Here is a 57,671-nt window from a genome sequence, read left to right on the forward strand (position 1 = left end):
ATAAATGGAATCGTGATGAAACCGAAGTAATTCACATAGATTGCATTACATGGTACGGCACCACTACATGATCCTCCCATTTCATGGAAGGCCGGAACTTTTTGAAGTAAGTAATGATACGTGGAGACAAACATCCCAATCCCGCTTAATACCAATCCCGACAATGTCATTTTTACATCTTTTTTCCATAGTGCCAATCCATAGATGATAACTAACGGGTACATTAAAATCCGTTGATACCAGCATAGCTCGCAAGGGATATAACCCATTACTTCGGAATAAAACAAACTTCCGGTAGTTGCTACAAAGGCCTGTACCCAAATAATCAGCAAAAGATTCTCTGCCTTTTTCGTCAATGAATGCATAAGTTTGGGTCCTTTCTGACTCTTTTCCTTTATCGCGTATTAACGGTCTCTAATACCCCCACTTCTAAAATAAGGGAAGCCCAACATATGAAAGTGAAGGATATACAGTTCGTAAATCCCTGATTCTGTTCAACCAACATTCAGTGGGGGAGGTAAGGATACCTCCACTGAATGAAGTTTCACTTTAACATTATACGAATAGAAAAATGATAATACAATTTCTACGCCTCGGAATTTATGACTATTTCGTGGCGTTAGAGCAATTGATTGCGGTGGACATAGACCGCAGCCTGTGTCCGGTCCTTTACTTCAAGTTTAGAAAGGATATTACTTACATGGGTTTTCACCGTTTTAATTCCGATGAATAGGTGTTCACTTATCTCCTGGTTCGTCATCCCGTTTCCAATGCAAAGAAGTACTTCCAGTTCCCGCTCCGTCAATTCATCATGCAGTTTCTTCTCCGACTGGCGAAAGTTTGAGAGCATTTTCCCGGCTATTTTCGGTTCAATCACATTTTCCCCTTTTACCGCTTTTAATATTGCTTGCACAATCTCTGTTGCGGAAGCCGTTTTAAGTAAATAACTGAATGCTCCTGCCTCCAGTGCCGGAAAGATTTGTTCATCATCATAAAAACTTGTTAAAATAATTACCCTGCAGCTTGGCAGCACTTCTGAAATCTTTTGTGTCGCTTCAACACCATCCCCGTCCTCCATCATTAGATCCATTAAAACGACATCCGGCTTTTCCTTTTCAATAATCGCAATGCTTGCATTCCCGCTACTTGCTTCACCGACGACTTCTATCTCGGGCTCTGTTGTCAAATAAGCGATAATACCCTTCCGTACGACGTCATGGTCATCGACAACGACTACTCGGACCATATTACTCCCCCTTTAAAATGGTATTCTTATATCGATATATGTTCCTTCATCCGGGTTCGAACGAAGCTGAAAAGTTCCACCGAGCTCTTCACTACGCTCCCGCATCGTCTTCAACCCGTAAGATGTCTTCTTATCTCTATTCGTTGATACATCGAAACCCTTCCCATTATCGCGAATATGGATAAATAATTCATGACGCAAATTTCTGATATTTACCTGAACAATTGTAGCGTTTGCGTGACGTAAAATATTGGAGAAAGCCTCTTGAATAATTCGAAAAACATGTTCTTCCTTTGTGTCTGATAAGACAAGATCATCTTCTACTTCCACCCGGAAATCGATTGGGCTTCTCATTTGCAATTCTTCTACTAATTTTTTAATCCCTTCATGTATAGTCTCACCTGATAAATACACTGGCCTCAGATGCAAAAGTAGTGCCCGCATCTCCGTTTGCGCTTGCAGTGCCATTGCAGCAACTTCCTTCATTTGCGTCTTTGCTACCTCTGGTCTTGCTTCCATTTGCTTTACAGCTGCTTCCGACATCATCGTGAGAGCGAATAATTGCTGACTCACCGCATCGTGCAGATCCCGCGCAAGTCGCTGCCTCTCCTCTATTACTGCTGATTTATGGGCAGACTTCGCAAGTTCTGACTTCTCATCCGCCATCCGCTGTAATGATTTCACCTGATCTTGCAACTTTTTCCCTAATTCATTCAATTCATTACCTATTCTAGTGACCTCGTCATTTTCCTCAAAGTGAACACTCGATTGGTAATTGCCATTCGCAAATTGTGTAATTAGCACGGAGAGAGTATCCAGCCTCGTTTTAAAATTCCCGCTTGACCTGAAGCCTGTATAGACAGCAATAATTAATCCGATAAAAACATACAACCCGGTAAAGAGGAAGATCGCTGATGGATTGAGCCAGCCGGGTTCAAATAGAACATAGAGCAATAGCAGGATTGCAAGGAGTGTCACAGTAGACAGGAGAAGCCCTGACAAATGGGAATGGATAAAAATATAACGGATGCTTGAAAATCTCTTCTTCAATGCCTTCTCCCCCTACACTTGGTCAACTCGAATACTCCCTGCTTTTAATTGGATGTAAAAGTCAATCTTTCTTACAGCTTCTTCATAATTATCTGTTTCATATGAGTAGGAACGACTGATTCCTTCTGAAACGTTACCAATGACGTTAATATCCCCGACCTTCACATTTGCTTCAATTCGGAAATCAACATTCTCCGGAATTAGTATATGAACATCACCAGCAAGTGAATGGATGAAAATTGGAATCTCCTTCTCTGGGATAAATGCTTTCGAAAAATCGAGATAAAAGTCTCCCGCAAGCATATTAATATTCATCGGTTCTACCTTCCAGTTCGGTTCACTGTACTCCTGGCTCCCGATGGTGAAGTTCTGTGTCTTCACTGTCATATCTTGACGTTTCCTCAAGCTCGGGCTACCTTCCCTTAAAATATGAATATACCTTCTACCTCGTCCAAAGCCAATCAAAACAAAACCGAAGTATATAATGAATAACGGCCAGAGCTTCACTACATCTGTAAAGTAAAACGTAAGGACCTCGAAACGATCGAGGAATAATAATCCCCCGAATACGGTAAAGAAGATGCCGAGAAACCAGTGGGTTCCCCGCTTCCGGAAATAATCGAACATCCATTTGAGCCCGAGAACAAGGATGAACACTGGATAAACATAGTGCCAGAGGCTGCGGAATCCGAAATCCATGATTCCAATATTAGCAAGCACAAGCATGATGCCGGCACCGATTAAAAATATCGCAATAAAGTATTGAAAAAAACGTCTCATTCGCATCACTCTTTCTTTTTAACATAAGGAAAGAGAATGATTAGAACCCAATTGGCAATCCGCGCTCTCTTTCTGTTCCTCTTCAGTCTACCGGTCCAGCCTCCATCCGTGAACCTTCCCTGGATTGCTTCCATCTCAGTCTTTAGACGGAGATACTTTCTTAATCAACCTTTCATATAGGAAAATAAAAACGGTTAGGAGAAGAAATCCGATAAAGAAGCCGGCGAATACATCAGTTAAGTAATGAACGTTGATAATGTACCTACTAATTCCAATTAACAATATCAGAATCCCGCAGGCAATTTGCACTGTTAAAATCTGTCTTTTAGACTTTAATTGACGCGTAATGAAATAAGCAAGCAGTCCGTAGCAAACAACGGAAAGCATCGCATGTCCAGACGGGAAACTGTAGCCCTCCGCATTGAGACTCACAGAAATACTCGGGCGTTCCCTTGTTACGAAGAGCTTGATTACTTCATTAACCTTATGCGTGAGGTAAATACCGCCACCGAAAAAGAAAGCTGGCAGCCAATGCTTAAACCAAATAAATAAAAGTATCGTAACAATTGCGACAAAAGGATATAAAAAGAAACTGGAGCCAAGATGGGTGATCAATTGGAAAGGCTCCAGGAGAAACGATTGCCCGAGCGAATCGACAAACCTTCTTGTAATTTGATCAAGATAAGGCATTTTCCCTTGCGATAGCTGCAGTACCCATACGCCTGTAATCAGTATTAAAGCGACAAAAAAAACGAGCAAAATATTCTTTCTAGCCTTCATTAGCAATCTCCAATCTAGATTAACTTCCGTTTGACATAGCCGTTCACGAATAAATAGGTGAAACTTACGCCAACAATCATTGCAAAGAGAAATCCGGCATATTCTTGCATGATGATAAAAATACAAGCAAATAAAACCGTTTGTAAGATTGTAAGTTGAAAAATCAATTTTACAAGAGATTGCTGCCTATCCGTTTTTTCAATCGGATAAATGTCAAGCCACATAATCGTTCGGTGATGCTGGTAGAGGGTCATCATCTGGAAGCTGCTCATATAAAGGAACAGTATAACAAATAACAGCTTCACCCAAATATTAGGGATAAGATAGATGAATAATCCACCAATAATGATTAAACGCACGTACATCCCGACATAATCTCCACTCCGAACAAATGTAATCCTATACAGATAATCAAAGGTGTGTCGTTTTTCAAATGGGATATTTCTTGTAACTAGTGAAACGAGCCATTGTCGCTTTCTTACTCTTGTCTTAATATGTGGCACATCGCTGAACATGTTCGCAATCCGGTAAAACGTCTGCATACTATTCTGATCCTTTTCAAGCAACAGATCCCAAACTACTCCGGCTTGCTTTGCCGCTAAAACATAATCGTAAAGAAAAAGCGCTGCAAAAAGAATAGTCACGATACAGGCACCAAGCATTTCACCTGCAATCATGAAATAAAAGACAAGAACATTCATTACCATCCGCACAAATATTTCCAGCCGGCGGTGATTGCGATCTCTAATCCGGTACATCCACCAGTTTGCAAGGAGATTGGCCACTTTAAAAATAAGCAGGATAATAATAGTAAGTAAGTAAGGATTCCCTTCCCTTTCTGGAAAACTTGCCGTATATAACGGTCCTAATGCCGCCGCAACAAGCAGAATCAAATAAAGTTGAATGACAAAACTATAAATGATTGAGTTCCGGAAATAAGGTTTCATCTTCTCTTCGGCAGGGATTAGGAAAACAAGGTCAGGTTCCTGAAGTAATGTTCGGACCGGACTGTAACTCACAACGAGCCCGAAAGCAATTCCGATGATAGCAGCAGTCGGGAAATTTTCCGGAAGCTGCTGAAGCCATGCTTGGTAATAATAAGCAACCGCAGCAATGAAGAAGAATAATGCAAAAGCAATATGCCCATTAAAAATATAACGCGTGTAGCGGCCTAATTCTTTCATATGGGAAGCTAGCCGTTTTTTATAAAAGGCATGGGAATCAAACATTGCTATCCTCTTCCTTCGTTAAGCGTAAATATAAATCATCTAATGTTGCTCCTGGCATTCCGAAACTTTCCCGCAAATCTTCTAACGTGCCATAAGCTCTAATTTCGCCTTCATGGATAATGATAAAACGATCACAATACCTTTCTGCAGTAGCAAGGATATGTGTCGACATCAATACGCCGGAACCTTTTTGTTTCATATCTTCCATTAGCTGTAAATAAGAGGAAATCCCAAGCGGATCAAGACCAACAAATGGTTCATCCACAATATAAAGCGGTGGTTCAATTAAAAAAGCGCACATGATCATTACTTTTTGACGCATTCCTTTTGAAAAATGAACAGGAAACCAGTTCAGTTTCTTCTCCATGCGAAATTCCTTCAGTAATGGATCAAGTCTGTTTTCAAATACATCCTCTGGTATATCATAGGTCATCGCCGTAAGCTTGAGATGTTCATACAGCGTTAATTCATCATAAAGAATCGGCATTTCCGGGATATATGCCATTTGGCCACGGTAAGTTGTCGGGTTTTCTCGGAATGTCTTTCCATTTACAACAATCTTGCCTTTTTTCGGCTGCATAAGACCGATTATATGTTTAATCGCCGTACTCTTTCCCGCTCCGTTGAGTCCGATCAGGCCAACAATTTCATTTGGATACACGTCAAAAGATATTCCATGTAATACGTTTTTATGGGTGTAACCACCATGTAAGTTGTCAATATGTAACAAAGAATCCACGTGAGCTTACCTCCTTCATACTTTCATTAATTTTATCATCTTTACTTTCGCTTGCCAAAATATACCGCGGTCTCCCTTCATTAGAACCCTTGCCTTCACTCAGCGTAAGTGTTTTTGCTCGTTCACTAATTTAGAGTTCTAATCGCCGCCGTTCAGTTGCCCGACGGACGGATGCCCATCCTAAGGCACAGCCGAAGCCTCGACGCACAGGACGTGGAGAACTTAGTCTCCCCCGGAAGAAGTTCGCTTACTGCTTAGGTCTGGACTCGTGCTATTCCCGTAGGAGTCACCTTCCTCCGGGCAACTGAACTAGTAAAGATGATTATTTTGAATGGAAATTATTTAGAGGGTTCTAATCACTCGTTTGAAGGTGATTCCAGATCATTCGAGTGAATAGGAGGGCTCTAATCACTCGAATGAAGTAGATTCCAGTCCGTTCGAATGAATAGAATGGCTCTAATCGATCGAATGAAGCAGACTCCAGTTCGCTCGAGTGAATAGGAAGGTTCTAATCACTCGAATGAAGCAGACTCCAGTCCATTCGGGTAAATAGAAAGGTTCTAATCACTCGAATGAAGCAGACTCCAGTCCGTTCGGGTAAATAGAGGAGTCCCGTTTATTATATTGAGCTAGTCAACTGTACTATTTAAAGTCTTCTCGGTACAGTGACCTAGAGCAATTTTATGAAGCTTATCAGTGCGAAAGTTGTATTATATAATATTTCAGAAATATAATCTTCATCGTGACGGAACAACGGATACGAGAGGGTAGTTTACTGTTTCAGCTGTGAAAGAAAATTGAGTCTTATTATTTGGATGAATAAGAAATAGGAAACGAAACAAAATAAGAACCGAAGACAGCGAATACACAAAGTGATTTGATTGTATCACAAGAGAGGTGTTAAAAATGCCTGGATTCTGTGTTACACGCAAATACCAATAATTGCAGGAACGCTTTAAAATCCTTAAATCTTTCCTTAAAAATTAATTTCTTTAACTTTTAAGAAAAGATTTGTGTGAACGAAATTTTTTCACTCCAATTTTCGTTTACCTTCCCCACTAGTAAGCTGCTGCATGTTGTATCCCGCTGTCTTCTTAAAGCAGGCTGGTCCTCCCCCTTGGACCAGTCCTGTTTCTTTTTGGCGTATTTATAACTAAACCAAGAACACTCGTGATTTCAGTCATGAGAGGTTCAAAGCTTTTGAATTTTGAATTTTCACGCCACAACAGGTACAATGGATGTACAAATACATAGAAGGAGTGAAGGTTTTATGAGTCATGAAGATTGTATTTTTTGTAAAATCATAGAGGGAGAAGTCCCATCTGCAAAGGTATATGAGGACGAGCATGTCTATGCCTTCTTAGATATTAGTCAAGTAACGAAGGGACATACATTGATTATTCCTAAGACACATACGAAAAATATTTATGAAACACCGCCAGAAGTAGCAAGAGAGTTATTCGAGCGTGTTCCTAAGATAGCTAATGCGATTAAAGAAGCATATGAGCCAAAAGGAATGAACGTGTTGAATAATAACGAAGCTGCTGCAGAACAATCAGTATTCCATTTACATCTCCACCTCATTCCGCGTTACGGTAAAGGCGATGGTTATGATCTTGGCTGGACAGTTCATGGTGATCAGTATACGAGCGAAGACTTACAACAAATCGCAGGAGAAATCCGCGGTAACGTGAAATAGTAACAGAATTGTATAAAAAATTCCCTATTCATTTCCGGGTACTTCTGGTATAATAAATCTAACGTTTCGCAACTGACAATGAGTGTACAGTTGGAAACCTTAGATGAGAAGAGAATAGGAGAGGTTTAGAATGAAAGTTAAAGTTCTAGTTATATTGTCGTTACTTGTAGGGATTGGTGCGGTGTTACATGCAATTATCCCACCGTTATTCTTCGGAGTGAAGCCGGATATGTTGTTGTCCATGATGTTCCTCGGGATTTTCTTATTCCCGAAACCGAAATACGTTCTCGTGCTTTCCTTAGCAACGGGAATCATGTCAGCACTAACAACCGGAGCACCCGGTGGTCAAATTGCAAACGTTATAGATAAACCAATCACCGCTTTTCTTGTTCTGGCGATTTTCCTCGCATTAAAGGGTCGTTTAAACGAAAACATTACAGCTCCTGCCCTAGCCGGTATTGGGACTTTGATCAGTGGTTCGATCTTCATTACGGTCATCTCCCTGATTGCAGGTATTCCAGAGGGTGGATTAATTTCCCTCTTCCTACTCGTTGTTCTTCCTGCAATGGCAGTGAATGCAGTAATTATGGTAGTTGTTTATCCGATTGTGCAAGGTATCTTCAGACGGTCCAATCCAATATCAGTATCGTAAACTTAAATCCTCTAATTTCGATTAGAGGATTTTTTTACGAAAGAATTAGCACCTGGTAATAAATCTGTTATAATGGAAATAGAGAATCATTTCCCATGTTTCGTTTGTCCGGGAATGGTGAAAGATAGCAGTATAAGCAGAAGGGAGCAGATCTGTTATGTCTAGTAAATCAATAGTTCTTGGAATTCTTGTTGGTGGCGCAATTGGCGCTTCAGCAGCATTGTTGAGTACACCTGTATCAGGTCGCGATGTCAGGAACTGCCTGAAAGATCAGTTCATTGATATGTTGAATCTGATCAATAATTTGAAAGATCAATTGCGTGAAACTTCTAAGGAAGGCGTTGTAATTGTAAAGGAATTAACGGACGAGATGAAGAAATCGGTGGAAGAATGGAAAGAAACTGTAGAACCTCACCAAGAGGGAATTTACCATTATCTCGAACAAATCGAAGCAAGCCTAAGAGACCTTGAGAATAAAGTAAAAAGCATTTAATAAAAATCGGGACGTGGGTTAAGAGCTGCGTCCTGATTTTTTATCACGCATTAACGATCTGTAATACCCCTCACCTCTAAACAGGAGGAAGCCCAACATATGAAGGTGGAGAATATACAGTCCGTAAATCCCTGATTCGGTTCAACTAACATTCAATGGGGAGTAAGGAAACCCCCACTGAATAAAATTTCACTTTATGATTCTTGTAAAATTTTTATATATTCATCCATTAGTTCGGGGAAATAATTTTCCTTACGAAGGGCATGAATCGTTGTTGTAGGATCCAGTTTTTCATTTAATAACCCGGCAAATTCGATGAGGAGCGAACTGAAATCCAATAAACCTTCATTTTTCTGTTCCTCATACATAGCTTGCTGACTATTGAGATGGGCGAATAATTCATTATACTCTTCTTCACTAATATTCTGTTCAATCACCAATTTTAAAAAAGGATATTCATCCATATCAATAATTCTTGAAAGCAACTGAATTTGAAAAGAAGTTATTGTACTGCTGTGTTCCTTCATTTTCGTCCCACCTCCTGCCACAAGACCTTTACCGCTAATTAATTGAGTATGTAAATCATATCATACAATTTCATTTGATAGAAGATTTAATACACCCTAACCCTATTTACGACTTCGGTTGGGACTGTTCAGCTAGCCGATTTTTTGGTAAAGTAGAGGATATAGATTTGGAAAGATACAGGGGGGCTTTGATTGTTTATTTTCTATCTCTTTTTTGCTTTTATCATTTTATTAATTTTCAATACAATGACGTATAACTTCTGCCGGAAAATGGAACTTAATGAACTTAAATCAAAGCGGGTATATAAAGTGATCAACATGATTATGGTCACCATGCTCGTTTGTTCATATCTCCGTATTCTAAATGTGGCAGTTTAAAGGTATTTGTTAGGTATTCGCTGTTTTACTATTTATTTCATCATAAAGTATGATATATTTAAAAATATGATTAATGTAAAGACATAATGATTAGGAGTGTTCTACATGAAGAAATTTGCCATGGCTGCTCTATTTACTGTTGGTGTTATCACCCTATCAGCCTGTAGCGGGGATGACTCGGAAACAGTAGTAGAAACGAGCGCAGGAAATGTAACAAAAGACGAATTTTATGAGGAATTAAAAGATCGATACGGGGAAGAAGTACTAAGAGAATTAGTTACCGTTAAGGTCTTAGAAGATAAATATGAAGTTACAGATGAGATGATTGACGAAGAAATTGAATTAGCAAAGGAACAGTTCGGAGAGAACTTTGATATGGTTCTGCAACAGAGCGGCTTTGAGAGCGAAGAAGATTATGCCGATGTCCTCTATCTCAGTCTCTTGCAAGAACAAGCTTTAGCCGAAGATATTGAGATTACGGATGAAGAAATCGAACAACGCTACGATCGATCCAAGACTGAAATCGATGCCCAGCATATTCTTGTTGCCGACGAGGAAACAGCTAATGAAGTGAAGAAAAAACTTGATGACGGCGAAGATTTCGGTGAATTGGCCGCGGAATACTCCACAGATGGTTCTGCACAAGATGAAGGAAAACTTGGCTATTTCACAGCTGGTAGTATGGTTCCTGAGTTTGAAGATGCTGCTTACAATATGGAAGTTGGCGAAATCAGTGATCCAGTTGAATCACAATATGGATTCCATATTATTAAAGTAAATGACATTCGAGATGTAGAAGATGTGGAAGAGCTGGAAGATGTGAAAGAAGATATCCGTAGAGAGTTACAAATTGCGAAGATGGACATGTCCCAAGCAGCTACGAAAATTGACAACATCCTGCAAGATGCAGATGTAAAAGTGAAAATTGATAAATTTGAAGATATGTTTGAGCCTGTTGAGCCAGAAGAAGATGGAGCAGAAGGCTAACATAGAAAAAAGCTACTTTCTAAAATGAAAGTAGCTTTTTTCTATTATTTATTCTTGTTCACGAAGCGCTTTCCTTTCTTTTTCTTCTCTCATCCGCTCCATGTATATTTCGCCTTCTCTTTCTATAAATTCCTGGTCTACTTTCCTATCCGTCTGCATTGCGCGAAAAGCCATATAGCCGCTGAAGAATACTAATAAGATGACAATAAATACCCATAAAGGAACACCTCCAATTATCATCTTTTCCCCCTCCTTGTCCAAGTGTTTCTATCTAACTATATGAAAAGAAACGGACAAAAATTCCTCTCCAGTGGAAAAGAAAATTCCTATTTCACAGTTTCTGTGTTCTCATATCTACTGTCCAAGTAGTCGACGATATGAATCAGATAGCCTTCAATAGTTTGCGGTTTCACACTTGCACCCCATTCCGGCAGACCGTGATGACAGAGGATGCAATGCGACATGAGATGGATATCTTCTATCGTAAATGCTATCCCCTCTCGCTCTACCATTTTTGTAAGGATTAATGTCCCATATGGAATATGGCCTATCATCACACCAAGTTCATCCATCGCTATTCCTGCCTGCTTTCTTTTTTGTAAGCTGCTCTTACCAGCCGTCGGATAAAGAAAGTCAAACGATTCATAGTGCTTACCGGCAAAATCATATTCAAGCATTTTCCCGATATCATGTAAAAGAATACTAGTAAGCAGTGCATCGTAATTCGCAACTTCTTCTTTATGATCCATCATCCCAGCGAGCATTTGATAGAGGTGATCAATTGTCTCTTGCCAGACCGGTCTCACCCATCTTTCCTCTGACTGGTAATTCGACCACAATTCCTGTTTGTAAGCTTTCTCGACGATTTGAATTAATTTCATCACAGCTTGAAACGGATTTTCTTCCTGCTTCACGATATAACGGGCAAAGCGCATGAGACCGACCGTGTGCTTCAACAAACCACCTAAATAATTGTGATGGAATCCTTTTGCGGCAGGACTAATGGAAAATTCTTGCCAGAACTGATCCAAAACAGCTATAGAAAATTCACGATACGGGCTGGATAATTCATCGATATAAGAGAAGATTTCCACCGTATAATCTTCAATACTCTGTTTTGTATAAGGCAAATAGGAAAATGGATCAATTTCTCCCTCACAAGGTTCAAGGCGCTGGATTGTAAGCGACTTAAAACCGCGAAACTCATCAACTACTGCATCCACATCAAAAACAGAGTATGCTTCTAGCAATGGCAAATTTTTCTCAACAGCTCCTTGATTATCCCACATTTTCGCTTGTATTGTTCCTGTATTATTACTGAACGTCATTTTTAAAAATTGCTTATTTGTCTTTGTCGTCTGGACATTCACTTCATTTAAAAGGAGCCTTAATGTGACGCTATTTCCCTTTGCTTCCTGATCTATTTCAAAAGTTGCTCCCTCGTCAGGCAGGACCGGAACCGGGTATTGCTGTAATATCTCTTCCTTTCTTTCCGGCGTCATCCGAACTTCAACGGGAATCACCCCATAGAAATAGTGTTGCTGCTCGTTCATCCTCTTCCCCCCATAAACATAAATTTATCACGTATTAACGCTCTGTAATACCCCGCTTCTAAACATGGGGAAAGCCCAATATGGGAAAGTGGGGGCTATACAGTCCGTAAATACCTGATTCTGTTCAACTAACATTTAGTGGGGGTAAGGATTCCCCACTGAATGAAGTTTCACTTTATACGTAGACACTTGGAATATTCTCTCTCTCACAAGCCGTCCTCACGTCTGATTTACAAGTAAACATAATGACCTGCTGCTTCGTTGCAATCTCTTGAAGGACACTGATCATTCGCTCGACGCGCAGCTCGTCAAAGTGAACGAATGCATCATCCAAAATGAAAGGAAGCTGATGTTTCTCAGTCATGACTTTACTAATCGCAAGACGCAAAGAAACATAAAGCTGATTCACTGTCCCTTGAGAAAGTTCATTCACGTTAAAGCGCAATCCTTCCGCCGACATTACTTGAAACGTCCCCTTCTCTTTTGGTGCAAAAACGTTCGTATAGCGTCCATCCGTAATGGTATGTAAAATAGTAGTTGTTTCCTCCACTACTTTCGTCAAATATTTCTTCTGGTATCGTTGCTTTGTCTCCGCTAACATTTCTCTCTGCATGCTAGCAATCGCCCAATCTTTTGCAAGTTGGTTTAATTTTTCCTTTTCCATTTCAAATTGATGGAGCTTCGATGAATAAGCATCCGAGCCTTCGAGTTTTTTTAATTCCATCTTCACTTCGGTAAGTTTCTTTTGAATTTCGTCTATTTCAGTCTCTGTTGTTGTTGCGAGAGATTCGAGTGCTTGCGCGCGTTCTTCCAAACTAAATGGATCGAGCTCTTCTTTCACAATGCTCGCCCAAGAATGCTGCGGAAAAATCGAGTCGAGCTGCTGTTTATTCGCTTCCAGTGCTGCTTCCAGCTCTCTTTTTTCTTTAAGATAATTTGCCAGCTTGTAAAATTCCTCTTCAGTTTCCACTTGAGCTTTCTGTAATAGCTCGGCTAACTCTTGCTGGTGCACAGCTATGCGTTTTAACATATTTTCCTTCTGTTCCTGAGTGTGATTGATTAATTCATGAATCTGGTTGATTCTTTGCTCTAGCTCCACTTCTCTGTCTAATGTTTGCTCAATGAATAGAAAAGCTTCCGCCAGTGATCCAATCGAAGTTTCCCCGAATTGATGAAGATAAGTGATCAGTTCTTCTTCTATTTGCTTTTCATCCATTCGAATCTCTTCTATTTCTTTTACCAAGCGATCCCGTTCGTTTTGTAGGCGAAGCAGTTCCTTGATTCGGTTAAAATAGTCTGGCCAATAACTGCTATTAATCGGTTCAAGGAACGGATATAACATAAGCTGTTCCTCTGTTTGATCCGTGAGTCGTCTTACCTTTTCCAAATACATACGTTCTTTTTCTTCCCATTTGAGGATATTTATTTGCTGTTTTTGAATATCCGATTGTACAGCTTTTAATTCACGCAACTTTTCATCCTCTGCTTCAAGCTGACTTTGCATGCGGTATATTTCTTCATCCGACAATTTTTGCGCATTACTTAATCCTGGTTGAGACCGGATGAGCTTCTCCATAGCTTTGATATGCAGTTTATGAAATAAATATTGTCCCGTCGCAAGCAGGAATAGGAACAGTGCAGCACCATAAAGTAAAGACACGTCCATACTAAATGCAAGAACCGTCGAGAGGATAGAAAGGATGATTCCAATTAGAAATAGTTGATTCGCACGCTTGATTCTTTGTTTCTTGTCTTCTGCAAAAGATTGCTGCTGATTCATACTTGCTTCATACAGACGTTCCAGTTGTTCCTGTTCCTTCCCTTTTTCCAGTTTCCGTTTCAACGAGGCGACTTCTTCTTCCGGTAAAAGCATGGTTTTTATCTCACCGAGTTTTGCTTGCAAGTAATTTTCTTCTTCCATTAATCCGTTCTTTTCCGTTTCAAGACTGATACTTTCCTGTTCAAGCTTCTCTTTATCTTCTTTGATTTGCTTCCATGTTTCTTCAATATAAAAGGGTAAGGATAAGTCCTGAAGTTCAGCTACATCTATCTTTAATTGTAAATCCGTTAGCTCATTCGTAATTTTCTTCGTAAGTTCCACTTTCCGCTGATACAAGTTTTCTTCTGTATTTTTTAAAACTGTGTATCGTTCTTTGTGACGTCTTTGAATTTTTAACGTTTCAACTGTCGATTCGGCCAAGCGCTGATTTTCTAATTGGGAAGCGTTATCGCGGTAATTTTCTTCATTACTCTTCAAAACTGCGAGTTCACTTTCAAGTGGTCGCAGTGTGTCGTGTAATTTTTCAAGGCGTGCGATGCCGCTTGCAGGAAAGTCATAGGTTGTTTCATATTGCTCTTGTTTCTTGGTGAGATGCTGGAATTCTTTCAAGACTGGTAGCGCTGTGAGTTTCTTTGTTATTGTGCGAATTTCTCCTGTCAGATTTGCTTGCTGTCGCTTAAGCTTGTTTAACGCATCCTCGAGTTCAAGGGATTCGAGAACTTTTTTGCGGTAAGTGGACTCTTCTTTTTGGATAGCGGCAAGTTCTTCTCCTAGATGCTCGACAACTTGCAATTGCTTGTTGATTGCCGGATTTTTCCCATAAGGTTTAAACATCTCCCCAAGCCGGTTGTCCAGCTGTTTCTCTAATTCATAAATATTGCTTGAGCCAGTCAATCCGATACTAAGCAATACATCACCAAGATTTTCTTCCCGCATTTGTTTAATTGCGTTCAAATCTAGAGCTGAAAAAGAGAATATAGCTTCATAGATAGCTAGATTCATTCCTTGAAGTCGTTCTTTTAACCAAGTTTCTTCATACGTATCGCCAGAAGAAGTGAAGCATACTGCTTTCCCGTTATATTTATCATCGAAGCGTTCAATCGTGTAAGTACCGACTTTTGGATCTTCAATAACTAATTGTCCACCTAATTTGCTGCCCATCTTCGGCTGGTAAAACTTCCGCTCTTTCGGCTGCATCCCAAATAGCATAAACAATATAAATTGATGGAGCGTCGATTTGCCCGACTCATTTTCCCCGTAAATAAAAAGCGGATTGGCATTAAAATCAAATTCCTTATCGACCCATTTTCCAAAACCAAATAACTTGGCACGAACAAATCTCATCGCCTTCCCCCTCTCAACAGTTGATCGAACAGACTGGACTGTGCTGTTTCTTTCCATTCTGATATTTCCTCTTGGGTTGGAGGCTCTAAAAATTTCCGGGCTTGACGGTGCTGATAAAGTTGTTCTAAATATTCCATTCCAGAGTTCCTATCAAAAGTCCGCTGGAGTTCACCGATAAAATGCTCCCCATCCTGTGTCTCCCTTAACTCAAACATTTCTTGTATATCTAACTGCACATGAAAAATATAGCGCCAATTCGGATTCGTAGTGAAAGATTCATTTATTATTTCTAAAATATCTTCCAGTTGCCCGTCCGTTTGCCAATTTCGTAATATTGAATCGTTCGCTTGAAGTGTAAGGTCGATGAGCTGCGGCTTGCTTGTTTTCATTGTTTTAAGTTTCTCCGTCAAGATCGTTTCAAGCTGATAGGCTGCCTCACATTCTGACACATCAACCGTGAGCGGGACAAACAAAATTTGATTTAGCGGGATAAATTCGAGGGTCGTTTGACTTTCTGTTAACTGAACGAGATAACATCCCTTCTCCCCAGTTTCCTTGCGGTGTCTGCCTTGAATATTACCTGGGTAGACGATATACGGATCTTCTTTTAAAACAGCACGCTTATGTATATGGCCAAGAGCCCAGTAACTGAAGTCTTTTTCCATTAGTTCGGATAGCCGGAAAGGTGCATATGTATCATGCTCTTCATTGCCTTGGATGCTCCCATGCAACATCGCGATATGGAATGGCACAGTCGCCTGATCCTCTATTACATATTCACTTGTTTTATTTTCCATAACTGCGCGGTTCTCATAGCTAAAGCCATATATTTTCGCCAGTACTTCTCCATTTTTATAAAAGTCGAGGGCACGCACCTGTTCATCCGGGAAAAGATGAACATTGTCTGGATAAGTGACTTGGTGAATATTCCCATTCAGGAAATCATGGTTCCCACAACTTAAAAACACTTCAATTTCTTGTTCCTTCAATTGCTCAAAGGCTTTTTTTAACCGGATTTGCGCTTTCAGACTTTGCTTTTCATTATCAAAAAGGTCACCAGTAATTAAAACGAAATCCACCCTATTTTCAATAGCGGCACGAACAAGCTCATGCAGTGCTTGAAAGGTGCTCTCCTTAATTTCCCCAAATAATTCAGCAGGCATATCCATTAAACCTTTAAACGGACTATCAAGATGCAAATCAGCCGCATGAATAAACGTAACTTCACGATCCATTTCCCTACCTCCGTCCAACATCATACCTCTATTTTAACAGAGCACCAATAAGAATGCACGTTCTATTCACGGGACATGGGGTCAGAGCATTTGTCCCAGTAAAAACTGGGACAGCTGCTCTGACCCCATGTCCCAGTCTAGATATTATTTTTCTTTTTTTGAGAGGCGGATTGCTTTTGTGAAGTCTTTGAGGGAGCCAGTTCTTCCGTACATGAGTACGCCGCCTTTATATACTCGTGCTCCTATTAGACCAAGGATAATGATCGAGATGATTAATATCACAATGGATAAGCCGATTTCCCAAATTGGCAGACTTAGCATCCCAATTCGCAAAATCATGACCATTGGAGTAAAGAACGGAATGAAAGAAGAGATCGTTACGATTGTCGATTCCGGAGCTCTCAGTCCAAATATGGCAACAAGAAATGCAATAACAATAAGAATAATCATCGGCATGATCAACTGACCAACATCTTCCGACCGACTTACGAGTGAACCGAGCATCGCTGCCAAGGTTGCGTATAACATATAGCCAAGTAAAAAGAAAATAATTGCATAAATAATCAGATCAACCGGAATATCAACTAACCCGACCTCATCAAGGAAACTTCCGACAAGTTCCTCTTTCCTGCTGATGATGAGCGTGTAACCAACACCGACTAGCAAAAAGATCTGTGTTAAACCAACTAGCGCAACTCCAAATATTTTGGCAAACATATGGGTCACCGGTGAGGCACTTGAGATTAAAATCTCCATTACCCGAGATGATTTCTCATTCGCAACGTCTTGGGCAATCATTTGACCGTACAAGATAACAACCATATACATAAAGAAAAGCATGACATAGACAATGCCTTGTGCTTGGAACATTTCCTCCAATGTTTTAGCATCCTGGTCGAGCGCCACTGTTTCAAAATTCACCGGAGCGTAAATCTCTTGAATCGCTTGTTCATCAAAGCCAGCTTGCTCAATCGATAATGCAACTTTTATCTGTTGCAATTGCTCCTCAAGGACGGATTGCGTGAACGAATCGGTAATATTATTCGCATAATAGGTCGCTTCTGGCCTGCCCTCTTCATTCATTTGCATAACGACGAGAGCGGCAAATTCCTCTTCTTCGACAGCTGCTTTCCCCGCATCCTCCGAGCTGTCATAAGAAATCAACTCCAATGAATCGTTTGCTGCCTCGACACTTTGCTTATACGGTTCAAATAGTGTATCCGAATGGTCGATGACAGCAATTTGGTCCTTTTCATCTTCGCCACCTACAAAAAAGTCTGCAATCGTTTGAAAATTAGCCGCAGCAACAACGAGTAGCAGCATAAGGGCTGTCGTAATGATAAACGTTTTTGATTTCATCTTTTCCAAATATGTATGGCCTAAAATAATCCAAAATTTATTCATATGACGAACCCACCTTTTCTATAAAGATGTCATTTAACGATGGTTCTTCCAACTCAAACTTGCGGATGAATCCTTTACCTTGTAATTCCCTAAAAATATCTTGTGACACAGCCTCATTTAAAATCTGCAAGTCACATCCTTCATTCATCCTTCGGTACTTTACAACTCCTGGAAATTCCCTTAAAAAGTCAAGTGGAAAATCGCCATGAATTCGTAAATTTTTCTTGCCAAATGATCGTTTAATTTCACGTAACGATCCTTGAACGACTGGTCTTCCTTTTTGTAAAATGCAAAGGAATTGGCACAGTTCTTCTACATGTGACATCTGATGGGACGAGAATACAATCGTCGTTCCTTGTTCTTTCAAATCTAAGACAGCTTCTTTCAACATTTCTACATTAATTGGATCCAGCCCAGAGAATGGCTCATCTAAAATAAGCAATTCCGGGCGATGGATAACCGCTGAAATGAATTGAATCTTCTGCTGGTTCCCTTTCGAAAGCTCCTCTATTTTCTTATTCATATATTCCGGTACTTTAAAACGCTCCAGCCATTTTTCAAGCTCCGGCAGAATCGTTTTCTTCTTCATCCCGCGAAGCCTTGCTAAATACACGAGTTGATTTTTCACGGTTAATTTCGGGTAAAGTCCACGTTCTTCCGGTAAATAGCCAATCAGATTACTCGTCTCGTAATCAATCGCTTTCCCGTTCCACGTTATTTTTCCCTCCGTCTTATCCAATAATCCGAGCAACATTCGGAACGTCGTTGTTTTCCCCGCACCATTTCCCCCAAGAAATCCGAATATCTCTTCTTTCGGTATTCTTAAATTCAATTGATCGACGGCGGTAAATTCACCAAATCGTTTCGTAACATGATCAATAATTAGCGACATTCTTCCATCCCCTCCCTTTCTAATACTACGGCTTTCCTTAGTAAATGGTTTCGCTTATTTTTCTACCGCAATTATTTTCGCATAATTTCGAGTTATGAATTATAATGGAAGCAAGAAACAGAGAGGAGCATTACATATGAGAGAATACTTTCTGACCGTATTCAATCCAGACGGGGAAAAATTGCTCGATGAAGCATTCACAGCAGAAAACGATGAACAGGCAAAGAAAATTGGTGAAGAAAAACTTGCGGAACATAATTATTCCGAACACACTCACCGTTGCGTCACCCCCGAAGCGAAACTAATCTTATTCCACCGCTAGTATCAAAGGGACAGATGGCTTGGCTACCACTAGAAATTCATTTTTGTTTTATAGTTTCCTACCCATAAAAAAACTCACAGATATTATTTTCTGTGAGTTTTTTTATGCGCTTACTGTTCACCTTGGTTAAATCCATAAACTTCCTCTAATGGCTTGGTAATAATCGAGCTAATATCGCCGATAATAACATTTAAACGCTGCTCTTCTTCCATAAGTTTAGCGATTGTTGGATTATCCTGAACGAGCTCAACTACATTCCGGGCTTTTTCTACTTCTTCATCTGTAATATCCAAGCCTTGCATTTGTTTCTCCTGTAAATTCAACTGGGTATCCCGGAAACTTTCAAACATTTGCTTAGACTCCGGATCATTCATTACTGCATCATAAGCTGATTTTAAGTTTTGGAAATCAGTACTTTCTCGAATTGCTTTTTCCAAATTATAAGCATGATCATAAATATTTGACATCATACAGCCTCCCAAAAGTAAGATAGCCTTACTATATCAAATGAATTGGAGAATGTATACCATGAACTTATGTAAGATTTCTAAAATGGAAGTGGGCAAGCATCACTGCCTGCCCACTATTTATTTGCTTTTGTTATTGTCCGCCACCACTAAGCTGTTGCTGCGCAGTACGAACTAGACGTTTTGTAATTTCTCCACCAACGGAACCGTTAGCACGAGAAGTTGTGTCTGCTCCTAGATTAACACCAAACTCTTGAGCAATTTCAACTTTCATTTGATCAAGTGCTTGTTGTACACCAGGAACTAGTAATTGGTTTGAGTTATTGTTAGCCATTGGACTTTCACCTCCTTCTGTAATCCTATTGTCAGCTAAAACAACTAATCTTATGACAAAAATTCACTGGTAAAATGTAGCTATGATTCCAGTTCGCTGTAAACTTAAAGTGAAACTTCATTCAATGGGGTTTCCTTACTTCCCCCACTGAATGTTAGTTGAACAGAATCAGGGATTTACGGACTGTATATCCCCCACCTTCACAAGTTGGGCTTCCCTCATGTTTAGAGGTCGGTGTAGCACAGACCGTTAATGCGTGATAAAAAACGACCCTGCTTCATCCTGTGAAGCAGAGTCGTTTCATAAGCATAAAACTTATTTCGGATGTGTCATTTCTTCCGGTATAACATATTTATCAAATTCTTCTTCCGTTAATAATCCTAATTTAACTGCTGTTTCTTTCAATGTTGAATTCTCTTCAAAAGCAGTCTTAGCTATTTTCGCTGCATTTTCATAGCCAATATGCGGGTTTAATGCCGTAACGAGCATCAACGACTCATTTAAATGCTTATCAATTACTTCATGATTTGGTTCAATGCCAATAGCACAACGGTCATTGAATGATATTATACTGTCAGCCAACAGCCCGGCAGATTGCAAAAAGTTATAAGCTATCACTGGTTTATAGACATTAAGTTCAAAGTTTCCTTGGCTTGCAGCAAAGCCTACCGCTGCGTCATTCCCCATTACTTGAGCAGCGACCATTGTTATTGCTTCACTTTGGGTCGGGTTCACTTTACCTGGCATAATCGAGCTTCCTGGTTCATTTGATGGAATCATTATCTCCCCCAGACCCGAACGCGGACCGCTTGCGAGCCAGCGCACATCATTTGCAATCTTCATCATATCTGCTGCAAGCGCTTTTAAAGCACCATGTGCAAATACGGTTTCATCATAGCTTGTTAAAGAATGAAATTTATTTTTTGCAGTTACGAAATCTTTCCCTGTATAGTCACTAATTTGTTTTGCAACCCGTTCAGCAAATTCCGGATGAGCATTCAGTCCGGTACCTACTGCTGTTCCGCCAAGCGCCAATTCTTTTAATTCCGGAATACTGCTCTTTATCATATTTTCTGCTTTTTCAAGCATTCGATGCCAGCCACTAATTTCCTGCCCTAGTGTCAGTGGTGTTGCATCCTGTAAGTGCGTACGCCCAATTTTTACAATATCGGCAAATGCATCTGCTTTCTCTTTCAATGTCTTTTTCAGTACGTCTACAGCCGGTAATACATGATCCTCAAGCTTTAGAACAAAGGCGATATGCATCGCTGTTGGGTATGTATCATTTGAGCTTTGGGATTTATTAACGTCATCATTTGGGTGAAGACGTAAATCACTTCCCTCTTGCTCCAGCCACTCGTTACCGATAAAACTAAGTACCTCATTTACGTTCATATTCGATTGAGTACCGCTTCCAGTTTGCCAGACGACTAATGGAAAGTGTTCATCAACACGACCCGCCAATACTTCATCTGCTGCATATTCAATTGCATCTGCTTTTTTTTCATCTAGCAGCCCGAGTGCACTATTCACTTTAGCTGCACTCTTTTTCAATACAGCAAAAGCTTGAATAATTTCTTTCGGCATTTTTTCTGTACCAATTGGAAAGTTCTGCTTACTTCTTTGTGTTTGTGCTCCCCAGAATTTATCTGCAGGAACCTTAATTTCCCCTATTGTATCTTTCTCCAAACGATAATCCAATTCGAGTTCCTCCCTGTATTATGATGATACCTCCTATATTGTATCAAATTTTTACCGGAAACTACACTTCTTTACTTCCGCAGTTCTTTGAGCGTCAATTGACACAAATTTGTACTACTACGGAGGTGATTCGGATAGATTTTACTATATACTATAAAAAGATAAACGTTATCACAGCATTTTTATTTAATTTCTTATTACTAATAAAAAGGAGGAAATCACGATGCCAAATATATGGACGCATATTCTCTTTTGTGAAGATGTAATTGATACAGTTGGAAAGTTACATCCATTTTCACAGCAGATTGAGAATTATATGAGATTAGGTGCTCAAGGGCCAGATCCTTTTTTCTATTATAACTTTTGGCCGTGGGTAAAGGATGAACCGGTTCATCAAGTAGGCACATCCTTGCATACGAGTCAATGCGGAACATTCCTCCTCAATATGATTGAAGCCGCTAAAAATAAATCCAAAGAGGTAAAAGCGTTTGTTATCGGCTTTGTCACCCATCATGTACTTGATCGTAATACACACCCATACATCCATTTTCGTGCTGGTTATGAAGGTAATGACCACCAACGATTAGAGATTCAAATCGATACACTGATGATGGATAAATACCATAATTTAAAAACATGGAAAACTCCAGTCTATAAAGAAATTGATATAGGAAGAAAGCTCGACTCCCGGATTACAAGGCTGTTAGCAGCACTAATTAATAAAAACTATCCAAGCTTAAGAAGAGGAGATGATGATACTTATATTCAAAAAGCATACCGGGATATGCTGCTCGCATTAAAAATATTGTCAGATCCTTCTGGCATTAAAAATAAATTACTTGGAAACTTTATCTCCGCTTATTCCCATCAGCCAATTCGTAATAATGTCGATTACTTAAATTTAAAGCATACGACATGGTTCCACCCTGCAACGAAGGAACCATCTAATAAAAGTTTTATTGAACTTTATAATGAAAGCCGTGTGGAAGGTATCGATATTGTAACGGAAGTGTTGAATTACTGGGAAAAAGGGGCTTCCTATTCCATGGAAAAATTGAAAGACTTAATTGGAAACATTTCCTACGATACAGGAAAACCCCTCGAACTTGGATTGGTAAATAAATATAGCGAACCGATTGTGTAAAACCAAAAAAAGACCGGAAACCGAATCCCAGTCCTTTTGCTTTCATACAGCGAAAGTGCAAGTTCTACTGGAGGTTCGCAGTCCAGACACCTCTCGCTTTCCGCGGGCGGCTGGTGAGCCTCCTCGCAGGCAAGCCTGCTGCGGGGTCTCACCAAGCCTATCCTCCCGCAGGAGTCTCGAGGTGTCTGGACTGCTCCGAGGAAAGGTCGAATTTGAATTACTGTTTAATGTTCTGGAAAAGTATACTCCTTATCGTGATGGAATAATTTCTAATTAAAATAACCATCTTACCAGTTCAGTTACCCGGTGGACGGTGACTCCTGCGGGAAAAGCACGAGTCTGGAGACCCCGCAGGGCGGTAGCCCGAGGAGGCTCCAGCTGTGCTCGCGGAAAGCATCCGTCCACCGGGTAACTGAACGGCGATTAGAGCGCCTTAATTAGTGAAAGAGCAGACACTTACGCTGTATGAAAGTAGCAGTAATTTGATTAGATTATTCGTTCTGATATTTTAGATGTGAAAGTTGTCATTTGGGTTTTACTTCTACTTTGCCTTCCAGTCCTATTTACCGCCTCGCTTCTTGAATGCCTTTCTCTACATCGACAAAGCGTAATAAAATAATTCCCGTGATAAAGAAGAAGATGAGGGAAAGGATGCCATAGCGGCTGTTTCCCGTTATTTGTCCAACGAAAGCAAAGAGGAACGGTCCGAAAATAGCAGCAAATTTGGAAGAAATCCCATAAAAACCGAAGAATTCTGCATGTTTATTTTTCGGAATCATCCGGCCAAAGATAGACCTGCTAAGGGATTGTGCACCACCTTGCACCATTCCAACAGCGATTGCTAAAGCATAGAAATGAAATGCTGAAGTCATAAAGTAGCCAAGAACAGTAATCACCATATACGTGGCAAGTGTAATATATAATGCTCTTTTTGCCGTAATTTTTGATGCGAGCCAGCCGAAGAAAAAGGTAAAGGGGATCCCAACAAACTGTGTAATTAATAACGCAACAATCAGATCATTACCGGCAATTCCGATCTCAGCCCCATAAATCGTCGCCATCCGCATAATTGTAGAAATCCCATCATTATATAACCAAAAGGCAAGCAAGAAAATCAAAACTTGCTTATACTGCCTTATTTGCTTGAATGTATCTCCTACTCGGGAAAATCCAATAGCAATATACGATTTATTCTTTTTTACAATAACCTTCTTCTCTTCTTTAATATTCTTGAATAATGGAATAGAAAATAATAGCCACCAAATACCGACCGAAGCAAAGGATAGTTGGGTCGCGATAACCGTATCTTTTAATCCGAACCAGTGCGGATTCAATATCATTAAAATATTTATTGTGAGGAGAATGCCCCCACCTATGTAACCATAGGCAAATCCACCAGAAGATACCCGATCCATTTCATCTTTTTCCGCTACTTCTGGCAGGAAACCATCATAAAATATATTCCCGCCGGAAAAACCAATTGATCCAACGATAAACAGGACGGAGGCAAGTATATAATCACCTTCTCCTACGAATGCTAATAAAATACTTGCGATTATTCCCATGAAAGCAAAAAATTGCAGGAATTTCTTTTTTGCTGCGGAAAAGTCACTAATTGCGCCTAATATCGGGGCTAGAACTGCTATTATTAGAACTGAAATAGACTGGGAATAACCCCAATAGCTTGTTGCAACTCCCTCATCAAGTCCACTTGCGGCTACGTTTGAATAGTAGACAGGTAGTACTGCTGCCATAATGGTTGTTGCAAATGCGGAGTTACCAAAGTCGTACATCATCCAGCTTCTTTGTAATTTCTTTTTATCTTCCACCCAATCGCCCCCCTTTTGCCACAAGCATAGCAAAGACTTTACTAACTCGGGTTTCCCTCAGCAAAAAGTTTACAATCATTTAACCTAAGCTAATGATTGTAAACTTTTACTGTTATTCCCAAAGATATTGTTTATATTGTGCACTTAGTTCTTCAAATGCTTTAATATCGTTCGTTTCCAGGGCGCTGTTAATTGCTTCTTCCAGTTTAGCACGATTGTATTCAAAACATATTACATCCAAATTTAATCTAGCTTGCAAACGGATTTCATAAGGTATTTCTTTTTTAGCTTGGACTGGCTTTCCACTGTATCTGAAAAAATGCAGAGAGACTTTTTCTTTTTTCATGGGAATGGCCCCCTTTACTCTTTCTTTTATTATCCTAAATTTTCCGAATAAAAGCAACATATTTGTTTTGTTTACTACATGAAACTTCCTTCCAGTTAGCCAAGAGTGATAGCTTCGTGCGTTTCTTTTTCTCTGGACCCACACGAATCACATTTGGTAAACTATTGAAACTAGACATATTGGAGGACAGCTTAATGAATCATGCAGATAATTTAAGACTTGCTGAAAAAGGTGCTTGGATAAGCATTATCACATATCTTACACTTTCCATCATTAAATTATGGATCGCAACCTGGGGTAACTCACTTGCCTTACGCGCAGATGGTTTAAATAATACGACGGACGTCATTGCATCGATTGCGGTACTTGTTGGTTTACGTATTTCCCAAAAACCGCCAGATGAAAACCACCGTTATGGACATTACCGTGCGGAGACGGTTGCCTCTCTTTTTGCAGCATTTATTATGATGTTTATTGGGATTCAAGTAATTTATGACACAGTAAGGAAATTTATAACCTTTGAGGTGGAGGAACCGAGCATGCTTACTGCTTGGACAGCATTAGGGTCCGCCGTCATCATGCTGTTTGTTTTCCTTTATAATTTGAGATTGTCGCAACGATTAAACAGCCAAGCATTATTTACTGTTGCCCAGGATAACCGGTCAGATGCGCTTGTTAGTATTGGGGCATTTATCGGAATTATGGGAGCACAGTTCGGCATCTACTGGCTAGACCCACTCACTGGGACACTAGTTGGATTAATCATATGCAAGACTGCTTTTGATATTTTCAAGGATGCAACATTAACACTAACCGATGCATTTGATGAGGAAGAATTAGCACTGATTAAAAAGACGATTGCGAATGTATCAGAGGTAGAGAGGGTTGTGGATGTGAAGGGCAGGATCCATGGCAGTCAGGCATTACTTGAATTGACAATTCTTGTTGACGCCGATTTAACCGTGGAACATAGCCATAAAATCACAGAAAGAATTGAGAAATACTTAGCAAAAAAACATGGAGTCACCCATGCTCATATTCATCTTGAACCATTTTATGAAGGTTTAAAAGAGGACTCTGAAGAAAATCAACGCTCCTAAAATGCTTAACAAAAAGAGACTACCCTTTTCTCTGAGTAGTCTCTTTTCATTTTCTTAATTAATCTTTATTCTGATCCGTCAAGATTAGCGGACCATCCTTTGTAATAACGATTTGATGTTCGTATTGTGCGGAGCGACTTTGATCAACAGTGCGGGCGGTCCAATTATTGGAATCCATCTTACTCTCCCAAGCACCCTCGTTAATCATCGGTTCGATCGTAATGACCATTCCTTCTTTCAGACGTAAACCTTTATTCGGTAATCCGAAATGAGGAACATTTGGATCTTCATGGATTGTTGGTCCAATACCGTGTCCTGTAAAATCGCGGACAACAGAGAAGCCTTCACCTTCCGCATACGTTTGGATTGCATGTCCTATATCACCAATCCGATTTCCAACTTGAGCTTGTTCTATCCCTTTATAAAGAGATTTCTTTGTGACATCCATTAATCGAAGTCCTGCTTCATCAACATTCCCAACAGCATATGTCCAGGCAGAATCAGCAAGTCCACCGTTTAAGTTAACAACCATATCAATCGTTACAATATCTCCATCCTCTAATTTCTCTTCCCGCGGGAAGCCATGGCAGATTTCATCATTAAGGGATGCACAAGTTGCATACGGATAGCCATTATAACCCTTTTGCTCTGGAGTTGCTCCATGTTTCCTCATAAACTCCTCCGCAAAAGCATCTATCTCCATCGTAGTAATTCCAGGTTTAATCATTTTTGCTATTTCCTTGTGACATTGTACAAGTATATCCGCTGCCGCTTGCATTTGAGCAATTTCACGAGCGCTTTTTCTAGTTATCATTTTAAGCCTACCTTTCCAATTTTCTATCTTAATTAAGTTCCCATTTATTTTAAAGTTAGAAGGAGCAAATTTAGTTTCCATTCTCCAGTCTACCATAATTTTAATGATCTTTCAGTTCAGACGAAAGAGTTGGTGTGTATGAACAACCAATACCATGTGAAAACCGCATGCATCCTTTTGAATACATACGGCTTTTTTGTACCTTCATTTATACAATTTCAGTTAACAATAATATCCTCCACACCCGTACCTAGGTCCACTGTATGCTGTTCCGATGATGATTAGCAGGATAAATAGTACAACAAGCAGTGCGAATCCTCCTGATGTGAATCTGCCATCTACTCCTCGGCATTCTTTTTTGCTCATAGCATTCCCTCCCTATATTCTAGACTACAATAATGTATGCATGCCTATAGAATATGGGAGGGCGAATGACTAATTTTTTTCAGTCCCTATGTTCAGATATAATCATTAATATAATAAATCTCACCGTTCCTCACATCTTCGTCCGTAATAATATCGATAAGGACACCGGCCACGAGATCGGCTTGCCTTAATGAGTTGTTTGCTTTATAGTCTTTAAACTTTTCAATTTCAGCGAACTGCTCCTTCGTGGCTGAACGGATTTCCGTTTGCATGTCTGTATCCATAATTCCAGGACTGAATGCAATAATACGATTACCTGTCTTCAATTCTTCTTGCTCAAGGGCAACTGTTCTCGTGTACATGTTCAGACTTGCTTTTGTTGAGCAATAGGCACTCCAGCCAAAAATTGGATTCTCAGCGGCTCCAGAGCTCACGTTTGCAATAACGAGCGGTATTTCGAGTTCCTTTTGCTTTTTTAAAAAATAATTCGTAAGGACCATTGGAGCAATCGAGTTGATCATCACGTGGTCAATCAGTTCCTTACTCTTTAAATGCTGCGACTGATCAATCGGGTGAACAACTCCGGCGTTATTTAATATAAAGATCGTTTCAATTTCCTGTTCCGCATTTCTCACCTTTATCTCTTCATCGATAAGTCGGGCCGTTTCTTCGAGTTGTGGAATATCGGATACATCACAAGCAAAATGCTGATAAAACTGATTGTTTTCTTTAGCAGTTGTCGGTAAGCGCCTATTCTCCGACCGGGAAATGCCGATCACATCTATCCCCGATTCCAAAAGAAGATTTGCAAGTGAAGCTCCTAGACCTCTGGAAACTCCTGTAATAATTGCAAGTTTCGCCAACTTTATTCCCCCTTATAAAAAACAATTCCTTATTGTTCTTTCACTTTCCGCCAATAGTACACAAGTGTTTCCATCCCTTTATCAAAACTATCGAGCGGGAAGCTTTCATTTGGTGAATGGAGACGGTCCTCTGGTGTCCCGAAACCAAGTAAAACAATTGGCATACCATAGATTGCGTCAATCCATTCTACAACTGGAATAGAGCCGCCCATGCGAACGTATACAGTTTCTTTTCCAAATGCTTCTGTATAACTTTCAGCAGCTTTCTGAATGAGCGGGTGATCTGGCGCTACCTTATATGCTTTCGATGAAAGTTTTTCCTTCTTCACTTCCACCGTTACCCCACTTGGTGCATGTTTATATACATGGTCCTCAAGTAATTGCTGAATCTTCTCCGGATCCTGACCTGGAACAAGTCGACATGTGATTTTCGCGGTAGCATCCGTTGGAATAATCGTTTTCGTTCCTTCTCCCTGATAACCACCATACATCCCATTCACTTCAAATGTCGGGCGTCCCATCGTATGCTCCTCAGGTGTATAACCTTTTTCAGAAACCGTTTTAGGAATTCCAGTTGACTCTACAAAGTCTTCACTAGGTGCTTTTTTAATTAGTTCCCGTTCTTCTTGTGTCAATGGTTCGACGTCATCGTAAAAACCATCTACTGTAATTACTTCGTCTTCATTCTTCATTGATGCCAGTATATGACTAAGAGCCATGATCGGGTTCCGAACCGCTCCCCCGTACATCCCAGAATGCAAGTCATGATCTGGTCCAGTCACTGTTATTTCAATCCCAGTAAAGCCTTTCAGACCGTAAAGAATTGTTGGCTGATTTTTCGCAATCATTCCGGAATCTGAAATTACAGCAAAATCAGCTTGGAATTTCGCTTTTTGTTCCTGTAGGATCTCATAAAGATTCTCACTGCCAATTTCCTCTTCGCCTTCGATACATACTTTAATGTTTACCGGTAGCACTCCTTCTGTTTTCAAATAAGCTTCGAAAACAGCAAAATGCATGAAAACTTGTCCTTTATCATCACTTGAGCCACGGGCATAAAGCCTACCGTCACGAACTTCCGGCTGAAATGGGTCACTTTCCCACTGTTCAATCGGATCAACCGGTTGAACATCATAATGTCCGTAAAAAAGAACAGTCGGTGCATCGGACCCTGCTCCGTTATACTCACCATAGACTAGTGGGTGACCGGAAGTTTTCTGTTTTATAACCTGTTCAAAGTTTAGTTCCTCCAAGTAATCGACTAAGAAGTCTGCCGCTTTTTCCACATCTTGTTTATATGTAGAGTCTGTGCTTACACTTGGAATCGATAAAAAATCGTTCAATTTCTTAAGTAAGGCTTCCCTGTTTTCTTTTAAGTATTGAATTACCTTTTCGCTCATTTCATTTTCCTCCTTTAAAGGGTGGCAGGTGTGAGCATTTGGGCAAATGCTCACACCGTGATCTTGATTTAAAATACTTCATGCCATTCATTTCTTTTTTCCAGCATTTTTTCTGCGATTTCTTTTGCGCCTTCTAGGCTGTGGCTTGCTGCCCAGCCGCATTGGACTTCGTTACATGCTGGTACTTCGTCAGCTTTCAAGACGTCTTTCAATGTTTTTTCCATGACATCCATAACTTTTTCATCTGTCGTGTTATTAATAATTGATAAGTAAAAACCTGTTTGGCATCCCATTGGACTTAAATCAAGCACGTTTGGCTCATGGTTTCTTATATGTTCAGCCATGAGATGTTCTAGGGAATGGAGCCCGGGCATATCCATATGTTCCTTATTTGGTTGTTTAAACCGGATATCATATTTATAAACTTTATCGCCTTTTTCCCCTTTTGTTACGCCTGCGAGTCGGATATATGGTGCCTTTACCTGCGTATGATCGAGATTAAAGCTTTCTACATTCATTTTCTTTACCATTCATATCTCTCCCTCTGCAATCTTGTATCTTAAATCATACACTAAAAACGCAGTATCTAAAAGCAATTCAATAGTAATTCACATAACCTTCGAATTACTTACATACAGCGTAAGTGTCTAGCTCTTTCAGTTTTTTGGCGTTCTAATTACCGTTCAGTTGCCCGGCGGACGGCTGCTTTCCACGGGCACGGCCTCAGCCTCCTCGGAAGAAAACCGCTTCCTGCGGGGTCTTCGGACTCGTGCTTTTCCCGTAGGAGTCACCGTCCGCCGGGCAACTGAACTGGTAAAGAGCGTTATTATTAATGGAAACTAACCCACCACTATGATAAACGATCTAATTTCTAAAAATGAAAAATAGTGTTCCAAATCAGGCTTTCCCTCGGAGCAGTCCAGACACCTCGAGACTCCTGCAGGAGGAAAGGCATAGGTGAGACCCCGCAGGGCGGTAGCCCGAGGAGGCTCACCAGCCGCCTGCGGAAAGCGAGAGGTGTCTGGACTGCGGACCCCGAGACGATAGCTGCACTTACGCTGTATGTAATCAAAAAAAGCATGCTAATTCAATGATCAGCATGCTTCTTGTTTATTTTATCGTCCGGCATTTTCAGGGAAGAGCCTGTCTAACATTGTGCCGATTTGATCAAAGAACCCGCCGATAGGGCGTCCTTGGTTCAAATCATCAGCATAGTTCGTAGTTAAATCAAGAAAATCGGGATTCGTTGAAACATAAACATTATCTATATCTTCGTCAACAGAACGGACGATATCACCAATTTTATCTTTAATTTCATCTGATAATTCATCATTATCATATCCGTTATTCTGGTTACGATTCTCCGTACGGTTTTCACGATCAATATCCAAATCTGCCGCAACATAAGCATTATTCCTCATCGTAAGGACATAAGCATTGTCAATCTCATCAATTTCATTCGTAATTTTATCTGCAGCTTCTTCAGCTATTTCATACCGGGATTCACCATCGTTTCCATCATTCCTGCGGTTATCATCTCCAATCCCGTTATCATCCCTACCCCAGTTATAGTTATCGTCTGTAACTCGGTTTTCATCATTTCTAGCCAAGTTATCGTCTCTACCCCGGTTATCCCTGTTCTGATTCCTATCCGCATTGCGCTCCATCACATAGTCCCTATCATCATTAGCGATTCCGTCACCAGTATTTCGATACGTTGTTGGATTAACGTTTGGATTATTTGTTCCTCGCTCTGCATTATTTCCGCCTTGACATGCTATTAGAGCTAGGACGAGCACAGCAAATATACTTAACAATTTCCACTTCATTCGTAAATTACCTCCTTAACTATTTGCCCTTAGTATGTTTCGTACGAATGAGTTTATTCTGGATTTCGGTCATCCTTTTTTTGGTACGGAGACCATATTTGTAGGTGGGAGGTAAGAGTGGAACTGGGAACAATACAACTAACTGCTAAAGAGTTAGGAGGAGAGAGATGATTCCTGATTATGATAAAGCATTGTATTATACACTTTGGGGACAATGGGATGAATTGTTAGTTTTGATGGTTCGTACAAATGACGACTTTTTATCAAAGAAAATTGAACATTTTTTAAATGCTTACCACTACTCTTTGGATGAGGATAAAATTATGCATTCACATGATCAATTGCTGTATTATCTCGATCATGCGATGCGCAATAATGAGGATGCTACGATTTATTTAGAGGTATAAAAATACAATTAGTCCAAATACTTGCTTTAGAGTGTTTGGACTTTTTTAATATTCCTTATTTAATTTCTTTATTTGGAAAGGTTCTTCAGGGATTGTATCTGTAAAGTAGAACGAATGGATCTTATCCATTTTTTCTTCATCGATTTTAATTGTTTCCAGCAGTTCTTCCTCATCAGACTGAATAAGTGTCGCGAATTCCTCATTCATTGATATGTCGTTTTCCATGGCACGCTCTCTTACTTCACCTGGTACACGGAAAGCGGTGTATTGCCAATCGGTATTTTCTGTTTGGAAATATTCTTTAATATTATTTGTTATTTCCATTTTTTCATCCGTTGTATAGCTAACACCAATAAGAACTTCTTTTCTTTCAAACGTATCACAGCTGCCAAGTATTTCAGATAGTACTTCTTGGAAATTTCTATGTTCCAATCCATTCAACTGTGAGACAAGACCTTCTGCATCTTGGTTAAGTGCAGTGATGTCAAGAACACTTAGATTCTCATCAACCTTCAGCTCGATACTCGGATTAATATCAATATTTACGTAAGCGTATGTATGATCTTCATTAACAAAATACAGCATAGAGAACAAACTCAGAATTAAGATAAGGCATAAAGAAATAAGCTTTACGTTCCAGCGTTTCCTTTTCCGGGAACGGACCTTTGATATATACCTGTTAAAATAAACTTCTTCGCCAACCGAAGTTTTTTCGTCATAAGGGACAGCTTTTTCAAAGGATCCGTCAGCAGTAAGGACAATGACAAAATTCCGATGTTTCTCCATGATGATTCCTTTCCTCACTGCTACCCCTCCTTTATGTACTCCTTTAGATATAAAAAGTTTTCATCAAAGATTATAAACATCGCTAAGATATACTTTCTGTTTCTTTCGAGTGTTTTCTTACTAACAGGTACACGACTTTCCATTTTTTTAATTGGTAGTTTCTTTTTGGTTTTTACATATTCCCTAAGTTCTTCATCTTTTATAAGCATACGGGCAATTTGTACAGATGTTTCTCTCGTATTTCGGTGTTTCGGAGCAATTTCCGTCAATTCAAGGAGAGATAGATTATATTCCTCCAGCTTTTGATGATATTCCAGCGTCTCTTCCCGGCGATTAAGGGCTAACTGCTCATCCTGATATTGTTCAATGACAGCCGAAATCTCAGCAGGATTCTCCATCGTTTCCTCATCATACGTTTGATCGAATGACACGATATGCTGTCGCCTTGCATTATACCGGATATAATCAATAACCTTCCTTGAAACAATTAATTTAGCAAAAGAAAGAAACGACGAACCTTTCGCCGGTGAATATAAAAATATCGCTTCATTAAATGCTGACAACCCAATACTGAATTCATCGTCCCGTAATGGATCAATATACCGTTTGCACACTTGGGATACAATCTTCACCATGAACGGTTGATAGGACTTCAAGAGGTAGTCATGCATTTCTTTATCTCCCTGTTGCACTTGCATTACGATGTCTTCCAGGGGTACCTGATCTGTCTGGTTAGATAATTCCATTGCCAGCACCCCCTGCTACTACTATATATTTCGTTTCTCTGATTACTTTTTTGGGTGTAGTATCTATTTGTTTTAATTCTAGGTAGTTTTTATTCAAAATTATCTTTTTCATGTTTCTCCCACCAGTTTTTTTCTCTTTTTGGAACAATTTTATGACTTATGTATTACTTATCTTACCGTTTTTCTATCTCAAACGGTTTACAGCCCGATTAAAAATGTATTACTTATTCAAATGAGCCAGTTCCCTTGCTGGATAAGAACGAAACATAAGGGCTTTATTCCCGGGAATGGTGGTATTTCGGAGTTGTCCTGTACGGGGAGTTCTTAATAGAACATCTTCTTTACCAGTAGGATATCAAGGTATAAAGCCCTTTTAGGTTTAGGTTCCTGTGCTTCTTTTTATTGGAGTGATTTCAATATATCTTCATGACTTGGGTAATTCGTATTGTCTGCGAATTGCTCAACCGTTTCATCAAGATAGACATCACCTTCATACCAATCAACTGAAGTAATCCGATCAATTGCGTAAGGGTAATAATCTTTAACCATTACATTACTACTTGTTATAATAATATACTTCACATTCCAATCATCATCATATATAAAATTAGCGACTTTACCAAGTTTCCCATTTTTCCCATGGACACGGGCCTGCATGATTTCTTCATAGCTGCGCAGATTATTATCCCGATGCTGCCTTATTAATTCTTCCTCGTCCGCATCGTACACCGGGTTTGCGATTCGCTCATACCATTCTTCTTCGTTACTTCCTACTCTTCCAAGTGGCCGCTTTTCACCACTCAGGATTACATCATCGTGCCAGTAACGGGTCCAGCCAAAATAGTTGAAGAGCTGGTTTTCTTTATCCCTCGTTAAATCCGTTCCTTCTGGGACGGGCGGACTGTTTTTAATCGTATTTTTGTCATATTCTACTTCCATTGCTTCCTTCTCTGTATTTACACCGATAAAAATGTCCGGTGGAAGCAGGACTTTCCGTTCAGGCAGCCATTTTCTTGTATCGACAATAACGTAGCGGATCTTCCAATCGTTGTCATCAATATATATGTCTTTAATTTTTCCCATTTCTCCATCTGTTGCGTCGATGTTATAAGTCAGCAATGAAGATGTCAAATAATACATACATTTCGCCTCCATTCGGGTTTTTCTTCTAATTGTTTCTTACCCGATAAGGCTGTGGTTAAACTAGTTGACATGATCGTAATAATAGTCGATTGGAACGAATAGACCCACTCTGCCGTGGTTATCGTGATTCAATGTAGCAAAGATGACGCCAATCACCTCTCCATTTTCCGTAATAATTGGACTCCCGCTATTCCCCCGATAAACCGGGGCTTCGATCATTAGAACCGGCTGCTCCCAACTTGATAGCTGCGTAACCCCGATAATCGTTCCTTCATTGGCAATCCCATTAAAGCGGAGCGGGTTACCAATGAAATTAATTTTTTCATTTTCTGAAAAAGTTGTCGCTTCAGCAAGAGTTAGGTGAGGGAGTTCCTCTCCGTCCACTTCCACAACTGCCAAGTCGACATCTGGATAACTTGCAACAACTTCCCCTTGATGAAGCCCATGCTCAGGGAATGCTACTGTAACGAACGTCTCCCCTTCAATGACATGATGGTTGGTGATAATTGTTCCGTTATCATTAATGGAAAAACCAGTACCCTTCCCGTCTGTCGTTTCAATTACAACGACTGCTTTCTTATATTCCTGAATATCCGCTTGCTGGGATAATTTCATTGATGTCTGTAAGAAATCAATTGCCGGAATGGAATATGTTTGAGGAAGTAACGCAATCACATTAAACAGCATTGCTAAAGTGATTACCCAGAAGACCCACTTTGGAAAAATACTTTTTGCCGGGGCTTCCCTCCGCTCCTTTGCACGCTGCAGTGCCTTTTGGCGCTCTTCTTCCACAAGTTCTAATAATTCTTCTTCATCTATTTCTTCATAAAGATCCGTATCAATAATATCAATTTCTTTTTCTTCCCGATCCTTCTTTTCCATCATGCACCCCGCCTATGACACACTCGCTCGTGTTCTGCCTTGCTGCATTTGATACATTTGATAGTATAAACCTTTCGCTTCAATAAGTTTATCATGGTTCCCTTGCTCTTTAACAGCACCATGGTCAAGGACGAAGATCATATCTGCCTCTTGGATTGTTGATAAACGGTGGGCGATGACAAGCGTTGTCCGGTCCTTTTGCAGAACTTCTAGTGCACGCTGAATGATGCTTTCCGTTTCTGTATCCATATTTGCAGTTGCCTCATCTAATATTAAAATCGCTGGATCAAATGCGAGGGCACGCGCAAAGGAAATAAGCTGTCTTTCACCTAAAGAAAAAGTACTGCCATCTTCCGTTACGATTTCATCATATTTTGCTGGCAGTCTTTCAATAAAACTTGCAGCTCCAACCGCTTCCAGTGCTTGAATTGCCTTCTCTCGTGAAATACGGGGATCGTTCATTGTCACATTCGTCAGGATTGTTCCCGTAAATAAGAAGGGATCCTGAAGCACAATTCCCATATGACTTCTTACTTGCTGTCTTGACCATTCGATTATCGAATAACCATCAATTGTTATTTCACCTTGGTTCGTATCATAGAAACGGAACAACAAGTTCATAATCGTACTTTTCCCTGAGCCTGTATGACCGACGAAGGCCGCTGTCTCGCCAGGCTTTACTTCAAAAGTGATATCTTTTAACACATCATCGACACCGTTATATGAAAAGGTTACCTTATCGAAAACGACATGCCCCCGGTACCGTTGGATACTTTCTGTATTAAGCATTTCTCCCTCATGGTCCATCAGTTCAAATACTCTGTGACCTGCTACTCGCGCTTGCTCTATCAATGGGAGCTGATTCACAATATCTGTCACCGGCTCAAAAAGCCTAGTTATATAATCAACGAAAGCATACAGCATTCCAATTGATAGGACACTTGTTGCAGTGAGAGAACCGGAACCGAAATACCAGATAAACCCGACAAAGGTGAGATTTCGGAAAACCGTCACTAAGTTATAGGAGGTGAGTGCACTTAATCGGACTAATTTCTTCTGGTACGTATAATGTCTCTCATTTAACTGTTCAAATTCTTCCTGCGTTTGTTTCTCCTGATTAAATGCTTGAATAATCGTCATTCCTTGAATCGCTTCATTAATCTTTCCATTTATATCACTGATCATCTTGCGAATGACTTTATTATATTTCGTGCCAAAGTATTGATACCCTTTCATCCATAAATAAATGAGCGGAATAACGAGAAGACACATCGCTGCGAGCTTCGCATCAAGAATGAATAAGGCAATAAAAATCCCTGCCATATAAACGAGGCTGGAAACAACGATGGATAATACCCGTTCATATAGATCACGGATTGCCTCTGTATCATTTGTTATTCGTGCAACAATCGTTCCTGCTGGCCGATCGACAAAGTAATTGATCGGAATCCGTTGTATATGACTAAATAAGTCCATACGCATTTTTTTTATAATTTGATTGGAAGCTTGTTGCAACAAGTAAGTTTCAAAGAATTGAAAGACGCCTGCTAAAAGTAACAGCACCATATAAAGAGCGAGTAAGAGAATGATTGGACGTTGCTCCGGATAAAAGAAGGCGTATGATTCACTAAAGTTCAGTCGTGTTGCCTCATATTCTGCCGTTTCCTCACCGAGTTCAATTACAATTACTTCATCATTTGTAATATCTCTTGTTCCCTGTAGCGGCACTTCGTTTTCAATAAGATAATAGGAAATACCGATTTGCATTACCGTAAGTGGTTCCCCAATAATCTCATCGTTCGTGTCCAGGCGGTCGACCCGTTTATATAACTTATCATTATACCTGATTGTATAGCGGTCATTCTCCTCGGTTACCTCCTGCCAGTATCCCTCCATCCCTAGAATATGATCGTCGATTACAGTTTTTGCAATCAACGGACCAGCAAGCTCTAACGTAACAGCAATCGCGAGACAGATTAAGCCAATCAAGATACCTTTTTTATAATGCAATGCATAGCGGAAGAGACGCCTTTCTGTTGAAGGCTTTTTCATATCCTCACACCTCCGTTCCTTCCAGTTGTTGCTGTTCGTACTGGTGCTTATACCAGCCATTATTTTTCATCAATTCTTCATGATTCCCTTCTTCAACAATTCGGCCTTGTTCGAGAACGATTATATGATCAGCATGTGTAACAGCCGACAGACGGTGCGCAGCAATGAACGTTGTTTTATTTTTTCTTTCGTTCCGTAAATTTTTAATAATCATCGCTTCCGTCTTGCCGTCAACAGCAGATAAGGAATCGTCAAGAATTAATATTTCGGGTTCTTTGATAAAGGCTCTAGCAAGTGCAACCCGTTGCTTCTGGCCACCGGAAAGCGTAATTCCACTTTCACCGACTTCTGTGTCGAGTCCATTCGGAAGCTGCTTCAAATCATTCAAGAAATAGGCAAGATCTAAAGCCCGGTAAATTTCCTCGTCGGTTGCTGCTAATTTACCAAACTGAATATTTTCCCGGATTGTTTTTGAAAACATCATTTGATCTTGTGGAACATAACCAATCCAGCTGCGAAGATTGGCTAAGTTCAATTTATCAATTTGGATCCCAGATAATGTAATTTCACCTTTCATACCAGGGTACTGGCGGAGCATGAGTTTGAAAAAGGTTGTCTTCCCTGCACCAGTCTTACCAACTACACCAATTGTTGCACCTTTAGGTACGTGTAAATTAATATCTTGCAGTTGATTATAATTCGTATCCGGATAAGAAAAGCTGACCTGTTCAAAATCAAGCCGAGAAATACTTCTTATTTCCTGAGCTGCTTCCGGGTTCGTTACATCCGCTTTATAATTCAATGTAGCATCTACCCGGTCAAGGGATGCATTTCCTCGCTGCAAAATATTAATCAGCTCGCCTACCGCAAACATTGGCCAAATAAGCATTCCAAGATATACGTTAAAAGTCACTAGATCGCCTAACGTCAACTGATTTTCAAAAACAAGAAATGCACCATAACCTAACCCGATCGTATAAGATAGACCGACTAAGATTTTCATCGTTGGTTCGAATAATGCGTCGATTTTTGTCACTGCCATATTTTTGAGATAGACATCTTCTGTCATTCTGCCGAACCGTTGCAGCTCTTGTTCCTCTTGAACAAATGCCCGGATGACCCGCACTCCACGAACCGATTCAAGTACGTCATTATTCATCTCGCCAAAAGCTGCTTGAGCTTTCATAAACCGCGCATGAATTGTAGCACCATATTTATTCATGATAAATGCCATCACTGGTAATGGTAGTAATGCTGCCAATGTCAGCTTCCAGCTGATCGTAAATCCCATCATTGCAATAATCATCAACATGAAAATACTCGAATCAACTAACGTCAACACACCGAATCCTGCTGTTTGACTGATTGCTTTCAGGTCATTTGTCGCCCGAGCCATCAAGTCACCTGTCCGATACTTCCCAAAGAATGTCGGCGTCATTTTTAGAAAGTGTGTCATCAATTTCGTCCGCATCCACTTTTCGAGAATCACTGCCCCACCAAACAATGTGTAGTCCCATAAGAAGGAAATCGTATAATGGGCAGTTAACAAAACGATAATGATAAGGATAATCGACTGGAGCAACTCCAGTGTCAATGTATTGAATTGAATCTGATCAATGGTAAATCCAATTACTTTCGGCGGGATTAATCCGATTGCACTTGCGGTACATAAAGCAATAATTGCAAAACTATATCGCTTCCAATAATGTTTAAAGAACCAATTCAGTTTTTTAAAGACACCAAACATCCCTTCACCTTCTCCAATTTTAATAAATCAGCTAATTACTTTCATTCAGCGTAAGTATGTGCTACTTCCTTCTGGAGGTCCGCAGTCCAGACACCTCTCGCTTTCCGCAGGCGGCAGGTGAGCCTCCTCGGGCTGTCGCCCTGCGGGGTCTCACCTGCCTATCCTCCTGCTGGAGTCTCGAGGTGTCTGGACTGCTCCGAGGATAGGTCTGATTTAGAACACTACTTTTTAACAGGTACGATGTTTACTCATTGGGAGGAGATAATTCAACTCAAAATAATCATCCCTACCAGTTCAGTTGCCCGGTGGACGGTGAATCCTGCGGGAATAGCACGAGTCCGGAGACCCCGCAGGGCGTTAGCCCGAGGAGGCTTCGGCTGTGCCCGCGGAAAGCATCCGTCCACCGGGCAACTGAACGGCGATAAGAACGCCAAAATTAGTGAATGTGCTAACACTTACGCTGAATGAAAGTAAGCATAATAAAAAACACACGGATGGTTGGTGATTCGTGTGTATCGGGGTAACGGAAGTGGAAGAATATTTCTGATTCCGTAATAAGTATAGTATCTTAATTTTTAATAGTCAATCTATTTTTATTCTGTTATGATAACACTCTAATGCAGCATAGTTTTAGGCACAAAAAAAGAATATCTCAAACTCCTTGAGTTATTCCAAAATATACTTAATATCGGATGTTGGTAATTTATTCTCTATTCACTACGCGTTTCTGTCTTTCTTTCCCAAAGTTGATCATTCGTTCCACTTTTTCAAAACTCACTTCTGTGGCTACAGATATATCCTTTATGGAGACAAAAGGGTTTTTCTTGATGAAATTCCAAACTTGTTCGCTTTCCTTAAGGCATGTCTGGCACAACATAAAAGGACTGTTATCCATAGATTCCTGGCATAATCGGCAATTTCGAACAATTTCTCTCATCATCTTTCACCCCTTATTTAGTTTTCTAGTTCATCATACCCTATTATTTTAAATAATACAAGCATTGATTTAGAATTTTGCCAAAAATGATACTTCTGTATTACTTAGCTCCCATACTAATTACTCATGAATTTTATGTCTTTTATTAATTTTGTCGAATTTCGGGTGTATATTAAAATGGACAACTGGATAATAAAAATACCATCCCAGTTGCCCATTTTTTATCTTTTCTCTACTTCCTTAATAATTTCAATCACACGGTCGCGGGTCGCTCCTGGTTCAAATTGCTTCATCTTATCATGAATGACGGGTGCTGTTTTTACTAGTTGAATCAACTCCTCCGTCAGTTTATCTGGGGTTAGTTCTTCTTCTTGAAGTACGCGGGCAAATCCTTTTTCTTTAAACGATCTTGCATTGACAATTTGGTCTCCCCGGCTTGCTTCAAGCGATAACGGAACAAGTAACATTGGAATACGGAGTGCTAAGAATTCATATATTGCATTGGACCCTGCACGTGAAAGAACAAAGTCAGTCGCAGCAAAGATATCACGTAATTCTCCATGGACATATTCAAATTGTGCATAGCCGCGGGCGTCAATGGTTGAATCGACTTTCCCTTGACCGCAAATATGAATAATTTCAAATTGCTGCAACAATTCCTGTAAATTAGTTCGCACTGCTTCATTAATAATTTCTGAGCCGCCGCTTCCCCCCATGATAAGCAAGACTGGTTTTTCTCCTTTTAATCCAGTAAACTTCAGTCCTTTTTCCCGATTACCAGTAAAGAGTTCTTCTCTAATGACCGCACCAACATATTCCCGTTTTTGTTCCGGAAGAAATTCAAGTGTTTCTTCAAAAGTAGAAAGTACTTTCTTCGCAAATGGTATCGATAATTTGTTGGCAAGACCTGGTGTGTAATCCGACTCATGAATAACAGCTGGAACACCGCGTAGTTTAGCGGCAATTACGACAGGAACAGAGACAAAACCACCTTTCGAAAAAATGACGGACGGTTTTCTTTTGCCGATAATCCCGTAAGCTTGCACCGTTCCTTTTAATACTTTAAACGGATCTTTGAAGTTTTCTATCGACATATAGCGTCTTAACTTCCCCGTTGAGATTGGATGGTACGTTACACCTTCCAATGGTTCAATTAAATCCCGTTCGATTCCTTCATAAGAACCGATATAATCAATCTCCCAACCAGCCTGCTGATATACTGGGATAAGGGCTAAATTCACAATCACATGACCGGCAGTTCCCCCACCGGTGAAAAGAATGCGTTTATCATTCTCCATCTAACGCTCTCCCTCTCTTTATTAGAAAACTTGGTTATCACCAAGCCTTTCGGTGACAACCTTAGTTGCACTTATGCAGTAAAAAGATTTATACTTATCTTTCCGCCATAATGCCATATCCTTCAATTAGTTTATATGAAATAGCAGTAAAAAGGAAGGATAAAGTGAAACTTCATTCAGCGGGAAATTCCTTACCTCCTCACTGAATGTTAATTGAACAGAATCAGGTATTTACGGACTGTATATCCCCCACCTTAACATATTGGTTTTCCCTCTTGTTTAGAGGTAGGGTATCACAGACCGTTAATACGTGGTAAAAGCAAAAGCGAATCTATCAGGGGCTCTCCCTAACAGATTCGCTTTATAAACTTTCGATTAATCTATTAACCTTCAAGCAATAAATCGTATGGATCTTCTAGCATTTGTTTAATACGGACAAGGAACTGTACTGCATCTTTACCATCTACAATACGGTGATCATAAGAAAGTGCCAAGTACATCATCGGACGGACTTCAATCGTATCATCAGGCATAACAACTGCGCGTTTTACAATGTTATGCATACCGAGAATTCCTACTTGCGGTGCGTTCAGAATCGGAGTCGACAACATTGATCCAAAGATACCACCGTTTGTAATGGAGAATGTTCCTCCTTGCAGGTCGGATAAGGATAGTTTGTTTTCCCTTGCCTTTATACCAAGGTTCATGATCTCTCGCTCTACTCCCGCGAAGTCCAAACGATCTGCGTCACGGACAACTGGAACAACGAGTCCTTCTTCTGTTGATACTGCAATCCCGATATCATAGAATTTCTTAATAACTAGTTCATTATCTTGAATTTCTGCATTGAGCAATGGGAATTCTTTAAGTGCACCGACAACAGCTTTCGTGAAGAAGGACATGAAGCCAAGTTTTACTCCATTCTTCTCAAGGAATTTATCTTTCCGTTCCGCGCGTAATTTCATAATTGCCGACATGTCGATTTCATTAAATGTTGTAAGCATCGCCGCTTCCTGCTGAACATTTACAAGGTTTCTTGCAATCGTTTGACGACGACGGGTCATCTTCACGCGTTCAACTGGCTTCGTAAACTCCGTCTTCTCTTGTTTTGGTGCTGCTTCTGCTTGTTTTTGCGCTTTTTCTGCCGCTGCAATTTGTTGTTGTGCTGCCCGCTCCACATCTTCTGGACGAACACGCCCTAACGGATCAACTGGAGCAATTGAACTTAAGTCAATATTTAATTCACGCGCACGTTTTCTTGCTGCTGGTGTTGCAATTACGCCGTTTGTACCTGTTTCTTCTGACTCCACCACTTCTGGTGCTGCCTCTGTTTCTTCTTTAGGAGCAGGCGCTTCTTCTTTCACGGGAGCTTTTTCCTGTTTCTGCTCTGATGTGCTCGTTGCACCTGCTTCTGCATTTTCATCAAGCTTGCCAACAACGTCCCCTACCGTTACATCTTCGCCTTCTGGTGTTAGTATTTCTGTAATAACTCCGGTAAACTCCGAATTAACCTCTACGTTTACTTTATCTGTTTCAAGTTCAATGAGCGGGTCGCCCTTTTCTACCTTTTCCCCCTCTTTAACTAGCCATTCTGCGATTGTACCATCTGTGATTGATTCAGCTAATTCTGGTATCTTGATATCTTGCACCAGTAACTCCTCCTTAGTTTTGTGTTAATGCCTGGTTAATAATCTTGCTTTGTGCTGCCTTGTGGAAGCTAGGAACTCCTCCTGCTGGTGCAGCTCTTCTAGGTCGGCTAATTACACGTAATGTTTGATCATCTTTCAACAGATTCCGTAAATAGTCATCTACGAAATCCCATGCCCCCATGTTTCTCGGTTCCTCTTGTACCCATACAATTTCTTTCACGTTGGGTAATCTATCTAATTCGGCTTTCAAGTCTTTCTGTGGGAATGGATAAAGCTGTTCGACTCGTAAGATTTGGAGCCAATCATAATTCTCTTTCGACTCGGACATCTCTTCTTCAATATCGACCATTACTTTACCGCTTCCGATTAGAAGACGTGTAGCTTTTTCACGATTCGGCTCAAAATTCGGTTGCTGGCGCAGCGGCATGAATTTACCTTCTGAGAACTCTTTCGCCTCTGCTCCCATTCTTGGATTTCGAATCATACTACTCTTCGGTGTCATCATCACTAATGGTCTAGCTTCATTACGGCCTCTTAGCGCAGCTTGTCTGCGTAAAATATGGAATAGCTGTGCAGATGATGTGACATTTGCAATAATCCAGTTATTCTCTGCAGCAGATTGAAGGAAGCGCTCCAACCTTGCACTTGAATGCTCCGGTCCCTGTCCTTCATAACCATGCGGAAGAAGCATGACCATATTGGACTTTTCTCCCCATTTCGCTCTTGCGGAAGAAATGAACTGATCAAAAATGACTTGCCCAACGTTCGCGAAATCTCCAAACTGAGCTTCCCAGATTACTAGTGTATCAGGTGAATAGACACTATAACCATATTCGAATCCAAGTACTGCAGCCTCTGAAAGTGGACTGTTACGGACATCAAACGAAGCCTTCGCATCCTTTAGGCCATGGATCGGGCAATATTTTTCGTTTGTATTCACATCATGCAGGACAATATGACGATGCGCAAAGGTTCCTCGTTCCGTATCCTGTCCGGTAATACGAATCGGAATACCATCATGGATGATGGAAGCAAATGCCAGCGCTTCTCCTGCGCCCCAGTCGAGTACATTGCCATCTTCAAGCATTTTTGCACGACGGCTTAAAACCCGTTCCGTTTTTCTAAAGCCAGTGAATCCTTCTGGTCGTTCCAGCAATTGTGTGTTTAGTTCCTTCAATACGTCCTCGTCCACTTTTGTCTCATGGCCATCCAGTCCATTCAACAGATACTCTGGCATCGTTGGTGGTTCTGGTGTACCGATTTCCGTTTCACTCATGTTGCTGTAAATTCCGTATAACTCATTATAGATTTCTTTCTGTAATTTCTCATATTCACCTTGCTCAATCGTTCCTCTTTCCTCCAGACGTTCAGCAAAGATTTTTGCCACTGGCGGATGATTATCAATTTCTTTATATAGTTTCGGTTGGGTTGTCCGCGGTTCGTCCATTTCGTTATGACCGTGACGACGGTAACCAACGAGATCAATAAGAAAGTCTTTCTTAAACTTCTGACGATATTTCCACGCAATTTTAACCGCAGAAATACAAGATATCGGATCATCCGCATTCACACGGATAACCGGCACTTCAAATCCTTTCGCCAAGTCACTTGCATAACGTGTCGAGCGTCCATCTTCCCTATCTGTTGTATAACCGACTAGGTTGTTCGCAATAATATGCAAGCTTCCTCCCGTATTATATCCCGGTAGGTTGGATAAGTTGAGCGTCTCTGCAACGACACCTTCTCCAATGAAAGCTGCGTCGCCGTGAATAAGTACTGCGACCGCTTTATTTGAATCCCTTTTCGGGTATCCTTTTTCCGAACGATCATCTTGTGCAGCACGTGCAAATCCTTCGACTACCGGATTAACAAACTCCAAATGGGATGGATTATGCGCTAATGTAATTTTCGTTTTTACTTCTTTATCGCTCGGATATGCTTTCGTTGCTCCGTAGTGATATTTCACATCATCTGTCCAGCCATAGCTAATGGATTGAGAGCCTTCTGAAGGCATTAATTCCTTATCGGATGAATAATTGAATTCCGAAAAAATCTTATCATATGGCTTACCAAGTACTTTCGCCAGGACAGCGAGTCTACCACGGTGAGCCATTCCCATCATGATATTTTCAATGCTTTCCTGTGTCGCATGATTCACAATTTCATCAATCATCGGCACCATCACTTCAAGACCTTCAATGGAGAAACGCTTTTGTCCGACAAACGTTCTGGAAAGGAAGTTTTCGAACCCTTCCACATCAACGAGACGTTTCAATAATCGTTTTCTTTCATCGTCTGTCGGTTCAACCCTTGCATTTCCTGATTCTATTAAATCGATAAACCATTCTCTCTCTTCATGATTGTTAACATGCTCATATTCAAATGTAATCGTTCCTGTATAATATTTCTTTAAACGTTCAATAACTTCCAAACCATTATCCACACCAGCTGGTGCTTTATCCCATAACCATTTAGCCGGGATCGCTTTTAAATCTTCATCTGTTAAATCATACGTGCTCGAATCTAAAAATTTATCACCTTCACCTTTATAGCCGCCGACAGGATAAATATCAGCTTCAGTATGCCCATAACGACGAATAGCCTCAACATATTTCAAAGCTGAGGTGATTTTTTTCATATCTACGTCATTTACTGCTTCGGTTCCTGCCTGTGCCGCAGTACCGCTATCCCCGTTATACAGCCATGAAGGTGCTCCATATGTATTGAAAATTTCTTGAAGTGAAGCTTCTACTGCTTCACTGTTTTCCTTATACAATTCGTATTGTTCTTCGATATACCCCCTGTTTGGTCCGTAAATCTGTCGCCAAAATTGTTGTGCAGATTCCCCATTTTGTATCACTTTTGATACCCCCATTGAAGTAATATTGCCCGTCCTTGTAAACGGTTAATATTTTTGTAAGGACGGTTATGCGTCCCACCTATAAATATACATGAAAATAATGCGACTTACAACGATTCAACCTTAAAAAACAGAACAGAATCAATGATAACCCTTACATTTCACTGGTAACTTAAAAGCAGGTGATATCTGACAATTTAGGTTGGTAGTTCACAATTCAAGTTGAATCCTTTATAATAAAATCATATAATAATTATTGTGTCAGGGTCATATAGCTGAAGGAGGACTTTTCAATGAAATTAGCATTAATTATGGGAGTTGTCATTACATTCCTCGTTTCCTGTTTCACATCTGGTTATGAAGCAAAACCAGGAGTACCTAGAAATAATCAGTAACTTAAAAAACCGTCATCGATTTTTAGATGGCGGTTTTTTCATATTTAGACTAATCCTCGGAATTGCTGTTGTCTTAGCGCTTCATAAATAATGATTGCCGCTGTGTTCGACAAATTGAGTGAACGCACTTTATCATTCATATGGATCCGAAGACAACGGTCTTCTTTGCCTGCAATTAACTCTTTTGGTATACCGGTCGATTCCCTGCCGAACACAAAGAAAATATCCTTTGTTGTATTGCTGAAATCGTAATCCGTATAATGTTTCGTACCAAAGTTCTCGATATAATAAAATTCAGCCTCTGGATAGATTTCAAATAGCTCTTCAATCGATTGATGTTCAGCAACATCCAGGTGCTTCCAATAATCAAGCCCAGCCCGGCGCAACATTTTATCATCTGTCGAAAATCCAAGCGGATGCACAAGATGCAACTTCGTATCGGTTGCGAGACACGTTCTCCCTATATTACCTGTATTTGCAGGAATCTCTGGTTGGTATAATACGACATGTAAACTCACTTTTCTATCTCCTTAATTTCTAAAACTTGTTCAACTTTTTCATTATAGCACGCTACTCTCCAATCCGGAAAAATTTATATTGAATATTCGGTGTCCAAGCAGCCGAATCCTCATAAGTCCAGTAGCGATTTCTGCTGTTATTCGTATGGGCATTCACAAGCGGCATGCCATTTGCATCCTTATTTACAACAATCGTATTATGATCCCAGCGCCCGTCTCCCTCAAAATCATAACAGATCACATCCCCTAGCAGCAGCTCTTCTGGGCTTTGTAACTCCTTCCCCTTAAGTCCCGATGTCGAGCCACTTAAATACCAGCGCAGCGAATGAGCAACCGCCCAACTGAAGCTCCAACTATTGCCTGTATACCACCAACCACGTTCTCGCACTGGGGCACCGCGCATCGGGGCTCCTCCGGCAAGCAAGCACTGAGAAATATAGTTTGTGCAGTCATCTTCAAATACACGGAAATCTGGATTATGGCTATTCCACCAACGTTCAGCATAGCGGACCGCTTCTCTTCTGTCATAGACAAAGTCCTGTCTCACGCCACCTGAATCTTCCAACAATGAATTCGGATTTTCTCTCGCTGGCTGCTCCCTTGGAATTTCCTCATGTTTTATTATTTTTCCATTTTTCAGTTCCATACGATAAGAGATAAGCTGTTCTTCCAAATGATAATGCTCTTTTTGTTTTATTAAAAAACTAATATGGAGCAAATATTCCTGCAAGGTTTTATCATCGAATCGAAGTTTACGAAACAGTTCACCTCTCCCACTAACTTTAACGATACTCGCCTTTTCTCTTTCCCATAAGGCAAGTTTTCGCTGCCACCATTCTGGCTGCTCTGTTTCATTTGAAAAGACTCCAAGCCAATATTCCTTAAGTGAATACATAAAAATCGCCCCCATTAAAGTATATGGGAGCATGCTTGTACCTATTTCTTTCACTGTTTATCACGTATTAACGGTCTGTAATACCCACCTCTAAACAAGAGGGAAAAACAAAATGTTAAGGTAGGGCTACATAGTCCGTAAATACCTGATTCTGTTCAACTAACATTCAGTGGGGGGTAAGGATGCCCACTGAATGAAGTTTCACTTTATGCTCGCAATTCGAATTCTAGACCTTTTTCCATTTCATAAAGTACTTGTTCATCTTCTTCCGTCTGCATTGCCTCCCTGATCGCTTCGTGGGCTTCACGCGTTGCAATTTTACCGAGAGACCATGCAGCTGTTCCACGAATCACTGGTCGTGGGTCCTCTTTCATTACGATCGTTATTTCTTCAACCGCCGTTTTATCTTTAAAATGGGCAAGGGCAAGCAGTGCATTCCGCTGGAGTGGTTTTTTGCCACGCCAAGCCCCAGATAAATGACCAAACTTTTCCTTAAATTCTCTATTGGAGATTCGTAGCATTGGTTTTAGTTTCGGCTTCGCGATTTCCGGATCCGGTTCTAATTCCGGATGGATATGGAAATCGACTCCTTTATTCCAAGGGCAGACTTGCTGACAAGTATCACAACCGTAAATCCGGTTCCCGATTTTATCCCGGAAAGGTTCTGGTAAAAAATCTTTCGTTTGGGTAAGAAATGCAATACAGCGCTGAGCGTTCAGCTGTCCACCCTGAATGAGCGCCCCTGTCGGGCAAGCGTCCATACAGATTGTACAATCTCCGCAGCTATCTGTGACCGGCTCATCCGGTATGAATGGCAGATTTGTGATTACTTCACCAAGGTAAACGAAGGAACCAAACTCTTTCGTAATAATGGATGTGTTCTTTCCACTGAAACCAATGCCTGCTCGTTCTGCGACTGCTCGGTCGGAAAGTTCCCCAGTATCGACCATCACCTTCGTATTTGCCTCTGGAACTTTCTCTCGAATAAATTCAACAAGCTTTTCCAACCGGTCGCGAAGTACAACATGGTAGTCTACACCCCAAGATGCTCGTGCAAAGATTCCTCGCCTTTCTTCTCTTGTACCGCGGATTTGATTTTTAATTCGGCTCGGGTAAGCAATTGCGATAGAGATGATCGACTGGGCTTCTGGAAGCAGGCGTGTGGGTTCAGTCCGTTCTTCTATCGTGCCTTTTTCAAATCCGGATTGGTAATTTAGCTCTTGCTGCCGGCGCAACCTTTCTCGGAGTTCACTGAACACATCGGCAGAAGCAAATCCTATCTTATCAATCCCAATTTCCTTGCTATATTCAATAATTTCCTGTTTCAATTCATCTATCCTCACAACGACCACCTCCTTCATCTCATAATAATTCTCTTATTTTATCACGTATTAACGGTCTATAATACCCCATCTCTAAACAGAAAGGAAACCAATATGTGGAAGATGGGGATATACAGTCCGTAAATACCTGATTCTGTTCAACTAACATTCAGTGGGGCTAAGGCCCCCCACTGAATGAAGTTTCACTTTATCACGTATTAACGGTCTGTAATACCCCCACTTAATGCTCATTTCAACACATTGAATAGATGTTGCATATTGTAAAAATCCTTCTTGCAATCCACAGCACCCATTAAATATTACAACATAAAAACGCAGCGCCTCGAAACCATTGCATTTACGAGACACTGCGTTAATCACATATGTATGGAGCGGGTGAAGGGAATCGAACCCTCATCATCAGCTTGGAAGGCTGAGGTTTTACCACTAAACTACACCCGCAAACAAGATTCGTTTTTTAACGACAAATATTATTATAACAACAATGTAAAAATAAATCAAGTTAAATTTTATTTTAAGTTAACCTTTTCATCTAATCGGCATAAAATAATTATAGAAATTCGATTAAATTATTTCATTTTATTTAGATGGAACCATTTACATTTAAAAGTAAAACCGATAGACTAGGAATAAATTTGTAATACAGAAGGGTGAGTTTTCCGATGACTGTCTATCCAATCGTATTTGCACAAGGTTCTTTTATGCATAAAGATAAATTAAATTATCCCTTTGAAGAAAGAGGTTTGCAATTTGGGGATGGAGTATATGAAGTAATTCGAATTTATCAAGGGAAATATTATCTCCTTAATGAACATATCGATCGGCTTTATCGTTCCCTCTCTGAAATTAAATTAAGTTTTCCGTATAATAGGAAAGACTTTATTCACACACTTGAAGAGCTGCTTAAAAAAAATGAAATGAAAACAGATGGAAAAGTATATTTACAGGTTACGCGCGGATCAGCTCCAAGAGACCATGTTTTTCCAGACAATATTACACCGAATGTCTATGCGTATCTCGAACCAGCGAAACGAAATGTGGAATTGATGAAGCATGGTGTTCCCGTTATTACAATGCCGGATATCCGTTGGAGTCATTGCCATATTAAAAGCTTGAATCTTTTACCAAATTTAATGGCTAAACAGGAAGCGAAAGAACAAGGTTGTTTTGAAGCGATTCTTCATAAGGACGGTACCGTAACGGAATGTAGTGCTTCAAACGTATATTTTGTAAAAAATGGTAAGATCTATACTCATCCAGCAACGAGCGCCATCCTTCATGGATGTGTCCGTTTGGCAGTGGAGCGCTTTGCTGATGAGTTGGGGATTCCTTTTATTGAAGAAGCTTACCATGTAGGCGATATTAAAGATGCCGATGAGGTTTTCCTATCAAGTAGTACAAACGAAATCACACCGATTATTAATGTGGATGGTCACACGATTCATAATGGTTCCTCGGGGCCAATTACGAAGCAGATTCAACATGCGTATGCCGTCGATGCCGGTATTGAACCAGTGAGCCAGCCGATGCAGGAGCAATAAAAACATCAGAATGAAGATCTACAGCTTTTCCTATTTGGGAAAGCTGTATTTTTATTAGGATCCACTCATCTTTCCAATTGATTCGAAATACGAAATAGTTTACGACAATCTTACATTATTAGAAAAAGTCAGCTTCTTAAGACTTCCGCTGTCCGATCGAACAGGGATAACAACTCTTCATTACGTTTAAGCACAATTCTTACACTTCCATTTTAAGAGAAAAATAATTCGCTAAAATATTTTTGAATGATTAAAAAGAAACCCCAACCCATAATTCCAAATAAAATAGCTACTGATAGATGAACAGAATGTTTAAGTGCCTAGCTTTACTGTTATTTGGATCACCGATTATTTTTCCCATTATTCCACAAACATATCTGTTACTTCTAAAGAAATTACGAAGACGGTGTAATAAACGATCCTTGACAATGTTCAAAAATCCATATTCCGACAGCTAGTCTTATGAGGAAGCGGAAAATTCATCAAAAGTGATAAGCAGGGTGCAATTCAAAATGTATTGGAATACTTTTACAGTAACTACATGGTTACTTACGATTATGGAGAGGTTAGTTTACTGGAAGAAGGCTTTTCACGCACTTCATATTGTAGCGAAAATATTATAAAGTAATTGAGACAAGATATGAATCGGATAGTTCTGAAAACAAACGATTAATAGTGCGTGTGGTTGATCAATTAACTAAACACTATGATCCAGTTTTTCCGAGGTATGCTAAAAAACTACAAAAACTAGTTTATAGTAAAGAGAAGAAGTAGGTATTTCCCAGTTATGCTACGGTATATCGTCAATCCTTTTAACCCAGTTGTAATTCTTTCTTGAGAGCACTTTCTAATTCATCAATCTTTTGCCATGGTTTGGGCTTTTGTTTCTTCGAGCGTTCAATCAAAAATTCTATAAAATCAAGGGTTGCTTTCTTATCTTCATTGCTTAAGGAATCCAGCATTCGATATAAATCTTCCTTATGAATAGCCATTTCTTCCACCACCTTTATTTCAAGCATACTCTTATTTATACTATAACCATTTTCAACAACAGTTTAACCATTTACAGATTATATCTATGCCAATTGTAAAAATGAAGCAAAATCAATCTGATAATAAAAGACGTCATTAACTATTGGTTGATACAAAATAAAATGCCACTTATAGATGAACAGAATATTTAAAAACCATATAAATTATCAACAGCATTGCAATTGTTGTGCTGGAATCCCTGCTATTATCACCCTGCCTGTGAATTCATTAATCGGCTTTGCAGATTCTCCTTGTACAGATAACTAAATTATAATGAATATGATGGTTAATAGTAAAGTTGCTATAATCCCATCATATATCGGAAATCGGATATTAGGCAATATTCTCATTAAAAGTGTTGAACTTAATATTAGAATTATTCTTTAATTCTATGATATAATAGCGGCACAATATAATATAGGAGCTGATAATGATTGGAAACAACCGCATTTATCCTCGAAAGAAAACCCTCATACACCGACCACGACCGCCTATTTAAAGAAGTCATTCAAGTCTTTTTTCAAGATTTCATGGAAGCCTTTTTCCCCGAAGTGTATGAGCATATCAACTTTTCTACTGTAAGTTTTCTAGATCAAGAGGTTTTCACCGATATCTTAAAAGGTGAAAAACGACGCATTGATATACTTGCAGAAGTAAAAATTAAAGGAGAGGACACGATTATCCTTATCCATGTCGAGCCACAATCATACTATCAAGAGGAATTTAACGAACGTATGTTTATCTACAATACCCGTCTCTACGAAAAATACCGCAAACCAATTCTACCGATTGCTGTTTTCAGTTATAATGAAAAGAAAGAACTGCCTACACAGTTTAGTATCGATCTACCAACCATCCGCATCATTGACTTTCACTTTCAACAACTTCATTTAATTAATAAAAACTGGCGTAAGTATATTAAGATGACAAATCCGATTGTAGCAGCATTCTTAAGTAAGATGAACTATACGGAAAAAGAACGTATACAAGTGAAATTAGAATTTCTCCGCATGGTCTCTCGAATGGAATTAGACCCTGCGAAAATGGAATTAATCTATGGATTTTTCGAAACCTATTTAAAGCTAAACGAGAAGGAGGAAAAGCAAATGCATGAGGAAATTAACAAGCTTCCACGTGAGGAAGCGGATCGTGTGTTAGAGTTGCCAAATACTTATCGGGATCAGGGAAGAGCGGAAGGAATAGCACAAGAACGAAAACATATTGCTTTAAATATGCTTAAAAAAGGGATGTCAGACGAAGAAATTGCCAATATAATTGGTATAACCGTAAGTAGAGTTAGACAGTGGAGAAAAGAGCTACAGTAGTTAAAGGATTATTAATAAATTTAAGGCGTGTAAAAAGAGGATAGATGCCTTTGCATCCTATCCTCTTATCGTCGTGTTATTTAGTTTTTCACTTTTCATTCATAACTTCTACAAATTGCTTGAGAAATTCATTAATCTCTTCTGTCGTGGTTGTAAGCGGCGGTAATATCCGTAAAACATGCTCGCCTGCGGATAATGCAAGTACATTTTTCTCCCTAAGAGCAATAATGTACGTTCCCGCTCCTTTTTCCATTTCAAGGCCTATAAGTAGGCCTTTTCCTTTTACTTGTTTAATTTCCGGATATATTTCTTTCAACTCATTTAACTTGCTGAAGAAATATTCACTTAACATTTGCACATGCTCAGATATTTTATCTGTTAGCATCGACTTTACCGTCGCATAACCCGCCGTAGCTGCAAGTGGATTTCCACCAAAGGTACTGCCATGCGTTCCTGGTGTGAACGTTGCTGCCACTTTGTCCTTCGCCAGCACTGCACCGATCGGAAAACCAGAACCAAGCCCTTTCGCTAGCGTAATGACATCCGGCTCAATCCCAAATTGTTCGTAAGCAAAGAGTGTGCCGGTTCTTCCCATTCCCGTCTGAATTTCATCCAGCATGAGTAGAATATCGTTTTCCTTACAGATTGCTGCAAGTTCTGTCACCCAAGCCTGCTGAACGGGATTCACTCCACCTTCTCCTTGGACAAGTTCAAGGAGAACAGCAGTTGTTCTGCCATTATGAATTTCTTGCAGTGCTTCTATATCATTATAGGGCAAGTAACGGAAACCTGGCGCAATCGGTGTAAAGCCCTTATGAATCTTTTCCTGCGCCGTTGCTGCAAGTGTCGTCCCTGTTCTTCCATGAAAAGATTGTTTGAAGGTGACAATTTCCGTCCGTTCTACATTCCCCTGATCTTTCGCATACTTCTTCGCTAATTTGATCGCTGCTTCATTCGCTTCTGCTCCACTATTAGAGAAAAATGCAGCGTCAAAAATACTATTCTCTGTTAAGATGGTTGCGAGCTTTTCTTGAATCGGAATATGATAGAGATTCGATACATGCCACAATGTATCCAGTTGTTCCTGTAACGCTGCTTGCACTTGAGCTGGAACATGACCGAGGTTACATGTGGCGATACCTGAAGTATAGTCTAAATATTTCTCTCCTGAATCACTCCAGACGTAGCTTCCCTTCCCTTTTACAATCGTTAATGGAAAGCGCCCGTACGTATTCATTACTGCAGACTTTGTTGTTTTGCTTAATGTATTAGACATGCTGGACCTCCCCGATCACAATCTTAGTCCCGACACGTTTCCCTGCAATATAGGATTTTAAATCTTCAGGTGTAAGTCCGTTTAAAATTACGGATTCTTTCACACCGCCGTTAAGTGCCTTTAGAGCGGAATATACTTTCGGAATCATGCCGCCATATATGATTCCCGCTGAAATTTTTGCTTCAATTTCCTTTTTCGTCAGTTGTCGGAGTAATACCTTTTCTCCTTGAATCTCTTCCAATACTCCTGGAATATCACTGATTAAAGCAAGCTTAGCCTGTAAACTTTCTGCTACTGCCGCTGCTGCCGTGTCCCCGTTAATATTGTAATGCTGACCCGATTCATGAATACCGATCGGAGAAACAACCGGGATTCCACCATTTTCAATAATTAACTTGAGCCAATCTTCATTTACTTCTTTCACTTCTCCGACATAGCCTAGCTTCCCTGAAGAATCCTTTGGTATCACTTTTAATAGTGCAGCATCCACTCCACTTAAACCAATTCCCGTACCACCGCTTTGTTGGAGCTTCGATACGATTTGTTTATTCACACTTCCACTTAAAATATGTTCAACTACTTCGAGCACTTCTTTCGTCGTCACTCGCAAGCCATTTACAAATTCACTTTTTACATTCATTTTTGTCAGTGCCTGATTAATTTCCGGTCCCCCGCCATGCACGATAACCGGATGGATTTTTCCGCTTCTTTTTAATTGAACAACTGTTTCAAAAAAAGCTGTCGGAAGTTTCTTCAAAATACTGCCGCCAACTTTTAAAACAATAATCTCCATTTTCTCACCTCACGTTCGATAGGAAGCATTGATTTTCACATAGTCATAGGTTAAGTCACAACCCCATGCCGTTGCTTCCCCCGCCCCATTTTGTAAATCAACATGAATCGTTACCGTTTCTTGCTGTAAATATTCTGTTCCCGCTTCTTCATCAAAGTCGATTGGTAAACCATTTTCTACAACTTGTAAATCTCCAAGAGCAATGGAAACTTTATCGACTTCAATCGGCTGTTCACTATAACCGACCGCACAGACAATCCGTCCCCAGTTCGGGTCTGATCCGTAAACAGCAGCTTTTACTAAATTCGAGGAAATGATTGCTTTAGCAATTTCCCCTGCCGCTTTGTCTGTTCCGGCACCTTTTACTTGCACTTCGATAAGTTTCGTTGCCCCTTCCCCGTCTTTTGCAATCTGCTTCGCTAAATCTTGACTAACATATTGCAATCCATTAAGAAATAGATCCCAGTCCGGATGAGATTCATTTAATGTTTGGTTTTTCTGTAATCCATTTGCAAGGACTAGGACCATATCATTTGTACTGCAGTCCCCGTCAACGGTAATCATATTAAAAGATTTATCTGTTACCTGGCGTAAACCTGCCTCAAGGCTTGACAGCTCCACGGCAGCATCGGTTGTAATAAAGGAAAGCATCGTTGCCATATTTGGCGCAATCATCCCAGAACCTTTTGCTGCTCCCGAAATTGTGACCAGCTTCCCGTCAATTTCAACTTCGACTGCTGCGTTTTTTGTTACCGTATCTGTCGTCAAAATTGCTGACTCAAACCGTTCTGCACCTTGGTTCTCCGCTTCATCCATCCAATTGATTCCTTTGTATAGCTTTTCCATAGGAAGTTGCACACCGATGATTCCGGTCGAAGCAACAGCAACGTGATCTACTTCGACCCCCTTTTTCTCGGCAACTAACTTTTGGGTTTCTAATGCATTCTTCTCTCCTTGTGGACCCGTGACCGCATTCGCATTCGCAGAGTTTACAACAAGAGTCTGAATTTTTCCGGTTTTATCTAAGCTATTTTTTGTCACTTGCAACGGAGCAGCTTTAAATGCGTTTAATGTATAAACGCCCGCCGCTGTCGCTGGTACTTCGGAATGAATCCAGCCGAAATCAAGCTTTGTTTTCCGGAGGCCGGTATGGACGCCCCCTGCCTGAAATCCTTTAGGTGTCGTTACTTTGCCATTTTCCAATATTTTTATTTGTTTTTCCTTTACTGAAGTCATTTGTAAAATCCTCCTATGGATACATTGGAACGACAGCGAGACCAAGGTCTTCTTCCCAGCCGTTCATGAGATTCGTATTTTGAATTGCCTGACCGGCTGCACCTTTCACTAGGTTATCAATCGCCGCAGCAATGATTAATTGATCACTTCTTTTGTCCACCCAAATGCCGATATCACAGAAATTACTTCCCTGCACCGCTTTTGTTGCCGGGAACTCGCCTTCATTCAAGACGCGGATGAATTTATCTTCTTTATAATACGTTTCATAGAGTTCGATTACTTCTTTTGTCGTTATGTCTTGATTTAATTCAGCATAAATCGTGCAAATCAATCCCCGTGTCATAGGGATAAGATGAGTTGTAAGAATCGTAGTTACTTGCTCATCAATTGTTTTTGACAAATATTGTTCGACTTCAGGTATATGCTGATGCCTGCCAATTTTATATGGTAATACATTATCATTCGCTTCCGGAAAATGAGTCGTACCTGTAGGTGTCCGGCCTGCTCCGGATATACCCGTTTTCCCGTCAATTACAATTCCTTTTGGGCTAATGAGCTCTTTTTCGAGTGCTGGTATCGTCCCGAGTAATGCAGATGTTGGGAAACAGCCCGGATTGGAAATGATTTTCGCGGATTGAACTTCTTCTTTATAAATTTCCGTTAAACCGTAAACAGCTTGATTAATCGTTTCCTGTGGTGCCGCTTCTTTCCCGTACCATTCCTTATAAACATCCCGTGAAGATAACCGTAAATCTCCGGATAAATCGACAATTTGCAAGTCGAGATCTTGTAAATCGGGTACGATTGTCTTTGCAACGCCTGCTGGAGTCGCGATAAAGACAATATCTACTTCAGCTTCTAAACTCTTAATATCCAAATCTACCATTTTAATTTCATGTAGTTTCTCCAAATGCGGGTAAATTGATGAAAGGACTTCACCACTTTGGGAATGGCTAATTGCCTTTGTCACTTCTAGTTTGGGGTGGTTATGTAACAATCTGATTAATTCAATCGCCCCGTACCCCGTTCCACCTATGATTGCCGCTTTCCTCAATTTGAACAACTCGCTTTCTAAAAATTAATTATTCATCATTATACACACTTATGCATAAATATGCAACGGCGTTTATAAAAATAAATAATTAATTTTTATAAATTTTACCTACCCTCCTTTATCTCAGTGGATGATTCGCTATGAAAATCGGATTGGGAGATATTAACTCACATCTCTTCTCGATAATTATGTAAAGTAATTGCTTTATGATCTCGTTAGCGCACACTTCTTGTTCAAATCGGAAAACAAATCGTTTTATTCTCCTATTAGTCCACTCACGTCACTGTAATGGAAAAAGAACAGGTTTTATTAACCCATCAGAATACTCAACCCGATGAATTGGGATAACAAACAACTCTTATTTTCCAATTTGTACGCTCATCTTGTTCGATTGGGAAAAGAACCGAGCTTTATTCTCCCATTAACCCGTCTCCCTCGTACTAATTGGAAAACAAACGGACTTTATTCTCCCA

56 protein-coding genes and 1 tRNA gene (1 of these 57 only partly in view) are annotated in these 57,671 nt (G+C 40.2%); 12 read left to right on the forward strand and 45 right to left on the reverse strand.

What is annotated here, in order from left to right; translation table 11 throughout:
* From GN217_RS01595 to GN217_RS01625, 7 genes are all read right to left on the reverse strand, one after another.
* Positions 1-365, reverse strand: partial view of a disulfide oxidoreductase gene (locus GN217_RS01595; RefSeq protein ID WP_156854627.1) — the 5' portion only. 70 nt of this gene lie to the left of the window's left edge; the window shows 365 of its 435 coding nt (coding positions 1-365); it begins with the start codon at positions 363-365; the stop codon falls past the left edge of the window.
* Between the two features lie 254 nt (positions 366-619).
* The gene (locus GN217_RS01600) at positions 620-1,246 is read right to left on the reverse strand and encodes a response regulator (RefSeq protein WP_156854629.1); all 627 of its coding nucleotides are present in this window, start codon (positions 1,244-1,246) and stop codon (positions 620-622) included.
* 12 nt (positions 1,247-1,258) lie between these two features.
* Positions 1,259-2,296: a sensor histidine kinase gene (locus GN217_RS01605; protein WP_156854631.1), complete on the reverse strand. Its 1,038-nt coding sequence runs from the start codon at positions 2,294-2,296 to the stop codon at positions 1,259-1,261.
* Between the two features lie 12 nt (positions 2,297-2,308).
* A complete protein-coding gene (gene liaF, locus GN217_RS01610) occupies positions 2,309-3,076 on the reverse strand; it encodes a cell wall-active antibiotics response protein LiaF (RefSeq protein WP_156854633.1) in 768 nt (255 codons plus the stop codon).
* Positions 3,077-3,211: 135 nt separating this feature from the next.
* Positions 3,212-3,856: a phosphatase PAP2 family protein gene (locus GN217_RS01615; protein WP_156854635.1), complete on the reverse strand. Its 645-nt coding sequence runs from the start codon at positions 3,854-3,856 to the stop codon at positions 3,212-3,214.
* Between the two features lie 14 nt (positions 3,857-3,870).
* Positions 3,871-5,085, reverse strand: a complete 1,215-nt coding sequence (locus GN217_RS01620; protein ID WP_156854637.1) for an ABC transporter permease — start codon at positions 5,083-5,085, stop codon at positions 3,871-3,873.
* Positions 5,078-5,824 (reverse strand): ABC transporter ATP-binding protein, encoded by a 747-nt coding sequence (locus GN217_RS01625; RefSeq protein ID WP_156854639.1) that lies wholly within the window; start codon positions 5,822-5,824, stop codon positions 5,078-5,080. Before GN217_RS01625 ends, GN217_RS01620 begins: the two co-directional genes overlap by 8 nt.
* Before the next feature lie 1,270 nt (positions 5,825-7,094).
* On the opposite strand from GN217_RS01625, the gene GN217_RS01630 reads away from it, so the two are divergent.
* From GN217_RS01630 to GN217_RS01640, 3 genes are all read left to right on the forward strand, one after another.
* Positions 7,095-7,523, forward strand: coding sequence for an HIT family protein (locus tag GN217_RS01630; RefSeq protein WP_156854640.1), 429 nt, complete (start codon positions 7,095-7,097; stop codon positions 7,521-7,523).
* A 130-nt stretch (positions 7,524-7,653) separates the two neighbouring features.
* A complete protein-coding gene (locus tag GN217_RS01635; RefSeq protein WP_156854642.1) occupies positions 7,654-8,175 on the forward strand; it encodes a tryptophan transporter in 522 nt (173 codons plus the stop codon).
* A gap of 157 nt (positions 8,176-8,332) precedes the next feature.
* On the forward strand, positions 8,333-8,668 hold the full coding sequence (locus GN217_RS01640; RefSeq protein ID WP_156854644.1) for a YtxH domain-containing protein: 336 nt from the start codon (positions 8,333-8,335) through the stop codon (positions 8,666-8,668).
* Positions 8,669-8,862: 194 nt separating this feature from the next.
* On the opposite strand, the gene GN217_RS01645 is transcribed toward GN217_RS01640, so the two are convergent.
* Positions 8,863-9,195, reverse strand: a complete 333-nt coding sequence (locus GN217_RS01645) for a DUF1878 family protein (RefSeq protein WP_156854646.1) — start codon at positions 9,193-9,195, stop codon at positions 8,863-8,865.
* 192 nt (positions 9,196-9,387) lie between these two features.
* Between GN217_RS01645 and GN217_RS01650 the strand changes: the two genes are divergently transcribed.
* Together GN217_RS01650 and GN217_RS01655 are read left to right on the forward strand one after the other, a co-directional pair.
* A complete protein-coding gene (locus tag GN217_RS01650) occupies positions 9,388-9,573 on the forward strand; it encodes a hypothetical protein (RefSeq protein WP_156854648.1) in 186 nt (61 codons plus the stop codon).
* Positions 9,574-9,678: 105 nt separating this feature from the next.
* Positions 9,679-10,560 (forward strand): peptidylprolyl isomerase, encoded by an 882-nt coding sequence (locus GN217_RS01655; protein ID WP_156854650.1) that lies wholly within the window; start codon positions 9,679-9,681, stop codon positions 10,558-10,560.
* Between the two features lie 48 nt (positions 10,561-10,608).
* On the opposite strand, the gene GN217_RS01660 is transcribed toward GN217_RS01655, so the two are convergent.
* From GN217_RS01660 to GN217_RS01685, 6 genes are all read right to left on the reverse strand, one after another.
* On the reverse strand, positions 10,609-10,800 hold the full coding sequence (locus GN217_RS01660; RefSeq protein ID WP_308425602.1) for a sporulation YhaL family protein: 192 nt from the start codon (positions 10,798-10,800) through the stop codon (positions 10,609-10,611).
* A gap of 86 nt (positions 10,801-10,886) precedes the next feature.
* Positions 10,887-12,113: an HD domain-containing protein gene (locus GN217_RS01665; RefSeq protein ID WP_156854652.1), complete on the reverse strand. Its 1,227-nt coding sequence runs from the start codon at positions 12,111-12,113 to the stop codon at positions 10,887-10,889.
* 175 nt (positions 12,114-12,288) lie between these two features.
* Positions 12,289-15,237: an ATP-binding protein gene (locus tag GN217_RS01670; protein WP_198042557.1), complete on the reverse strand. Its 2,949-nt coding sequence runs from the start codon at positions 15,235-15,237 to the stop codon at positions 12,289-12,291.
* On the reverse strand, positions 15,234-16,472 hold the full coding sequence (locus tag GN217_RS01675; RefSeq protein ID WP_156854656.1) for a metallophosphoesterase family protein: 1,239 nt from the start codon (positions 16,470-16,472) through the stop codon (positions 15,234-15,236). The genes GN217_RS01670 and GN217_RS01675 overlap by 4 nt, the downstream gene beginning before the upstream one ends.
* Before the next feature lie 144 nt (positions 16,473-16,616).
* A complete protein-coding gene (locus GN217_RS01680; RefSeq protein WP_156854658.1) occupies positions 16,617-17,876 on the reverse strand; it encodes an ABC transporter permease in 1,260 nt (419 codons plus the stop codon).
* Positions 17,869-18,768, reverse strand: coding sequence for an ABC transporter ATP-binding protein (locus GN217_RS01685; RefSeq protein ID WP_156854660.1), 900 nt, complete (start codon positions 18,766-18,768; stop codon positions 17,869-17,871). The genes GN217_RS01680 and GN217_RS01685 overlap by 8 nt, the downstream gene beginning before the upstream one ends.
* Before the next feature lie 136 nt (positions 18,769-18,904).
* Here GN217_RS01685 and GN217_RS01690 point away from each other — a divergent pair, with 136 nt between their 5' ends.
* The gene (locus GN217_RS01690; RefSeq protein WP_156854662.1) at positions 18,905-19,090 is read left to right on the forward strand and encodes a YhzD family protein; all 186 of its coding nucleotides are present in this window, start codon (positions 18,905-18,907) and stop codon (positions 19,088-19,090) included.
* A 110-nt stretch (positions 19,091-19,200) separates the two neighbouring features.
* Here the strand turns inward: GN217_RS01690 and GN217_RS01695 are convergent, their stop codons facing one another.
* The 3 genes from GN217_RS01695 to fumC form a co-directional block, all read right to left on the reverse strand.
* Positions 19,201-19,557 carry a YlbF/YmcA family competence regulator gene (locus tag GN217_RS01695; RefSeq protein WP_156854664.1) on the reverse strand — a complete coding sequence of 119 codons (357 nt, stop codon included), beginning with the start codon at positions 19,555-19,557 and terminating at the stop codon, positions 19,201-19,203.
* A gap of 133 nt (positions 19,558-19,690) precedes the next feature.
* Positions 19,691-19,891, reverse strand: coding sequence for an alpha/beta-type small acid-soluble spore protein (locus GN217_RS01700; RefSeq protein WP_156854666.1), 201 nt, complete (start codon positions 19,889-19,891; stop codon positions 19,691-19,693).
* 315 nt (positions 19,892-20,206) lie between these two features.
* Positions 20,207-21,592 (reverse strand): class II fumarate hydratase, encoded by a 1,386-nt coding sequence (gene fumC, locus GN217_RS01705; protein WP_156854668.1) that lies wholly within the window; start codon positions 21,590-21,592, stop codon positions 20,207-20,209.
* Positions 21,593-21,815: 223 nt separating this feature from the next.
* Here fumC and GN217_RS01710 point away from each other — a divergent pair, with 223 nt between their 5' ends.
* On the forward strand, positions 21,816-22,736 hold the full coding sequence (locus tag GN217_RS01710; protein WP_156854670.1) for a zinc dependent phospholipase C family protein: 921 nt from the start codon (positions 21,816-21,818) through the stop codon (positions 22,734-22,736).
* Positions 22,737-23,299: 563 nt separating this feature from the next.
* Here GN217_RS01710 and GN217_RS01715 read toward each other — a convergent pair.
* Positions 23,300-24,565, reverse strand: coding sequence for an MFS transporter (locus tag GN217_RS01715; protein WP_232334294.1), 1,266 nt, complete (start codon positions 24,563-24,565; stop codon positions 23,300-23,302).
* 112 nt (positions 24,566-24,677) lie between these two features.
* The gene (locus GN217_RS01720; RefSeq protein ID WP_156854672.1) at positions 24,678-24,911 is read right to left on the reverse strand and encodes an IDEAL domain-containing protein; all 234 of its coding nucleotides are present in this window, start codon (positions 24,909-24,911) and stop codon (positions 24,678-24,680) included.
* 194 nt (positions 24,912-25,105) lie between these two features.
* On the opposite strand from GN217_RS01720, the gene GN217_RS01725 reads away from it, so the two are divergent.
* A complete protein-coding gene (locus tag GN217_RS01725; RefSeq protein ID WP_156854674.1) occupies positions 25,106-26,011 on the forward strand; it encodes a cation diffusion facilitator family transporter in 906 nt (301 codons plus the stop codon).
* Between the two features lie 58 nt (positions 26,012-26,069).
* Here the strand turns inward: GN217_RS01725 and map are convergent, their stop codons facing one another.
* The 6 genes from map to GN217_RS01755 all read right to left on the reverse strand — a co-directional run bounded on the left by map (position 26,070) and on the right by GN217_RS01755 (position 31,283).
* Positions 26,070-26,825, reverse strand: coding sequence for a type I methionyl aminopeptidase (gene map, locus GN217_RS01730; protein ID WP_156854675.1), 756 nt, complete (start codon positions 26,823-26,825; stop codon positions 26,070-26,072).
* A gap of 222 nt (positions 26,826-27,047) precedes the next feature.
* Positions 27,048-27,191: a YjcZ family sporulation protein gene (locus GN217_RS01735; RefSeq protein WP_156854676.1), complete on the reverse strand. Its 144-nt coding sequence runs from the start codon at positions 27,189-27,191 to the stop codon at positions 27,048-27,050.
* A gap of 92 nt (positions 27,192-27,283) precedes the next feature.
* The gene (locus GN217_RS01740) at positions 27,284-28,054 is read right to left on the reverse strand and encodes a (S)-benzoin forming benzil reductase (RefSeq protein WP_156854677.1); all 771 of its coding nucleotides are present in this window, start codon (positions 28,052-28,054) and stop codon (positions 27,284-27,286) included.
* A 29-nt stretch (positions 28,055-28,083) separates the two neighbouring features.
* On the reverse strand, positions 28,084-29,454 hold the full coding sequence (locus tag GN217_RS01745; RefSeq protein ID WP_156854678.1) for a dipeptidase: 1,371 nt from the start codon (positions 29,452-29,454) through the stop codon (positions 28,084-28,086).
* Positions 29,455-29,522: 68 nt separating this feature from the next.
* Positions 29,523-29,984 carry an S-ribosylhomocysteine lyase gene (locus GN217_RS01750; RefSeq protein WP_156854679.1) on the reverse strand — a complete coding sequence of 154 codons (462 nt, stop codon included), beginning with the start codon at positions 29,982-29,984 and terminating at the stop codon, positions 29,523-29,525.
* A 585-nt stretch (positions 29,985-30,569) separates the two neighbouring features.
* Positions 30,570-31,283, reverse strand: coding sequence for a YhcN/YlaJ family sporulation lipoprotein (locus tag GN217_RS01755; protein ID WP_156854680.1), 714 nt, complete (start codon positions 31,281-31,283; stop codon positions 30,570-30,572).
* 167 nt (positions 31,284-31,450) lie between these two features.
* Between GN217_RS01755 and GN217_RS01760 the strand changes: the two genes are divergently transcribed.
* Positions 31,451-31,690, forward strand: coding sequence for a YhdB family protein (locus tag GN217_RS01760; protein WP_156854681.1), 240 nt, complete (start codon positions 31,451-31,453; stop codon positions 31,688-31,690).
* 45 nt (positions 31,691-31,735) lie between these two features.
* Here the strand turns inward: GN217_RS01760 and GN217_RS01765 are convergent, their stop codons facing one another.
* The 15 genes from GN217_RS01765 to GN217_RS01830 form a co-directional block, all read right to left on the reverse strand.
* Positions 31,736-32,494, reverse strand: a complete 759-nt coding sequence (locus tag GN217_RS01765; protein WP_156854682.1) for an anti-sigma factor domain-containing protein — start codon at positions 32,492-32,494, stop codon at positions 31,736-31,738.
* A gap of 2 nt (positions 32,495-32,496) precedes the next feature.
* Positions 32,497-33,222, reverse strand: a complete 726-nt coding sequence (gene sigI / locus GN217_RS01770; RefSeq protein ID WP_156854683.1) for an RNA polymerase sigma-I factor — start codon at positions 33,220-33,222, stop codon at positions 32,497-32,499.
* On the reverse strand, positions 33,209-33,334 hold the full coding sequence (locus tag GN217_RS19140; RefSeq protein WP_255454331.1) for a hypothetical protein: 126 nt from the start codon (positions 33,332-33,334) through the stop codon (positions 33,209-33,211). Before GN217_RS19140 ends, sigI begins: the two co-directional genes overlap by 14 nt.
* A 287-nt stretch (positions 33,335-33,621) precedes the next feature.
* Complete coding sequence (locus GN217_RS01775) at positions 33,622-34,362, reverse strand: PRC-barrel domain-containing protein (protein WP_198042558.1); 741 nt, start codon at positions 34,360-34,362, stop codon at positions 33,622-33,624.
* Positions 34,363-34,425: 63 nt separating this feature from the next.
* Positions 34,426-35,247 (reverse strand): S1C family serine protease, encoded by an 822-nt coding sequence (locus GN217_RS01780; protein WP_156855003.1) that lies wholly within the window; start codon positions 35,245-35,247, stop codon positions 34,426-34,428.
* A gap of 12 nt (positions 35,248-35,259) precedes the next feature.
* Positions 35,260-37,299: an ABC transporter ATP-binding protein gene (locus GN217_RS01785; RefSeq protein ID WP_156854685.1), complete on the reverse strand. Its 2,040-nt coding sequence runs from the start codon at positions 37,297-37,299 to the stop codon at positions 35,260-35,262.
* Between the two features lie 4 nt (positions 37,300-37,303).
* Positions 37,304-39,046 (reverse strand): ABC transporter ATP-binding protein, encoded by a 1,743-nt coding sequence (locus GN217_RS01790; protein WP_156854687.1) that lies wholly within the window; start codon positions 39,044-39,046, stop codon positions 37,304-37,306.
* 703 nt (positions 39,047-39,749) lie between these two features.
* Positions 39,750-39,983 (reverse strand): hypothetical protein, encoded by a 234-nt coding sequence (locus GN217_RS01795; protein ID WP_156855005.1) that lies wholly within the window; start codon positions 39,981-39,983, stop codon positions 39,750-39,752.
* Between the two features lie 221 nt (positions 39,984-40,204).
* Positions 40,205-41,281 (reverse strand): undecaprenyldiphospho-muramoylpentapeptide beta-N-acetylglucosaminyltransferase, encoded by a 1,077-nt coding sequence (locus tag GN217_RS01800; RefSeq protein ID WP_156854689.1) that lies wholly within the window; start codon positions 41,279-41,281, stop codon positions 40,205-40,207.
* A gap of 383 nt (positions 41,282-41,664) precedes the next feature.
* Positions 41,665-42,930: a 2-oxoglutarate dehydrogenase complex dihydrolipoyllysine-residue succinyltransferase gene (odhB, locus tag GN217_RS01805; protein WP_156854691.1), complete on the reverse strand. Its 1,266-nt coding sequence runs from the start codon at positions 42,928-42,930 to the stop codon at positions 41,665-41,667.
* 13 nt (positions 42,931-42,943) lie between these two features.
* The gene (locus tag GN217_RS01810) at positions 42,944-45,790 is read right to left on the reverse strand and encodes a 2-oxoglutarate dehydrogenase E1 component (RefSeq protein ID WP_156854693.1); all 2,847 of its coding nucleotides are present in this window, start codon (positions 45,788-45,790) and stop codon (positions 42,944-42,946) included.
* Positions 45,791-46,229: 439 nt separating this feature from the next.
* Complete coding sequence (gene trmL / locus GN217_RS01815) at positions 46,230-46,703, reverse strand: tRNA (uridine(34)/cytosine(34)/5-carboxymethylaminomethyluridine(34)-2'-O)-methyltransferase TrmL (protein WP_156854695.1); 474 nt, start codon at positions 46,701-46,703, stop codon at positions 46,230-46,232.
* Between the two features lie 52 nt (positions 46,704-46,755).
* On the reverse strand, positions 46,756-47,652 hold the full coding sequence (locus GN217_RS01820; protein ID WP_370459687.1) for an amidase domain-containing protein: 897 nt from the start codon (positions 47,650-47,652) through the stop codon (positions 46,756-46,758).
* A 152-nt stretch (positions 47,653-47,804) separates the two neighbouring features.
* Positions 47,805-48,959, reverse strand: coding sequence for a tRNA epoxyqueuosine(34) reductase QueG (gene queG / locus GN217_RS01825; protein WP_156854699.1), 1,155 nt, complete (start codon positions 48,957-48,959; stop codon positions 47,805-47,807).
* A gap of 349 nt (positions 48,960-49,308) precedes the next feature.
* A tRNA-Gly gene (locus tag GN217_RS01830) sits at positions 49,309-49,382 on the reverse strand.
* Positions 49,383-49,603: 221 nt separating this feature from the next.
* On the opposite strand from GN217_RS01830, the gene dat reads away from it, so the two are divergent.
* Both dat and GN217_RS19145 read left to right on the forward strand, forming a co-directional pair.
* Entirely contained in the window at positions 49,604-50,482 is an 879-nt protein-coding gene (gene dat / locus GN217_RS01835; protein WP_156854701.1) for a D-amino-acid transaminase, read from the forward strand.
* A gap of 500 nt (positions 50,483-50,982) precedes the next feature.
* Positions 50,983-51,105, forward strand: a complete 123-nt coding sequence (locus tag GN217_RS19145) for a hypothetical protein (protein WP_255454332.1) — start codon at positions 50,983-50,985, stop codon at positions 51,103-51,105.
* Between the two features lie 189 nt (positions 51,106-51,294).
* Here GN217_RS19145 and GN217_RS01840 read toward each other — a convergent pair whose 3' ends face one another.
* Complete coding sequence (locus GN217_RS01840) at positions 51,295-51,474, reverse strand: hypothetical protein (protein WP_198042560.1); 180 nt, start codon at positions 51,472-51,474, stop codon at positions 51,295-51,297.
* A 474-nt stretch (positions 51,475-51,948) separates the two neighbouring features.
* On the opposite strand from GN217_RS01840, the gene GN217_RS01845 reads away from it, so the two are divergent.
* Positions 51,949-52,839 (forward strand): Rpn family recombination-promoting nuclease/putative transposase, encoded by an 891-nt coding sequence (locus GN217_RS01845; RefSeq protein WP_232334295.1) that lies wholly within the window; start codon positions 51,949-51,951, stop codon positions 52,837-52,839.
* Positions 52,840-52,927: 88 nt separating this feature from the next.
* Here the strand turns inward: GN217_RS01845 and GN217_RS01850 are convergent, their stop codons facing one another.
* The 4 genes from GN217_RS01850 to argC are packed head-to-tail and all read right to left on the reverse strand — an operon-like array spanning position 52,928 to position 57,198.
* Positions 52,928-54,115: an aspartate aminotransferase family protein gene (locus tag GN217_RS01850; RefSeq protein WP_156854705.1), complete on the reverse strand. Its 1,188-nt coding sequence runs from the start codon at positions 54,113-54,115 to the stop codon at positions 52,928-52,930.
* Positions 54,108-54,908 (reverse strand): acetylglutamate kinase, encoded by an 801-nt coding sequence (gene argB, locus GN217_RS01855; protein ID WP_156854707.1) that lies wholly within the window; start codon positions 54,906-54,908, stop codon positions 54,108-54,110. Before argB ends, GN217_RS01850 begins: the two co-directional genes overlap by 8 nt.
* Positions 54,909-54,917: 9 nt before the next feature.
* Entirely contained in the window at positions 54,918-56,144 is a 1,227-nt protein-coding gene (gene argJ, locus GN217_RS01860; RefSeq protein ID WP_156854709.1) for a bifunctional glutamate N-acetyltransferase/amino-acid acetyltransferase ArgJ, read from the reverse strand.
* A gap of 13 nt (positions 56,145-56,157) precedes the next feature.
* Positions 56,158-57,198 (reverse strand): N-acetyl-gamma-glutamyl-phosphate reductase, encoded by a 1,041-nt coding sequence (argC, locus tag GN217_RS01865; protein ID WP_156854711.1) that lies wholly within the window; start codon positions 57,196-57,198, stop codon positions 56,158-56,160.
* Between the last annotated feature and the right edge of the window lie 473 nt (positions 57,199-57,671).

It is taken from the genome of Oceanobacillus sp. AG, assembly GCF_009746545.1.
GTDB classification, from domain to species: Bacteria; Bacillota; Bacilli; order Bacillales; family Amphibacillaceae; genus Oceanobacillus; species Oceanobacillus indicireducens.

Excerpts from the sequence above, each read along its gene's own strand:
- GN217_RS01640 (WP_156854644.1), top strand. The coding sequence starts at position 8,333 with ATGTCTAGTAAATCAATAGTTCTTGGAATTCTTGTTGGTGGCGCAATT.
- GN217_RS01685 (WP_156854660.1), bottom strand. The coding sequence starts at position 18,768 with ATGTCGCTAATTATTGATCATGTTACGAAACGATTTGGTGAATTTACC.
- GN217_RS01690 (WP_156854662.1), top strand. The coding sequence starts at position 18,905 with ATGAGAGAATACTTTCTGACCGTATTCAATCCAGACGGGGAAAAATTG.
- GN217_RS01710 (WP_156854670.1), top strand. The coding sequence starts at position 21,816 with ATGCCAAATATATGGACGCATATTCTCTTTTGTGAAGATGTAATTGAT.
- GN217_RS01635 (WP_156854642.1), top strand. The coding sequence starts at position 7,654 with ATGAAAGTTAAAGTTCTAGTTATATTGTCGTTACTTGTAGGGATTGGT.
- argB (WP_156854707.1), bottom strand. The coding sequence starts at position 54,908 with ATGGAGATTATTGTTTTAAAAGTTGGCGGCAGTATTTTGAAGAAACTT.
- GN217_RS01755 (WP_156854680.1), bottom strand. The coding sequence starts at position 31,283 with ATGAAGTGGAAATTGTTAAGTATATTTGCTGTGCTCGTCCTAGCTCTA.
- GN217_RS01775 (WP_198042558.1), bottom strand. The coding sequence starts at position 34,362 with ATGTATTATTTGACATCTTCATTGCTGACTTATAACATCGACGCAACA.
- GN217_RS01750 (WP_156854679.1), bottom strand. The coding sequence starts at position 29,984 with ATGGTAAAGAAAATGAATGTAGAAAGCTTTAATCTCGATCATACGCAG.
- GN217_RS01760 (WP_156854681.1), top strand. The coding sequence starts at position 31,451 with ATGATTCCTGATTATGATAAAGCATTGTATTATACACTTTGGGGACAA.
- map (WP_156854675.1), bottom strand. The coding sequence starts at position 26,825 with ATGATAACTAGAAAAAGCGCTCGTGAAATTGCTCAAATGCAAGCGGCA.
- GN217_RS01790 (WP_156854687.1), bottom strand. The coding sequence starts at position 39,046 with ATGTTTGGTGTCTTTAAAAAACTGAATTGGTTCTTTAAACATTATTGG.
- GN217_RS01725 (WP_156854674.1), top strand. The coding sequence starts at position 25,106 with ATGAATCATGCAGATAATTTAAGACTTGCTGAAAAAGGTGCTTGGATA.
- GN217_RS01735 (WP_156854676.1), bottom strand. The coding sequence starts at position 27,191 with ATGAGCAAAAAAGAATGCCGAGGAGTAGATGGCAGATTCACATCAGGA.
- dat (WP_156854701.1), top strand. The coding sequence starts at position 49,604 with ATGACTGTCTATCCAATCGTATTTGCACAAGGTTCTTTTATGCATAAA.
- GN217_RS01670 (WP_198042557.1), bottom strand. The coding sequence starts at position 15,237 with ATGAGATTTGTTCGTGCCAAGTTATTTGGTTTTGGAAAATGGGTCGAT.
- GN217_RS01620 (WP_156854637.1), bottom strand. The coding sequence starts at position 5,085 with ATGTTTGATTCCCATGCCTTTTATAAAAAACGGCTAGCTTCCCATATG.
- GN217_RS01795 (WP_156855005.1), bottom strand. The coding sequence starts at position 39,983 with ATGAGAGAAATTGTTCGAAATTGCCGATTATGCCAGGAATCTATGGAT.
- GN217_RS01675 (WP_156854656.1), bottom strand. The coding sequence starts at position 16,472 with ATGGATCGTGAAGTTACGTTTATTCATGCGGCTGATTTGCATCTTGAT.
- GN217_RS01800 (WP_156854689.1), bottom strand. The coding sequence starts at position 41,281 with ATGGAGAATGATAAACGCATTCTTTTCACCGGTGGGGGAACTGCCGGT.
- argJ (WP_156854709.1), bottom strand. The coding sequence starts at position 56,144 with ATGACTTCAGTAAAGGAAAAACAAATAAAAATATTGGAAAATGGCAAA.
- queG (WP_156854699.1), bottom strand. The coding sequence starts at position 48,959 with ATGAAGGAGGTGGTCGTTGTGAGGATAGATGAATTGAAACAGGAAATT.
- GN217_RS01695 (WP_156854664.1), bottom strand. The coding sequence starts at position 19,557 with ATGTCAAATATTTATGATCATGCTTATAATTTGGAAAAAGCAATTCGA.
- GN217_RS01630 (WP_156854640.1), top strand. The coding sequence starts at position 7,095 with ATGAGTCATGAAGATTGTATTTTTTGTAAAATCATAGAGGGAGAAGTC.
- GN217_RS01780 (WP_156855003.1), bottom strand. The coding sequence starts at position 35,247 with ATGGAAAAGAAGGATCGGGAAGAAAAAGAAATTGATATTATTGATACG.
- GN217_RS01615 (WP_156854635.1), bottom strand. The coding sequence starts at position 3,856 with ATGAAGGCTAGAAAGAATATTTTGCTCGTTTTTTTTGTCGCTTTAATA.
- GN217_RS01850 (WP_156854705.1), bottom strand. The coding sequence starts at position 54,115 with ATGTCTAATACATTAAGCAAAACAACAAAGTCTGCAGTAATGAATACG.
- GN217_RS01600 (WP_156854629.1), bottom strand. The coding sequence starts at position 1,246 with ATGGTCCGAGTAGTCGTTGTCGATGACCATGACGTCGTACGGAAGGGT.
- liaF (WP_156854633.1), bottom strand. The coding sequence starts at position 3,076 with ATGAGACGTTTTTTTCAATACTTTATTGCGATATTTTTAATCGGTGCC.
- GN217_RS01785 (WP_156854685.1), bottom strand. The coding sequence starts at position 37,299 with ATGAAAAAGCCTTCAACAGAAAGGCGTCTCTTCCGCTATGCATTGCAT.
- GN217_RS01720 (WP_156854672.1), bottom strand. The coding sequence starts at position 24,911 with ATGAAAAAAGAAAAAGTCTCTCTGCATTTTTTCAGATACAGTGGAAAG.
- GN217_RS01700 (WP_156854666.1), bottom strand. The coding sequence starts at position 19,891 with ATGGCTAACAATAACTCAAACCAATTACTAGTTCCTGGTGTACAACAA.
- GN217_RS01840 (WP_198042560.1), bottom strand. The coding sequence starts at position 51,474 with ATGGCTATTCATAAGGAAGATTTATATCGAATGCTGGATTCCTTAAGC.
- GN217_RS01645 (WP_156854646.1), bottom strand. The coding sequence starts at position 9,195 with ATGAAGGAACACAGCAGTACAATAACTTCTTTTCAAATTCAGTTGCTT.
- GN217_RS01655 (WP_156854650.1), top strand. The coding sequence starts at position 9,679 with ATGAAGAAATTTGCCATGGCTGCTCTATTTACTGTTGGTGTTATCACC.
- GN217_RS01660 (WP_308425602.1), bottom strand. The coding sequence starts at position 10,800 with ATGATAATTGGAGGTGTTCCTTTATGGGTATTTATTGTCATCTTATTA.
- GN217_RS01745 (WP_156854678.1), bottom strand. The coding sequence starts at position 29,454 with ATGAGCGAAAAGGTAATTCAATACTTAAAAGAAAACAGGGAAGCCTTA.
- sigI (WP_156854683.1), bottom strand. The coding sequence starts at position 33,222 with ATGGAATTATCTAACCAGACAGATCAGGTACCCCTGGAAGACATCGTA.
- GN217_RS01665 (WP_156854652.1), bottom strand. The coding sequence starts at position 12,113 with ATGAACGAGCAGCAACACTATTTCTATGGGGTGATTCCCGTTGAAGTT.
- GN217_RS19140 (WP_255454331.1), bottom strand. The coding sequence starts at position 33,334 with ATGAAAAAGATAATTTTGAATAAAAACTACCTAGAATTAAAACAAATA.
- GN217_RS01680 (WP_156854658.1), bottom strand. The coding sequence starts at position 17,876 with ATGAATAAATTTTGGATTATTTTAGGCCATACATATTTGGAAAAGATG.